Annotated in this window: 47 protein-coding genes; 19 read left to right on the top strand and 28 right to left on the bottom strand. The window is 58.8% G+C overall.

What is annotated here, in order from left to right:
- Nucleotides 1–148 precede the first annotated feature (148 nt).
- Complete coding sequence (locus JRJ26_09150; GenBank protein MBW2057644.1) at nucleotides 149–1,612, bottom strand: trimethylamine methyltransferase family protein; 1,464 nt, start codon at nucleotides 1,610–1,612, stop codon at nucleotides 149–151.
- 20 nt (nucleotides 1,613–1,632) lie between these two features.
- The gene (locus JRJ26_09145; GenBank protein MBW2057643.1) at nucleotides 1,633–2,400 is read right to left on the bottom strand and encodes a FadR family transcriptional regulator; all 768 of its coding nucleotides are present in this window, start codon (nucleotides 2,398–2,400) and stop codon (nucleotides 1,633–1,635) included.
- 525 nt (nucleotides 2,401–2,925) lie between these two features.
- Here JRJ26_09145 and JRJ26_09140 point away from each other — a divergent pair.
- Genes JRJ26_09140 through JRJ26_09120 form a run of 5 tightly spaced genes read left to right on the top strand, consistent with a single transcriptional unit; the run spans nucleotide 2,926 to nucleotide 6,414 of the window.
- Nucleotides 2,926–3,363, top strand: coding sequence for a (2Fe-2S)-binding protein (locus JRJ26_09140; GenBank protein ID MBW2057642.1), 438 nt, complete (start codon nucleotides 2,926–2,928; stop codon nucleotides 3,361–3,363).
- Entirely contained in the window at nucleotides 3,272–3,610 is a 339-nt protein-coding gene (locus tag JRJ26_09135) for a (2Fe-2S)-binding protein (GenBank protein ID MBW2057641.1), read from the top strand. Before JRJ26_09140 ends, JRJ26_09135 begins: the two co-directional genes overlap by 92 nt.
- A 1-nt stretch (nucleotide 3,611) precedes the next feature.
- Nucleotides 3,612–4,706 carry an FAD-dependent oxidoreductase gene (locus JRJ26_09130; GenBank protein MBW2057640.1) on the top strand — a complete coding sequence of 365 codons (1,095 nt, stop codon included), beginning with the start codon at nucleotides 3,612–3,614 and terminating at the stop codon, nucleotides 4,704–4,706.
- A complete protein-coding gene (locus JRJ26_09125; protein MBW2057639.1) occupies nucleotides 4,703–5,230 on the top strand; it encodes a 4Fe-4S binding protein in 528 nt (175 codons plus the stop codon). The genes JRJ26_09130 and JRJ26_09125 overlap by 4 nt, the downstream gene beginning before the upstream one ends.
- Entirely contained in the window at nucleotides 5,227–6,414 is a 1,188-nt protein-coding gene (locus JRJ26_09120; protein MBW2057638.1) for an FAD-binding oxidoreductase, read from the top strand. Before JRJ26_09125 ends, JRJ26_09120 begins: the two co-directional genes overlap by 4 nt.
- Before the next feature lie 97 nt (nucleotides 6,415–6,511).
- On the opposite strand, the gene JRJ26_09115 is transcribed toward JRJ26_09120, so the two are convergent.
- The 24 genes from JRJ26_09115 to JRJ26_09000 form a co-directional block, all read right to left on the bottom strand.
- Nucleotides 6,512–8,863, bottom strand: a complete 2,352-nt coding sequence (locus JRJ26_09115) for a glycyl radical protein (protein MBW2057637.1) — start codon at nucleotides 8,861–8,863, stop codon at nucleotides 6,512–6,514.
- Nucleotides 8,864–8,884: 21 nt separating this feature from the next.
- Nucleotides 8,885–9,790 carry a glycyl-radical enzyme activating protein gene (locus JRJ26_09110; GenBank protein MBW2057636.1) on the bottom strand — a complete coding sequence of 302 codons (906 nt, stop codon included), beginning with the start codon at nucleotides 9,788–9,790 and terminating at the stop codon, nucleotides 8,885–8,887.
- A gap of 90 nt (nucleotides 9,791–9,880) precedes the next feature.
- Nucleotides 9,881–12,238, bottom strand: coding sequence for a glycyl radical protein (locus JRJ26_09105; protein MBW2057635.1), 2,358 nt, complete (start codon nucleotides 12,236–12,238; stop codon nucleotides 9,881–9,883).
- Nucleotides 12,239–12,452: 214 nt separating this feature from the next.
- Nucleotides 12,453–13,259, bottom strand: coding sequence for a glucose 1-dehydrogenase (locus JRJ26_09100; protein ID MBW2057634.1), 807 nt, complete (start codon nucleotides 13,257–13,259; stop codon nucleotides 12,453–12,455).
- Between the two features lie 35 nt (nucleotides 13,260–13,294).
- Entirely contained in the window at nucleotides 13,295–15,145 is a 1,851-nt protein-coding gene (locus tag JRJ26_09095) for an aldehyde ferredoxin oxidoreductase family protein (protein ID MBW2057633.1), read from the bottom strand.
- A 69-nt stretch (nucleotides 15,146–15,214) separates the two neighbouring features.
- A complete protein-coding gene (locus tag JRJ26_09090) occupies nucleotides 15,215–16,228 on the bottom strand; it encodes an ornithine cyclodeaminase family protein (GenBank protein ID MBW2057632.1) in 1,014 nt (337 codons plus the stop codon).
- A 125-nt stretch (nucleotides 16,229–16,353) separates the two neighbouring features.
- Nucleotides 16,354–17,598: an ABC transporter substrate-binding protein gene (locus JRJ26_09085; GenBank protein ID MBW2057631.1), complete on the bottom strand. Its 1,245-nt coding sequence runs from the start codon at nucleotides 17,596–17,598 to the stop codon at nucleotides 16,354–16,356.
- 160 nt (nucleotides 17,599–17,758) lie between these two features.
- Nucleotides 17,759–18,490 (bottom strand): ABC transporter ATP-binding protein, encoded by a 732-nt coding sequence (locus JRJ26_09080; protein MBW2057630.1) that lies wholly within the window; start codon nucleotides 18,488–18,490, stop codon nucleotides 17,759–17,761.
- A complete protein-coding gene (locus JRJ26_09075; GenBank protein ID MBW2057629.1) occupies nucleotides 18,465–19,265 on the bottom strand; it encodes an ABC transporter ATP-binding protein in 801 nt (266 codons plus the stop codon). The genes JRJ26_09080 and JRJ26_09075 overlap by 26 nt, the downstream gene beginning before the upstream one ends.
- Nucleotides 19,265–20,134, bottom strand: a complete 870-nt coding sequence (locus tag JRJ26_09070; GenBank protein ID MBW2057628.1) for a branched-chain amino acid ABC transporter permease — start codon at nucleotides 20,132–20,134, stop codon at nucleotides 19,265–19,267. The genes JRJ26_09075 and JRJ26_09070 overlap by 1 nt, the downstream gene beginning before the upstream one ends.
- Nucleotides 20,135–20,136: 2 nt before the next feature.
- Nucleotides 20,137–21,057: a branched-chain amino acid ABC transporter permease gene (locus tag JRJ26_09065; GenBank protein MBW2057627.1), complete on the bottom strand. Its 921-nt coding sequence runs from the start codon at nucleotides 21,055–21,057 to the stop codon at nucleotides 20,137–20,139.
- A gap of 73 nt (nucleotides 21,058–21,130) precedes the next feature.
- Complete coding sequence (locus tag JRJ26_09060) at nucleotides 21,131–22,612, bottom strand: trimethylamine methyltransferase family protein (GenBank protein ID MBW2057626.1); 1,482 nt, start codon at nucleotides 22,610–22,612, stop codon at nucleotides 21,131–21,133.
- 268 nt (nucleotides 22,613–22,880) lie between these two features.
- Nucleotides 22,881–23,627, bottom strand: coding sequence for an SDR family oxidoreductase (locus tag JRJ26_09055; GenBank protein ID MBW2057625.1), 747 nt, complete (start codon nucleotides 23,625–23,627; stop codon nucleotides 22,881–22,883).
- Between the two features lie 130 nt (nucleotides 23,628–23,757).
- Nucleotides 23,758–25,437, bottom strand: a complete 1,680-nt coding sequence (ilvD, locus tag JRJ26_09050) for a dihydroxy-acid dehydratase (GenBank protein MBW2057624.1) — start codon at nucleotides 25,435–25,437, stop codon at nucleotides 23,758–23,760.
- A 30-nt stretch (nucleotides 25,438–25,467) separates the two neighbouring features.
- Nucleotides 25,468–26,208, bottom strand: coding sequence for an aspartate/glutamate racemase family protein (locus tag JRJ26_09045; protein ID MBW2057623.1), 741 nt, complete (start codon nucleotides 26,206–26,208; stop codon nucleotides 25,468–25,470).
- The gene (locus tag JRJ26_09040) at nucleotides 26,205–26,420 is read right to left on the bottom strand and encodes a hypothetical protein (protein MBW2057622.1); all 216 of its coding nucleotides are present in this window, start codon (nucleotides 26,418–26,420) and stop codon (nucleotides 26,205–26,207) included. The genes JRJ26_09045 and JRJ26_09040 overlap by 4 nt, the downstream gene beginning before the upstream one ends.
- A complete protein-coding gene (locus JRJ26_09035; GenBank protein ID MBW2057621.1) occupies nucleotides 26,414–27,586 on the bottom strand; it encodes an ABC transporter substrate-binding protein in 1,173 nt (390 codons plus the stop codon). Before JRJ26_09035 ends, JRJ26_09040 begins: the two co-directional genes overlap by 7 nt.
- A gap of 290 nt (nucleotides 27,587–27,876) precedes the next feature.
- Nucleotides 27,877–28,584 (bottom strand): ABC transporter ATP-binding protein, encoded by a 708-nt coding sequence (locus JRJ26_09030; GenBank protein MBW2057620.1) that lies wholly within the window; start codon nucleotides 28,582–28,584, stop codon nucleotides 27,877–27,879.
- A complete protein-coding gene (locus JRJ26_09025; protein ID MBW2057619.1) occupies nucleotides 28,581–29,378 on the bottom strand; it encodes an ABC transporter ATP-binding protein in 798 nt (265 codons plus the stop codon). Before JRJ26_09025 ends, JRJ26_09030 begins: the two co-directional genes overlap by 4 nt.
- 10 nt (nucleotides 29,379–29,388) lie before the next feature.
- Nucleotides 29,389–30,288: a branched-chain amino acid ABC transporter permease gene (locus tag JRJ26_09020; protein ID MBW2057618.1), complete on the bottom strand. Its 900-nt coding sequence runs from the start codon at nucleotides 30,286–30,288 to the stop codon at nucleotides 29,389–29,391.
- Nucleotide 30,289: 1 nt separating this feature from the next.
- On the bottom strand, nucleotides 30,290–31,210 hold the full coding sequence (locus JRJ26_09015; GenBank protein MBW2057617.1) for a branched-chain amino acid ABC transporter permease: 921 nt from the start codon (nucleotides 31,208–31,210) through the stop codon (nucleotides 30,290–30,292).
- Between the two features lie 50 nt (nucleotides 31,211–31,260).
- Entirely contained in the window at nucleotides 31,261–32,364 is a 1,104-nt protein-coding gene (locus JRJ26_09010; protein ID MBW2057616.1) for a mandelate racemase/muconate lactonizing enzyme family protein, read from the bottom strand.
- Between the two features lie 116 nt (nucleotides 32,365–32,480).
- Complete coding sequence (locus tag JRJ26_09005) at nucleotides 32,481–32,903, bottom strand: DUF126 domain-containing protein (GenBank protein ID MBW2057615.1); 423 nt, start codon at nucleotides 32,901–32,903, stop codon at nucleotides 32,481–32,483.
- Complete coding sequence (locus tag JRJ26_09000; protein ID MBW2057614.1) at nucleotides 32,894–34,150, bottom strand: aconitase X catalytic domain-containing protein; 1,257 nt, start codon at nucleotides 34,148–34,150, stop codon at nucleotides 32,894–32,896. The genes JRJ26_09005 and JRJ26_09000 overlap by 10 nt, the downstream gene beginning before the upstream one ends.
- A 385-nt stretch (nucleotides 34,151–34,535) precedes the next feature.
- Between JRJ26_09000 and JRJ26_08995 the strand changes: the two genes are divergently transcribed.
- The 9 genes from JRJ26_08995 to JRJ26_08955 all read left to right on the top strand — a co-directional run bounded on the left by JRJ26_08995 (nucleotide 34,536) and on the right by JRJ26_08955 (nucleotide 43,398).
- Complete coding sequence (locus JRJ26_08995; GenBank protein MBW2057613.1) at nucleotides 34,536–35,354, top strand: transporter substrate-binding domain-containing protein; 819 nt, start codon at nucleotides 34,536–34,538, stop codon at nucleotides 35,352–35,354.
- A gap of 76 nt (nucleotides 35,355–35,430) precedes the next feature.
- Nucleotides 35,431–36,099, top strand: coding sequence for an amino acid ABC transporter permease (locus JRJ26_08990; protein ID MBW2057612.1), 669 nt, complete (start codon nucleotides 35,431–35,433; stop codon nucleotides 36,097–36,099).
- Nucleotides 36,100–36,163: 64 nt separating this feature from the next.
- Nucleotides 36,164–36,853 (top strand): amino acid ABC transporter permease, encoded by a 690-nt coding sequence (locus JRJ26_08985; GenBank protein ID MBW2057611.1) that lies wholly within the window; start codon nucleotides 36,164–36,166, stop codon nucleotides 36,851–36,853.
- Between the two features lie 7 nt (nucleotides 36,854–36,860).
- Nucleotides 36,861–37,628, top strand: coding sequence for an amino acid ABC transporter ATP-binding protein (locus JRJ26_08980; GenBank protein MBW2057610.1), 768 nt, complete (start codon nucleotides 36,861–36,863; stop codon nucleotides 37,626–37,628).
- Nucleotides 37,629–37,735: 107 nt separating this feature from the next.
- Entirely contained in the window at nucleotides 37,736–38,617 is an 882-nt protein-coding gene (locus tag JRJ26_08975) for a dihydrodipicolinate synthase family protein (protein ID MBW2057609.1), read from the top strand.
- A 31-nt stretch (nucleotides 38,618–38,648) separates the two neighbouring features.
- Complete coding sequence (locus JRJ26_08970; GenBank protein MBW2057608.1) at nucleotides 38,649–39,656, top strand: 4-hydroxyproline epimerase; 1,008 nt, start codon at nucleotides 38,649–38,651, stop codon at nucleotides 39,654–39,656.
- Nucleotides 39,657–39,821: 165 nt separating this feature from the next.
- Entirely contained in the window at nucleotides 39,822–40,607 is a 786-nt protein-coding gene (locus tag JRJ26_08965) for an NAD(P)-binding domain-containing protein (protein MBW2057607.1), read from the top strand.
- A gap of 227 nt (nucleotides 40,608–40,834) precedes the next feature.
- On the top strand, nucleotides 40,835–42,286 hold the full coding sequence (locus tag JRJ26_08960) for a trimethylamine methyltransferase family protein (GenBank protein MBW2057606.1): 1,452 nt from the start codon (nucleotides 40,835–40,837) through the stop codon (nucleotides 42,284–42,286).
- 68 nt (nucleotides 42,287–42,354) lie between these two features.
- Nucleotides 42,355–43,398, top strand: a complete 1,044-nt coding sequence (locus JRJ26_08955) for a proline racemase family protein (GenBank protein MBW2057605.1) — start codon at nucleotides 42,355–42,357, stop codon at nucleotides 43,396–43,398.
- Here JRJ26_08955 and JRJ26_08950 read toward each other — a convergent pair.
- Nucleotides 43,390–44,193, bottom strand: coding sequence for an epoxyqueuosine reductase (locus JRJ26_08950; protein MBW2057604.1), 804 nt, complete (start codon nucleotides 44,191–44,193; stop codon nucleotides 43,390–43,392). The two genes, JRJ26_08955 and JRJ26_08950, sit on opposite strands and share 9 nt — an antisense overlap.
- 325 nt (nucleotides 44,194–44,518) lie before the next feature.
- Here JRJ26_08950 and JRJ26_08945 point away from each other — a divergent pair, with 325 nt between their 5' ends.
- From JRJ26_08945 to JRJ26_08925, 5 genes are all read left to right on the top strand, one after another.
- Nucleotides 44,519–45,859 (top strand): ABC transporter substrate-binding protein, encoded by a 1,341-nt coding sequence (locus tag JRJ26_08945; protein MBW2057603.1) that lies wholly within the window; start codon nucleotides 44,519–44,521, stop codon nucleotides 45,857–45,859.
- Between the two features lie 93 nt (nucleotides 45,860–45,952).
- Complete coding sequence (locus tag JRJ26_08940) at nucleotides 45,953–46,666, top strand: ABC transporter ATP-binding protein (GenBank protein MBW2057602.1); 714 nt, start codon at nucleotides 45,953–45,955, stop codon at nucleotides 46,664–46,666.
- Nucleotides 46,667–46,691: 25 nt separating this feature from the next.
- A complete protein-coding gene (locus JRJ26_08935; GenBank protein ID MBW2057601.1) occupies nucleotides 46,692–47,402 on the top strand; it encodes an ABC transporter ATP-binding protein in 711 nt (236 codons plus the stop codon).
- A 31-nt stretch (nucleotides 47,403–47,433) separates the two neighbouring features.
- Complete coding sequence (locus tag JRJ26_08930) at nucleotides 47,434–48,321, top strand: branched-chain amino acid ABC transporter permease (protein ID MBW2057600.1); 888 nt, start codon at nucleotides 47,434–47,436, stop codon at nucleotides 48,319–48,321.
- The gene (locus JRJ26_08925; GenBank protein ID MBW2057599.1) at nucleotides 48,318–49,286 is read left to right on the top strand and encodes a branched-chain amino acid ABC transporter permease; all 969 of its coding nucleotides are present in this window, start codon (nucleotides 48,318–48,320) and stop codon (nucleotides 49,284–49,286) included. The genes JRJ26_08930 and JRJ26_08925 overlap by 4 nt, the downstream gene beginning before the upstream one ends.
- A 97-nt stretch (nucleotides 49,287–49,383) precedes the next feature.
- Here JRJ26_08925 and JRJ26_08920 read toward each other — a convergent pair whose 3' ends face one another.
- Entirely contained in the window at nucleotides 49,384–50,631 is a 1,248-nt protein-coding gene (locus JRJ26_08920) for an MFS transporter (protein MBW2057598.1), read from the bottom strand.
- Nucleotides 50,632–50,970 lie beyond the last annotated feature (339 nt).

Below are 50,970 nucleotides of genomic sequence, written 5' to 3'. Positions count from 1 at the left end.
CTCTCCAATACCTCCAAGGCCGCCCCGTATATCGCCTCAATCTGCCCCTCGGTCAATACCCCAAACACAGGCCCCCGCTGCTCCACTAGATTCACCCTCATCTCCGTCCTCCTCCGGTTTGGTTCCCTTCATCGTTCTCTCTACCTTACTATTTCCCGGCCTTCCTCTTTTCGCGCTCCTCGGCCGCCTCGAGGATCTCGGAAATCCTACTCTTGACACCTTCCGGTACTTCCGGTCCCCTGTGGGTCGAGAGGATTTCCCGGGTCTTCTCTCTGACCCGGTCACCCATGGTCTTCCTGCCCTGGGCGACCCATGTCTCGTAGTTCCACCGGTCCATGAGGCTGGGCCGCCAATGCTCGCGCCGGTAATGGTCAATGGTATGGTCGTCTGCCAGGAAGTTCCCCCCCGGCCCCACCCTGTGGATGGCCTCCACGGCCAGGGTCTCGGAGGTGAAGTCGATTCCCCGACTGATGCGCCGGCTCATTCCTATTATCTCGTCGCTCATCACCAGTTGAAAGAGAGACCCCGTCATGCCTGACTCGGTATACCCCACGTCATGGACCAGGTTGGCACCGCTGAGCATGGCAGAATGGATCGACAGGGCAGCCTCCAAAGCAGCCTGGGGTTCCAAGACCTTGGCGTCGGTACATCCCGCGGTGGACCAGACAGGGAGCCCCAGGTATTTGGCCATGTCGGTCAGAGCGGCACTGAAGAGGCTCAGCTCCGGGGCACCGTAGGAAAGGGTTGAATGCCGCATGTCCATGATCGAGACGACACCGCCCATGATGTGGGGGGTTCCCTTCCCCTTGAGCTGTGCCACCACCAGCCCATGGACCGACTCGGCCATTGCATTGACCAGCAGCCCGGCCGCGGTCGCAGGGGCGGTTCCCCCGCCGATACAGCAGGGGGTGTAGACCAGGGGGATACGGTTCTCGGCACAGTAGAGCAATTTGTCCATGGCCTCATGGTCACTCGTGAGGGGCGAGAGGGGCTCGCAGTAGAATATGTAGTTCGGCCTCCGTCTGAACTGCTCCTCTCCGCCCGCCACGGCGATGGCGATCCGGTGGATGTCCCGGCACGTGTCCCGGCTGAATGACCAGGCTACGATCGGTTTAGACGTATGGGTGACCATCTCCGCGAACTCATAAACGTCTGCGAGAGGCGGGGTCACATCGCTTATGCTGCCGAGGGATTCCACAAAGCCGATATTGGGCAGGGCATCACATACCCGTGCCACCTGGGCCGCGTCTTTTCGCAGATAGGGGCGCCGCTCTTCCGTGTCTGGATCGATGAAGTTCGGGCATGTAGGTCCAGGCCCAAAATAGACTTCATTCTTCCTGAGGCGCATCACTCCCGAGCCGTCCCAGCGGTACACAAGCGTCTCCTGTGGAACCGTGGAGAGGGCCTCCCGCACGAGGCCGGGTGGGATGCGGACGCGGATACCGTCGACCAGGGCCCCTGCTTTCTCCAGAAGCGATCTGGCCTCTTCGTGATGGATGGCCACGCCGGTCCGATGGAGCACCTCCAACATGCCGTGAAAAATCGACTCGGCCTGGTCCTCCGAAAGAACCGAAAACCGGGTCGATTCGGAGACCTCGAGATTTATTCTCATGATCTTCCTCCTCGGCGGTGTCAGAATGTGTCATAGACACCGGACTCCATGAAAAGCTCGGGCTTCACCTTTTTCTCTCTGAACTGGCGAAGGATGAGCCGGCTGGACCGTGCGATGTGCTCCCTGATGGCCTTCTCTGCTGCACGGGCGTCTCTTGCCTTGACCGCCTGGAAAACCCTTACAAGATCCGGGTAGGTCTTGGCCCAGCTCTCCTGGGGAACATATGAAAAGATCGGATGGAAACACTCGTGGATTGTCTCCATGATGGCGAGAAAGAGGGTGTTGCGGGAGGCCTTTGCAACGGCGAGATGGAATTCCATGTCAACCGGAACCAGCCTCTCGGCGTGCCCATCGGAATCGAGAATGGCGGCCATTGTCTCCAGAAGTCCCTCCATCCTTGCTATGTCTTCCTTCCGCCTGCGCCTGGCAGCCCAGTAGGCCACCCGCCCCTCCACGGTGAGGCGGAATTCGGCCAACTCCTCGAGAGGCACCTTCTTCATGCTCAGAAGGAGCCTCAGAGATTCGCTGAAGCCGGCGGTGTTGAGCTCCGAGACGAATGTACCGCCCGTGGCTCCTGACTTGGTGTAGACCAGGCCCGACTTTTCGAGACTCCGGATAGCCGCCATGATGGTGAACTTGCTCACGTGGAAGAGGTTCATCAGTTCCTTCTGGGGTGGCAGTTTATCTCCTGGTTTGAAATGCCCCTCGATAATCGCCTGCTGGATCTGCTGGGCCACCTGCTCGTAGTTCCTCGTGGGCTGAACCCTTCTAAAGGGTGGCTGAATCATGAAGACCTCCTCGCCTGGCAGTGGATGTCGGGAGCGGGAGCCCGGATCTCGACTCCAAGTCAGTCTTACTATAACAACAGAATGACAGAAAATCTATAGGAAAATTTCCGGGAAAAGCCCTTGACCTTCCGCGAGATATGATTCAATATATCAATCATTGAACGTCATCAAGAGGTTGCTCGGGGGAACCAAGAAACAGGAAGACATCAAGGCCGTGGACGACGGGACCGAAAACCGAGAGACAGGGATCTGCAGGCCTTTCACGATGCCTCTCCGGCGATCCTGAGGGATGCCGGGGCTGGGTTCCATGAACCCGAGGCGGTCGAGATCTTCGGGCATCAGGGGATCAAGACCGATCAAGACGGGTTCTTCCTCACGGGAAGCCGGGCGAGCAGGGCGCTGGAGAGGGCCCTCTCTTAGACCCGGTTGCCGAGACCAAGACCTCCATACCTGTTCTGAAAATGCAAGGACCCCTTTACCGGGGAATACGACCCCCGGCCTTCACAGGGACCTTACGGGATGGACATGAGAGAGGACGATCTTATCATTTGCCGTTGTGAAGAGGTAACCAGGGGCGAAATCAAGGAGGCCATCGGGCTCGGCCTCACCCGGATGAACGAGGTGAAGCGGCTCACCCGTGCCGGCCAGGGGTTGTGCCAGGGCAAGACATGTGGAAGGCTCGTCACAGCCATCCTGGCGGCCGAGACAGGACAGCCCCTCTCCGTTGTGAAACCCGCGACCTTTCGCCCCCCGGTACGGGTCTTCCCCATGGCTGCTCTGGTCACGACCCCAGGGGAGGAGAATCAGGAGGGCATCCCTTGTGATAAGAGGAATCTCAGGGGGGAAGAATCACCTGGAGGAGATGATATCGATGCGCATCGAGGATCATCCCATTCTCGGCAGGGCAGAGAGGGGCAGGAGGATCACCCTGACCGTGGACGGGAACCCTGTAGTTGCTTTTGAGGGTGAACCGATCGCCGCGGCTCTGCTCGCCGGGGGACACCGCGTTTTCCGATACACTGCGAAACGGCGGGAGCCACGCGGCCTTTTCTGTGCCCTGGGCCGCTGTACCGATTGCGTCATGACCGTAGACGGCCAGCCCAACGTGCGCACCTGCGTCACCCCGGCCCGTGACGGCATGATCGTCCAGACCCAGGTCGGCCGCGGGAAATGGGGAGGCCGCGGTGGAGGCGGAAAAAGGAAGGGCTAGTATGGCAAGGAAGACCGAGATCGCCGTAGTCGGAGCCGGCCCGGCCGGGATGGCGGCGGCCATCGAGGCCGGCCGGGCCGGAGCCCGGGTCATCGTGATCGACGAGAATCAACGCCCTGGAGGACAGCTCTTCAAACAGATCCACAAATTCTTCGGTTCAGAGGCCCATCGTGCCGGCACCCGGGGCGTGCAGATCGGCCTCGATCTTCTCAGGGAGGCCGAGGAAGCCGGCGTCGCAACCCTGCTCGATACGGTGGTTTACGGGATCTTTTCGGACCGGTGTCTCGGGCTGGCCAGGGAGCACCACACCGAAGAGCTCGAGGCGGATGCAGTCATACTGGCCACAGGAGCCAGTGAAAATGCTCTGGCCTTTCCGGGTTGGACCCTGCCCGGGGTGATGGGCGCGGGTGCCACCCAGACCCTGATCCACATTCATCGCGTGCTTCCGGGAAAGCGCGCCCTTATGGTCGGGGCCGGCAACGTGGGCCTCATCGTCTCCTATCAGCTCCTCCAGGCAGGAGCAAAGGTAGTCGCCGTCGTCGAGGGCCTTCCTGCCATCGGGGGATACGGCGTTCATGCATCCAAGGTCCGCCGCGCCGGGGTTCCCATCCTGACCGGGCACACCGTTTTGCGGGCCGAGGGAAGGGAGGGCGTCGAGAGGGCGGTGATCGCCCGGGTGGACGAGAACTGGAAGCCCATAGCGGGTACTGAAAGAACCCTGGAGGTCGATACCATCTGTCTGGCCGTGGGGTTATCCCCTCTGGCCGAACTGGCGTGGATGGCCGGTTGCGAGTTCCGCTACATCCCGGCCCTGGGCGGCTGGGTCCCCCTCCATGACGGAAACATGGAGACAACCAGGAAGGGGATATACGTAGCCGGAGACCTGGCAGGCATCGAGGAGGCTTCCACGGCCATGGAAGAGGGCAGGCTGGCAGGACTGGCCGCCGCCCAATCCCTCGGCCATCTGACCCGTGAACGGGGGGAGAAGAAGAAGGGGGAAGTGCACAAGCGCCTCGCGGCTCTGCGTATGGGGTCCTTCGGCGAGGGCCGGGCGATTTCAAAAGAGCAGATTCTACAAGCGCGGGAGACGGTATGAAGGGTGAAACGGAGACCGGAGGGGTTCGAAAGACCGGGATCCCCTCTATGAAAGAGCTCAGAGCTTCACCGGGTTACCCGGGCCCGGAGCTCCTTGCAAGGGGGCCGATTGCCGTGATCGAGTGCGTGCAGGACATTCCCTGCAATCCCTGCGAGGCGGCGTGCCGCCGAGGTGCCATCCATGTGGGCAATCCGATTACGAACCTCCCCGTCTTCTACGGGGAAAAGTGCAACGGCTGTGGGAACTGTATCCCCGTCTGTCCCGGTCAGGCGATCTTCCTGGTGGACATGACCTATTCAGAAGACAGGGCTTCCGTCTCTTTTCCTTACGAGTTCCTCCCCATGCCCGCAAAGGGAGACATCGTCGAGGGGGTGAACAGGGCCGGTGAAGTGGTCTGCCGGGCAGAGGTATTGCGCGTGCAGAAGCCCAAGAGGTTCGATCACACCGCGGTCATCACCGTGGCAGTGCCGAAAGAGCTTGCCATGGAAGTGAGAAGCATGAAGCGACTGAAGAGAGAGGGATGAGGGCGGCGAGATTCGATGTTGGAATCGTCGGCGGCGGGATCATCGGCTGCGCCGTGGCCTACTACCTGTCCAAGGGGGGGGCCTCCGTGGCGCTGCTGGAGAGGAGCCACCTCTGTTCCGGTGCCTCCAGTGCGAACCAGGGGGGTATGGCCGTTCAGATATTCGACCTGAAGACCATTCCCCTCACCCTGGCCAGTGCTAGACTCTACAGCGGGCTCGCAGACGAAATCGGATACGACGTGGAGTACAGGAGGACTGGATCGCTCCTTGTCGCCCGCGAGGACTACCAGGTTCCCCTGCTCCGGCAACGATACAAAGACCTGACCCGCATGGGCATGGAGGTCGATTTCTGGGACCCGGAAAGGCTCGGCCGCTTTCCCGGAGGGGATGTGGAGCCTTTCCGTGCGGTTCTTGAAAGCCCCGTAGATTGCCAGGTCAACCCCTTCAGGACGACATACGGCTTTGCCCTGGCGGCAGAGAGGCTCGGCGCCCGGATTCTGACAGGCTCTACGGTCAGGGAGATAAGGCCCATGGGCAAGAGGGAGTATCGCCTCGACATCGAGGGAGGCGCGGAGATTCTCTGCGGCCATGTGGTCTGTGCAGCAGGGCCGTGGTCGAGACGGATCGGCAGGATGGTGGGTCTCGATATCCCTGTTGAACCCCAGCGGGGACAGCTCATCATTACGGAGCAGGTACCCGAGGCGGAATACCCATATATCCTGGACGGTGACTACCTGGCCACCGCATACGGGATCGAAGCCCGGGCCGAAGACGAAAGGGCTCGAAAACGACTCGCCTTGGGAATCGGAGGGTCTTTTGCCCAGCACGCAAGCGGGAATTGGACCATCGGGGCCAGCCGGGACATGGCCGGGTTCGTGTCCGAGCCGACCCTCGAGGTGCTGCGGGCCCTGGCACGACATCTTCTCGGCTTCCTGCCGGAAATGAAGGAAGTCAATTGCATCCGCTTCATTGCAGGCTGGCGTCCCTACTGCATGCCGGACGGGCATCCGATCCTGGGGAGGGTTCTCGGGCTTCCGGGCTTCTCGATCGCCACCGGCCATGCGGGCGAGGGAGTCGCCCTGGCACCCATAACGGGAAAGCTTATCGCCGAGGAGATCACGACGGGCAGGACCTCCCTTTCCCTGGACGACTTCCGATACGAGAGGCTCTCCGCCTCTGGCTAGCCCCCGGTGTCATGGGAGGGCCGCCAGCCGAGGCATCGAAGGATCAATGGCTCGAGAGCAGCCGGTAAGGACCACCCCTTTTCCACGATCCACCCGTCTAGATGGATTCCTGCTCTGTTCTTGCGATGATCTCGTCCTGCAGATCCCTGGAGAGGCTGACAAAGTAGTCGCTGTAGCCGGCGACCCTCACAACGAGGTTCCCGTATTCCTCGGGATGGGCTTGGGCTTTCCTCAGGGTGGCGGCATCTATGACGTTGAACTGGATGTGGTGGCCGTTCCCCCTGAAATAGGTCCTCACGAGGGAGGAAAACTTCTTGAGATCCTGGGGGCTCCTGAGAACCTGAGGAGAGAATTTCTGATTGAGAAGGGTACCGCAAAACCTCGCCTGGTCCATCTTGACGGCCGAGTTTATGACCGACGTGGGACCCCGGCGGTCCGCCCCGTGGGAAGGGGATATACCGTCTGAGAAGGGCTTGCCCGCCAGCCTCCCGTCCGGTGTCGCCCCGCTCACCGAGCCGAAGTAGACGTGGACCGTGGTGGGCAGGAGGTTGACCCCGTACCTTCCTCCCCGGGAGGAAGGCCGGTCGTTCACCACCTCGTAGTAGATGTCCACCATCCTCTTCATGATGCTGTCGGCGTAGTCCTCGTTGTTGCCGTACTTGGGGACCCTGTTGAGCAGATAGTGCCTGAGCCGCGCGTACCCCTCAAAATTCGCCTCCATGGCCTTCAACAGATCGTCCAGGGTGATCATTCTTTCATCGAAGACAACCCTCTTGACCGCTGCGAGCGAATCGGCGAGCGTCCCCAGCCCGACCCCCTGAATGTAGGACATGTTGTAACGGGCGCCACCTGCATGGAAGTCCTTGCCTTTCTGGATGCAATCGTCAACAAGAACCGACAGAAAGGGAACCGGCATGTGTTCGGCGTAGATCATGTCGATGAGATTGTTGCCCTTCACCTTGATATCGATGAAGTACTCCAACTGCTTCCTGTAAGCATCGACGAGCCTGTCGAAACTCGAAAACCCGGAGTCTCGACCGGTCCGAAGCCCCACCAGGTCGCCGGTGGAGGGATTGATGCCGTTGTTCAGCGTGATCTCCAAGATCTTCACCCAGTTGCAGTAACCCGAGGAAGCCATGTTCTCCTTGCCGCAGGCGTTGACCGTCACGCAGCCGTTCGGGCCGCCCAGCCGGGCGTCTGCAAGGGTCTTCCCCTTGTTCAGGAGCTCCTGGACCACCAGGTCTGCGTTGAAGAGCGCGGGCTGCCCGAATCCCTCTTTCACCACCTCCATCACCCTGGTGACGAACCTCTCGGGCGTCTTCTCGGATATGAGGACTATCGAGTTCGGCTGAATCAACCTCATCTCCGCGATCACGTCCAGGAGCAGGTAGGAGAGTTCGTTCACCCCGTCCAACCCCTCCTCGTTCAAGCCGCCGATGTTCAGGAGGGCGAAATCGTTGTAGGTGGCACTCATCCCGGCGGTCTTGGTCTCTTTGGCCGGGGCGACCGTGTTGTTGAACTTGACCCAGAGGCACTCGAGGAGTTCCTCTGCATCGGCCCGGGTGATGATGCCCTCTTCCATGTCTTTCTTGTAGAAGGGGTACATGTAGAGATCGAATCTGCCGGGACCGATAGCCCAGTTGTTCGCCTCGAGCAGGGTGATCAGGTGGATGAACCAGTACGACTGGAGGGCTTCATGGAAGTTCCTGGCAGGGTAGGCGGGCACACGGCCGCATACCCTGGCGATCCTCTTCAGTTCCTCCCTTCTCCGGGGATCCTTCTCCTTGCTTGCCAGTTCAAGAGCCTTTGCCCTGTGCCTCTGAGCAAAGACAAGGGCGCCGTCGATGGCCACCTCCATGGCCTTCAGTTCCTCGATCCTACGGTAGCAATCAGGAGCCGAGAAATCGACGTTCTTCAACGCCTCTGCCACATCCTTCTTGAGTCCCAGGAGCCCTCTGGTCAAGACCTTCCCGTCGAGATTCACGTGTCCCGGGGCTCTGGATATCATGTACTCGGTGAAGACGTCGTTCTCCAGGGCCCTTTTCCACCGGTCATCCATGGCCGCCATGATCCGGTCATACATCGTCTTGTTCTTCCAGTAGGGGATGACCCTGTCGGAAAGGACCCTCCTCGTTTCGCCTCCCACCTTGAAGGGGGCGTGTTCCCTCTTCTCGATCGATTCGAGCTCCTCCAGGGTCATGCAGTACTGTTCGGGGTAGAGGGGGGAACCCCGGTACTCTGTGGTCTTCTCCCCCACGATAAGCTCATCCTCGTTGATCACGACCGTCATATGTTCGAGGAGGTACTTGAGGACCAAGGCCCTCCGCATGGGCGGGGAAAACGCTTCGGTCTGCTTGTATGCCTCTGTTACCAGAAGGGCCCTCTCGGCAAAGACCTCCGGTTCGCTTTGGATGCTTCGATTCCTCAGACGCTCGATTCTTTCGTTCACAAACCCCGCACCTCCTCGCCGCTAGCCCCCGATCCTTACCCTCAAACCCGCTCTCTCCAAGGTGTCGCGCACGGCCTCGATCTCCACCGGAGCCGGAGACTCCGTGCCATTCAAGACATATCTCCTGCCGACCCTCTCGTACTTCGAGACCCCCAACCTGTGATAGGGAAGAAGATCGACCCCCTCGATCCCCTCCAGACCCGAAAGAAACTCCCCGAGACGCCTCGTGTTCTCCCTGTCGTCGTTGATCCCGGGGACGAGAGGCATGCGGACGACCACGCGGTTGGCACCTGCCAGCCTTCGCAGGTTTGAGAGGATCAGCCTGTTTGAAACACCCGTATACCGCCGATGCTTCTCCTCGTCCATGAGCTTGACGTCGTAAAGGAAAAGGTCGACATAGGGGGCCACCTTCTTGATGATTGCCCAGGAGGCATAACCGCACGTATCAACGGCCGTGTGGAGCCCCCTCCCCTTGCAGGCGGCAAGGATTTCCTGGAGGAATTCGGGCTGGGAAAGGGGCTCTCCCCCTGAAAAGGTGACCCCTCCCCCGGAGGCCCTGTAGAAGTCCAGGTCCTTCTCGACTTCGTCGAGCAGGGCATCCACATCGATCCGGCGGCCGACCGCCTGCAGGGCCCCAGGGTAGCACTCCTCCACACACGACATGCAGAAGTCGCACCGTGATGCCTCGATCCGCCGCATCCCCCCGTCGTCCTTTACCACCGCGTCCCTCGTGCATGCCTCGATACAGGCATCACACCCGAGGCACCTGTCGGGCCAGAAGGTGAACTCCCTCTCACGACTCTGGCTCTCCGGGTTGTCGCACCACCAGCACGTGAGAGGGCATCCCTTCAGGAAGACCGTCGTCCGGATACCCGGCCCGTCGTGGATCGCATACCGTTTGATGTCGAATATGAGGCCCTCGGCCATTTCTTCGTTCTGCTTCCCCTATTCCCCAGACAAGGAAGGGGTCCTGAAATCGGATTTCAACGCCCTGCCGGCACCCTTCCCTGCGCCCCTTCACAGGGTCTGGTGTTCTGTCCTGTCGATGATTTCGTCCTGCACCTCTCTGGTCAATTCATTGAAGAAGGCGCTGTAACCCGCCACGCGTACGATGAGGCTCCTGAACTCCTCGGGCCTCGACTGGGCCTTCCTGAGGGTCTCGCCGGCCACGACGTTGAACTGAACGTGGTGGCCGCCCAGGGCGAAATAGGTTCTTATGAGGGAGGAGAACTTCTCGTAGTCGGCCTCCCCTTTCAGGGCGCCCAGGGAGAATTTCTGGTTGAGAAGCGTGCCGTTGAGAACGTTCAGGTGATCGATCTTTGCGACCGATTTGATCACCCCCGTAGGCCCGGCCCTGTCCGCACCCTGAACCGGAGAGACGCCGTCGGACAGAGGATACCCCTTCCTCCTTCCATCGGGTGTGGCCCCGCACATCTTCCCGAAAATAGCGTGCATGGTTACGGAGTGGAGTTCAGCGAGATACGTGCCCCCGCGAAGACAGTTTCGGGATTGAACCGTTTCGCAGAAAAACCTCACAACCCTTCTCGCGAGGCTGTCCACCTCGTCCAGGTCGTTCCCGTACTTGGGGCATCTATTGAGAAGCATCTGCCTGAACCGCTCCTCCCCGGCAAAATCCTTGCAGAGGATCCGGTTCAGGCCGTCCAGGCCGACGATGCCCTCTTCGTACACCACCTTTCTCACCGCGGCCAGAGAATCTACGAGGGTGGCGAGGCCCGTCCCGAAGATCGTGGAATGATTGTACCGCGCCCCTCCTGCCTGGCGGGTTTTGCCCGATTCGATGCAGTCACTGATAAAAAGGGAGAGAAAGACCTCGGGGGCAAGCCGGCTGTGGACCAACTCACAGGCATTATAGGACTGTTCGATCAGGCCGACCGCGAACCGGATCTGCTCAAGGACCGCCCCCAGGAAGTCGTCGAATCCCCTGAGCGACCTCGGCTCACCCGTCTCCACACCTACCCTTTCTCCTGAAAGGGGGTCGATCCCGTTGTTCATGACCAACTCGATGCATTTGCCGAAGTTGACATACCCCGAGTGGGCCCTCGAGTCGGTCATCCCGGGTATCTCCGGTTCGATGCAGTTGGTGACGTAGTCCCTCGCCTCCTCGAGGGTGGCACCTCTCCGCAGCATCTTCGGGATTATCACGCCGTCGTTGACAAAAGCGGGGATACCGACTCCGGAGGCGACCACCCTGCACGCCTTTCTCATGAAATCGTCGGGTGTCCTCTGATTGTACCTCAAGGAGATCGAAGGCTGGGTGGTTCTCACGTCCCCGACCACCTCGAGAATCAGATGGGAGAGGTCATTGGTCACGTCATCACCGTCTCCGTCGACGCCCCCCACCATCGCCACCTGAAAAAGGGGGAAACCCGAAAAGGCCCTGCTGTAGAAATCGTCTTGGATCTTTATGAGTTCCGTGGTCTTGATCCAGAGGCACTCGAGCAGCTCCTTTGCCTCCTCTCTGGTCAGGCGGTTTTCCCTGAGGTCCCTCTCGTAGAAGGGGTAGAGGTATTGATCGATCCGCCCCAGGAGGATCGCATGGGGACTCGATTCTATGTGGAATACGAGATGGATGAACCAGAGAGACTGGATCGCCTCGTGGAAATCCCGTGCCGGAAGGCGCGGTACCTGCCTGCATATCCTCGCGATCCTCTCGAGTTCCCCTCTTCTCTCGGGGGAGGCCTCCTTGCCTGCCAGGCGGCCCGCGAGTCGGGCGTATCTTTCCGCGAATCGAATGACCCCGTCTATCGCCACCAGGGCTGCCCGGTAGAAGTCTATCTTCTCGATCGCCCCAGGACAGTCCGCCCGCGTCTCTCTCAGCCTCTTCGATACCCTGGCCCTGATCCCGTCCAGTCCGTCTCTGAGGAGCATGGGGTAGTCGGGTGTGATGTTGCCCAGGGACGTGGAATGGCCTCCAAGGGTGGTGAGACCCGTCTTGAGAGCCCTCTGCGCCCTTCGGCTCAGGAGGGAATCGACGTTCTCCTCCACGCTCTTCCCCTTCCAGAACCTGAACAGGGCCCTGAGTTCCTCTCTTTCTTCCTTTGAGATCTCCAACCGGTCCGCTTCTCTTGCCGGAAAGAGGTCCAACTCGGCCAGAATCCCGCGCCACCCGAATTCAGGGGTCACGATGGCTCCCCTCTCCTTCTCGGTGAGGCTGCCCACGATCAGCTCCCTGTCGTTGATCCTCACTTCTTTTTCTTTGAGCACCTTCGACAGGCCCACGGCCCGCTGCATGATGACGGACATGCCTCCGGCATCCCGGATCGCCTCCGTGTAGATCCGGGCCCTCTCGACCGAGATGGAAGGCCTTGCATCGAGCAGGTCCTGATAGAGCCTCTTGATCCTCTCTGTTGCCATCAAGCACCCTCGCGGCCGGAACCGGCCGTTTCATAGAAACCCTCCCACTGGGAGGGCATTCCCCTCGCCGGGCGGGTACCCCGGAAATCCCCCAATCTTCATTGGAGGGGTATTTTTCGATGACGAATAATTATAGCCCCTCTTGGTGCCAATATCCAACACCCACGGTCCGGTCCCGGGCAAGCCTATCGGGAGGAATCCCTGGTAGATGACTCTACTCGCCCTTCGGATCCGCACCGGCCAACTGGCGGATCAGGTGGAACATGCTCGCCTGGGAGCCACCGTCCACCTTGATGTTCGCGCCGGTGATGTAACTCGAGTCGTCGGACGCAAGGAAGACCGCGACCCTGGCCATCTCTTCGGGTGTTCCATGCCTGTTCATGGGAACCGCCCTGTTTCTCGCAGCCAGGAGCTCTTCGGTGGGGTAAGACTCCCTCTGCAGGGGAGTCATCACGGGCCCGGGGCTCAGGGCATTGACCCTTATGCCGTATTTCGCCCATTCCACGGCGAGCAGGCGGGTCAGCCCGAGGACCCCTGCCTTGCTCGGGGTGTAGGCACCGTCGTTGATCTCGGGTATCTCAGCCGAGATGGAGGCCACATTGATTATCGACCCCCCGGATCTCCTCTCGATCATCTGCTTCCCCACGGCCTGGCAACAGAGAAAGACCCCCTTGAGATTGACCTCGATGACACGGTCCCAGTCCTGCTCGGCCAGGTCCTCTATGGGGCCTGCCGCCACCAGGATTCCAGCGTTGTTGACCAGGACGTCGATCCTGTCGAATCCGTCAAGAACCGCCTCGACCATCCGCTCCACGTCGGGCTTCTTTGAAACATCGGCACGGACAACCAGGGACCGGCGCCCCAGTTTCCTGATCTCCCGTGCCACGCCTTCAGCGGCCTCCAAGTTCCTGTCGCAGTTCACCACGACGTGAGCACCTGCTCCGGCCAATCCCAGGGCGATGCCCCGCCCGATCCCCTGGCTCGCACCAGTCACCAGGGCAACCCTGTCTTCCAGCTTCACCCGGATCCCTCCCGTGCGGTCCAACACTCCATCGCCTATCCTGTCAGACCCAGCCGGCTGAGAGTCTCTTCCAGCGGCTTCCCCGCCGCATCCCATCCCCGCAGCTCGTAGTAGTCCTTCATGAGATCCTCGAAGGGCGGCACCCTGTTCGCCCTGAACCCCTCCTTGGCCGGCTTGAGCATCTTCTGTGGGAGTACGTCCGTCTCGGCGCCGTAACCGTCACGGAGGTTGATGAGCCTCTGCACGGTAAAGATCCTCTCCCCGGCCTCCATCAGCTCCTCGATGTTATATCCCCACCCGGTAACGGCGTTGAAGAGGTCCCTGACCCCCGAGAAGGGCATATCACCGCCGTCGACCATAAAGGCGCATAATACCAGCGAATTGAGCAGGGCGAAGTAGTCCTGGCATTTTGCCGCCACCATACTCTGATTCTCCCTTTCAAAAAACCTGACGGTCCCCTCTGTGATCCCCAGTTCCGGGATGAAGAACCCTCCCATCTCTATGTCTTCACATCCACCTCTGAAGTGGCAGGCCCCCCGGGTCCCCGTGGCATAGGTCGGAGCCAGTGAGATGCATGCCCTCGGATCGTGGGACGGGATATCGAGACCCTTGCAGTGGGCGACGATCCGAGCCGCCCCGTGGCCGATCTCTTCCGCAGCGGCGAGGGTGCCTCCGGAAAATATCGAACCGAAACCCTCCCTGTTGCCGATCTGCTCCAACAGGGCAAAGAGGGCCTTCGGGTCTCCCCACTTTATCTCCAGTCCTCCGGTCTCCTTTGCGGTGATCCATCCCCTTTCAAAGCACTCCATGGCAAAGCCCGCCATGGCGCCCGCCGAGATCGTATCGAGTCCAAGGCGGTTGGCGATCCGGTTCCCCCAGGCCACGGCCTTCGGATCGTCGATGAGAAGATTGGTCCCCATCATGCCAAGGGTCTCGTATTCCGGGCCGATCCCCCTCTGGACGTATTGCTGGGGCTCCGTGATCGTAATGCCACGATGGCATCCCACGGGGCAGTACCTGCAGGGCAAGGGGTTTGCCTTGAGGACCTCGGTGTAGTTCGGAGCGCCGAGCCTCTTTGCCCCTTCGGGCCACACATCCCCTTCCCAGTACTTGATGGGCATGTCTCCCAGCCCCTCGGCGGTCTCGCAAAGGCCGGGGGTGCCGTGTGCCCTGAACCCGTTTGCCTTAACCGCCTGGAGGATGTGGCGCCGGTATCTCTTTGTCAGTTCTTCCACCCTCGCAGGATCGCTCACCTCGGCCTTCCGCGCTCCCCTCACCGCGACGGCCTTGAGGTTCTTGGAACCCATGACCGCTCCCAGGCCGCAACGTCCTGCAAAACTGTGCTTGTCCACAGCCACGCACGCGATGGCTACCCTCCTCTCCCCCGCAGGGCCGATTGCCGCCACACTCAGCCTTCCGTCCCCGGTCTCCCTGCGGACCGCATCCACCGTGTCGAAGGTATCGAGCCCCCAGAGCGAGGAGGCGTCCCTGATCTCGGCGCGACCATCTGCAAGGTGGAGGTAGACCGGGCCTTCCGAAAGACCTTCGATCACCACCATGTCGTAACCAGCCTCTTTCAGCGAAGGCCCCCAGTCGGCCCCGGCCGCGGTGTCCGCAAAGGTGTGCGTGAGGGGAGAGATCCCCACTATGCTGAACTTCGCACCCCCCGGAATGGGGGGACCCTGGAACGGACCGGTCCCGAAGATAATGAGGTTGCTGCCGTCATAGGGATCGATCTTCCCGGGAAGCTCCCTGTACAGGATCTCGGCACCAAGGCCCGCCCCGCCGATAAACCTCTTGATCTCCCTTTCAGGGATCTCCTCCACCCTGGTTTTTCGATGGGTGAGATCCACCCTGAGCATTCTCTGCCAGTATCCGTTTCCCATGGGCCCAGCTCCTCCATCCAACCCCTGCATCCCCCGGAACGGCTCGGTGCACCCGGAGGCCGCCTCTTTTCATGGGGTTCCTTCGAGACTCAACTCCAGCCCGACGCCCTGGGCCCTGGCCTTCTCGTAGGCGAGCAGGGCCGCCTTCAGGTCCTCCAGGGCAAAGCCCACCGACTCGAAGAGGGTGATCTCGTCGTCCCCTGTTCGGCCCGGCTTGAGGCCCAGGATGATCTCCCCGAGATCGGCATGGATGCTCTCTCTGGAGATCACCCCCGCCTTCATCGGGATCAGCAGGTCCCCGGCTTCGGCCAGGCACCCCTCATAGGTATCCACGACGATCCTCGACCTCTTCACCGTTTCGTCGTCGATCTCCCGTATTTCAGGGTTGTACGTACCCACCGCGTTTATGTGCGTGCCGGGTTTGAGATCGCGCCCGTCGAAAACCGGCTCGGCCGAGGTCGTAACCGTTACCAATACATCCGAGGCGGCCACCACCTCCCGTGGCGAAGGGGCCACCTCCACAGGTATACCCAGGCTCCCCGCAGCCTTGGCAGCGAACCTCCGGGCACTTTCACGGTCCAGATCGTAGGCCCAGACCCGCTCGATCGGTCTCACGGCACAGACCCCTTCGGCCTGGAAGGCCGCCTGCGCTCCTGTGCCGATAATCCCGAGTGTCGAGGCATCCTTTCGGGCCAGATGCTTTGTCGCAACCGCCGAGGTAGCGCCGGTCCGGATGGAGGTGAGCAGTATTCCATCCATGAGGGCAAGAAACCGGCCCGTGGCCGGGTCATTGAGCAGGTAGACCGCATCGATGGTCGGGAGCCCCACGGCCGGGTTCTTTGGAAAAACCGATACGATCTTGGTTCCAAAGGCGCCCTCCTCCTCCACGGAAGCCGGCATAAAGAGAAAGAGCCCTTCGGATTTCTCGAGCTTCACGGGCATCCGCACCGGCACGGTACAGAGGCCCTTCTTGTACAGTACGAAGCCCTCTTCCACGGCTTCGATAACTTCCGGCATGGTGAGAAGGTCTCTCAGATCCTCTCGCGACAGAAACATGGGCATCTTCAAATCCCTCGGAATCACAATCTCCTCTTGCTGCGTGGGCAAGGGGCCGCACCTCGGAGCCGATCCTCTACCCTCCCCGGAGGACCGGACCAAGGCGATGAGCCTTGGACCCGATCGAATGACCGGGCCCAAGGCCGTTTGATTTAGGGCTTGTAATTCGGGTAGAGCTTCATGAACTCTTCCTCTGACGGGGCAAACTGGAGGGTGATCCCGTCTTCTCCGGCGTAACGGAATGGAAGCATATCCGTTGTGCCCCCTTTCTCTATGTAGGGGAGAGCCTTGCCGTCGTGGATCACCAGCTTCTGTGTCACATCAAGGGCCTGCATGCCCCACCGGTTGAAGCCCTTGTCTCCGCCGGCCGACACGCCCTGGAAAACATAGGCCGCGGGCCACATGGCGTCCCTGATCGCCTTGGAATCGAGGCTGTTGGCCATGTTGATCGCCATCGCCACGATCCAGGCGGCATCGTAGAAGGGAGGCGTCCAGGCGTCATTGAAGTCCTTCCCGAATTTTTCCCTGTACTTCTTCTTGTAGTCCGCAGCCCTCGGACCCGCCGTTGTGTAGCTCGCCCCCTTCATCCCCTCTATGAGCTTCTTGTCAGGCACGCCGAGCATGGCTCCCAGGTTGTACTGGTAGAACTTGGAGAAATCCTTCACGCCCATCTCGTAGAGCTGCCTCTGGATGATGATCGCGTCCCCGGTGTAGATATCGCAGAGTATCGCATCAGGCTTGGCCGCCATCAGCCTCATGAGATCAGACCTGAAGTCCTTGGCTCCAACCGTGTAGAGCATCCTCTCAACAAAGGTCCCGCCGAGTTCTTCGACCCTCTTCTTGGTCACGGCGGCCCGGTCCTGACCTATGGGGTTGTTCTGGGACAAGGTGGCGAACCTCCTGGCGCCGATATCGGCCCAGGCAAAATCGACCAGGGCAACGGCCTGATCAGCCAGGTCGGCCACGTCAAAGACGTAGGGGCCGATGTCTCTCAGCTTGAGGGTGGTGGCATCGGTCACGAAGACTACCTTCACACTATTGAGGTATTCTGCCTCAGGATAGGCCAACCCACTCGACCACCCTCCGAGAATGACGGGAACCCTGTTGACGTCGGCCAACTTGTGGGCCGCCTCTACTCCTGCCTTCGGCCTCGACTCCCCGTCCTCGACGAGCAGTTTTATGGGCCGACCGAGAACGCCTCCTGCCCTGTTGATCTCCTCCACCGCCAGTTCAGTGGCATTGAGGGCCTCCTGGCCGTGGGGTCCGATAGGACCGGTCAGAGAGAGGATCACCCCGATCTGTACCGGCTCTTTTGCCGGGCTGGAAGACACCGGGAAGACCACCAGGCAGAGAGCCAATCCCAGCACAAAACCGCTTATGACAAACAATCTCTTCATCTGTTCCCCTCCTTTTGTTTGAAGTTCAAACCGATTTACATGCTTCGATTTCCTATCCTCCCCTCAATCACCCCCTTTCAGCCGGTTTTCGGCCGGTTCTCCGCCGCTTCCACCTGAAGGTCCGGCCGAGTCTGTTCAGCCCAAGCACCAGGCAGATCGCCTACATCGTCCCCTCGCCTCCGAGATAGGCTTCCCTTATCTTCTCGTGCGTGAGGATAGTCCCTGCTGGTCCCTCAAAAGCCGTCTCTCCCATGGCGAGAACGTAGCCACGATTTGATATGGCCAGGGACTGCTCGGCGTCCTGTTCGACGATGATCATGGAGGTCCCGGTCGCTGCTATCTCCTTGATCTTTTCGAAAACCTGCTCCGACACCTTTGGGGAGAGCCCTGCGGAAGGCTCATCCAAGAGGATCAGCGTGGGCTTGACCATGAGGGCCCTCGCCATTGCCAACATCTGCCTCTGGCCGCCGCTCATGGTTGCGACCCTGGTGTTTCTCCTGTCCCTCAGGACGGGAAATAGGCCAAACATGGAATCAAGCCCCTCCTGCATCTCCCGCTTTGCCAGGGCATAACCCCCCATCTCCAGTGTCTCCTGAACCGTTAGGGAAGGGAAGACGTTTTCCAACTGGGGAACGTAAGCGATCCCCATGCGGGTTCTCTCAACGGTTCTCAGGCCGCCGATGTCTCTCCCGTTGAAATTGATGCTCCCCTTGTAAATCCTCAGATAGCCCATGATCGCCTTCAGCAGGGTCGATTTACCGGAACCGTTGGGGCCGATAATGGTCACGATCTCCTCTCTTCTCACCTTTATCGACACGCCATGGATGATCTCGGTGCGGCCGTACCCCGTAAAGAGGTCATCCACTTCAAGCAGGCTCGTCTCCATGGTCATCCTGATCCTCTCTCCTTCTCCTGGCCAGGTAACAGGCCAGCACCCTCTCGTTGTTTTGAACCTCCCTCGGGGTTCCCTCCGCGATTTTTGTACCCGAATCGAGGACGATCACCTTGTCACAGATGCTGCTGATCACCTTCATATTGTGCTCGATGATGAAAATCGTCCGTCCCCTCCTGCTGATCACCTCTTTCCTGAGAAAGGCCAATAGACTCCTGATAAGGGTCGGGTTCACACCCGCGGTGGGCTCATCGAGCAGATAAAGGGCAGGTTCGGCCATGAGCATCCTTCCAAGGGAGAGGAGTTTTCTCTGCCCCCCGGAGAGGTTTCCCGCATACTCGTTGGCCAGATGCTTCAGCCCTATCAGGTCGAGTATGGAGACCGCCTTCTTGAGATTTTCCTTTTCTTCCCTGAGGATTCTGCGAAAATCCGGGATGATACGCCACAGCGCCTCGCCGTGTTGCTCGGGCGCAGCCACGAGAAGATTCTCGAGAACCGTCATCTCCACGGCGGACCGGTCGATCTGAAAGGTCCTGACGAGCCCCAGTCTCGCAATCCTGTCCGGGCTGAGTTCGTCGATTCTCCGGCCCCTGAACCAGACCTCGCCGCCGTCCTTCGGCAGAAATCCCGAGACCACATTGAAGAGGGTCGTCTTACCCGAGCCGTTGGGACCTATCAGTCCTGTAACCGTGTCTTCTTCCACTTCGAGGGAGACTCCGTCCAGGGCGCGCAAACCGCCGAAGGATTTCTCCAGATTCTTGACTGAGAGAAGCATTACTCGACCTTGTAGACCCTCGGTTTTTCGGGGATAAGTCCCCTGCTCCTGTACATCATGGTAAGAACGATGAGCAGACCGATGACAACCATACGCAGGGCTGCAAGGGTGTTTCCGCCAAGGGGCAGAAAATCCTTGGCAAAGCGGGTCCCTACGTAGAAAACCTGGATGATTACAGCCCCGAAGAGGGTCCCCATATCGCTCCCCTTGCCTCCTACCACTACCATGGCCCATACGATGAACGTCTCGATGGGGAAGAAATCCTCTGGGTTGATGAACTGCTTCTGGTAGGCGAACAGGGCCCCTGCAAGGCCGCCCAGGATCCCCCCGATGACCATGGTCCTCTTCTTGAAGCTGAACACGTCTTTCCCGAGGGAGAGGGGCAGGTCGTCGCCTTCCCGTATCGTCTTCAACACCCTGCCGAAAGGGGAATGCATGACGACCCTGGTGAACAGGAAAGCCATGACCGTGAGGGCGAGCGTGACCACCTCGAAAAGGGGTATCCTTGCACCCACTGCGATACCGTCCGCTCCCCCCGCCACCCAGTCCTCATTGAGGAAAAAGAGCCTCACAATCTCCCCTACGGCGAGGGTGGCAATGCCCCAGTAAGTACCTCCCATGTTCCTCGCCGTGTAGGCCATGAGATAACCGAACACTCCGCTCGCAGCCATGGCCAGGAGAACGGTTGCTGCAGGGTTGACACCCAGATTGGCCAGTATGGCCACCGTGTATGCGCCGAAACAGAAGAAGAAGACCTGCCCGAAATTTACCAGTCCCCCGTGACCATACTGGAAGTTGAGGCTCAGGGCGAAAATGCTGTAGACGGCCGTAATGGTCACCCAGTATCTGAGAAAACTGAACATCTCCATGTCTATTTACCTTTTCCCATGATCCCGGAAGGCCTGAAGAGCAGGATCACGACCAGAATAGCAAAAGGAATGGCCGGCTTGTAATCGACCGGAATCAGCAGGCGGTCCACAAGGTGAAACAGGCCGCCCAGGTTGATGATGCTTCCGAAATCGAAGAAGATCCCGAAATTCTGAATAAATCCTAGGACCAGGGAACCGTAGATCACCCCGTAGACATTGCCGATCCCACCGAGCAGGACTGCACAGAAGACCGGGATGACGATCATGAAACCCATCATGGGATCGAGTTGGGTGTCCCAGCCGATCATGCAGCCCCCCAAGCCCGCAAAGGCCGCTCCGATAAACCAGACATAGAGGACCACCTTCTCTGTATCGATGGACGAAGCCTCGGCCAAGGCGCGATTATCCGACGTGGCCCGCATGGCCTTACCGAGTTTTGTCTTCTTGAGGAGCAGGTGGAACCCAACCATGGAGACCGAGACGATTCCAAGGACCCATACCTGCGAGGGCGTGATCCTCGCTCCGAACACCTCCAGGCCGGCTGAGAGTTCCACATTGTAGACCCTGATATCGGACCCCCAGATGGCCCTTACCCCGTTTCTCATGGCAATGGAAAGCCCCAGGGACGTGACCATCGGGATCACATCCCCCATATCCCGCATCCTCTTGAAGATGATTCGATCCGTCACCATGGCGAAGACACCGGTGAGAAGGGCGGCAAGAACAAAGGAGAGTGACAGGCTCCAATTCAACTGGACATTGAAGAAGAATCCCAGGTAAGCGCCCATGACGGCGAGCTCGGTATGGGCGAAGTTGGCGAATTTCAATATGTCGAAGCACATGGTGAGCCCGAGGCCGATCAGTGCCAGTTCCGCCGAGGTGATCAGGCTATTCACCACGAGCTGGGGTATCATGGAATACATAGACGCACCCTCTCCTCCCCGCCTCTACCGGTCGGCCCCTGATTCCACGTCTGGAAACCCCGCAAACCCGCCACTACTCTTCCCCATGCCAACGTCCCGTGACCTCGGCGAGATCCTCTCTCGCACGAGCCGAGAGCGGCTCCGGCTCATGCCTCTCCATGATCTCCCTGGCCCGCCTCTGGGCCCTTTGTCCTGCATCGAGGAGGTCTCCCTTTCCGAGACTCTCCATGCTGGCCCGATCAAAGACGACCGGCCTCCACATCTGTCTGAAGTGGGTGAGCGTGTGTTCATGGGTGAGGTAGTTGCCCCCGGGGCCGACGGCATCGATAAGATCCAGGCAGAGAGCCTCCTCGTCCACCTCGATGCCTCGGGCTACCCGCTTGACCATGGAGATGATCTCGTCGTTGATGAGATGAAACCCGGGAGCGATGCACAGACCCTGGGAAAAAAGGCCGAGATCGTGGATCAGATTCGCCCCTGCCAGGACCGCACTGAGCAGGGACAGGGCGGCCTCCACTCCCGCCTGGGCATCCATCCAGTTCGAATCACAACACCCCCCGGTCCCCCAGACAGGGAGCCCATAGTAATGGGCCATATCGGCAACGGCCGAACACATCATGCTCAACTCGGGAGCGCCGTAGTTGAAAGAGCCGTGAGTCATATCAGCGGTCGACGGGAGAGCCCCGTAGACGTAAGGGGCTCCCTTCCGCCTGAGTTGGTGGATGACAAGGCCGCTCAGACTCTCTGCGTTTCCCATGAGCACGGGTCCGATCAGGGTGGAGGGAGCACTCACACCGGCCATGGGCATGGGGACGTAGACCAAGGGGAGTTCCATATCGGCGCACGCCAGAACGCGGCTTATGCTTTCCGGGCCGTGCAAGAGGGGGGAGATCGGCTCATCGAGACAGAGGAGGTAGGGTTTTGAAAGGAGCTTTTCACGGCCTCCCACGATGGCCGAGGCCATGTCGACGACATCACCGACCGTCTCCACGGATTCCGAGCAGAATACAACCGGTTTCGTCGTGTTTCTCAGGATCGCCTCGGCGCAGGCCCGGTCCTGGTATCTCCGATCAAAACCGTAGCAGTTGGCACCGGAAAGCACCCAGTCGACATTGGGAAGATAGTCGATGAGCCTGGTGTTCTTCTCGATTTCTTCAAATCCCATCTTCACCCTCTGAGCCGTCCACGGGTCGAGGAAGTCAGGGTTGTCGCCGTGGCAGCCGAAATAGCACTCTCTCTCCCTCAGGACCATGGCGACTTCGCCACGGCGGTCGTAGATGGTTATGCTCTCCGGAGCGCTTCGGATGGCTTCCTCCACCAGATAGGGTGGGAACTGGACACGCCTGCTGTACCTCGATCCGGTCTTCGGAGAAGTGTCCACGATCCGTGCACCGGCGCCCCTGAGCATCTCCAGGCACTCGGGTTGGCCTATCCAGACCCCGGTCCTTTCAAGGAGATCGAGGGTGGCTTCATGGACCTTCCGGCATCTGTCGTCATTGAGGAAGCGGAGACTCGGATCTTCGGACTCTTTTTGGGAACCTCGGAAGCGTGCCATTCAGTCCTCCTATGGTAGGTTGAAAATGAAGAGGACCCCTGTTTGCACGTCGGGGAGCGGTCTGTCTTCCCGTCCTAGAAACGGGGTTGAATGGTTGATATATTGAACCATTTCTCAACGGAGGTCAAGCCTTTTTTTGAGTGAAGGCTCCGGATTCTTGAGCGCCTTCCTTTCCATTGACACCCGACGGTCGTCATAAGAGGAGCCCCTCGGCCTGTCCGATGATCGGCTGGATCACAGGCAGATCCCTGCTTCGGACCGCTCCCCGTCAATCCATGAGGGAGCCTCCATTCACGTCTAGGATCTCCCCTGTTATGAAACTCGCCCGGTCCGAGACCAGGAAGACAACGGCCTCGGCCACGTCTTCGGGACGGCCCAATCCCCGGGGGGTGGAGGCCCGCAGGATCTCCTTGCCTTTGGGTCCGTACATATCGAGGAGGGGGGTATCGATACCGCCCGGCGCCACAGCGTTTACACAGATGTTGTAGGGAAGCACCTCTTTTGCAAGGTGGATGGTGAAACACGAAACCCCTGCCTTGGCGGCCGCGTAACTGGCCGCCGAGTTCGTACCGCCGATCTTCGCGGCAGTAGAGGAGATGTTCACGATTTTCCCGTTCCTCCGCCTCTTCATACCTCCAATCACCGCCCTGCAACAGAGAAAGGTCCCCTTGAGGTTCACATCGAGAACCTCGTCCCAGTCCTCCTCTGTAATCTCCTCCACCTTGCCCATCTTGGCGATCCCGGCGTTGTTGACGAGTATGTCTATCTCCCCGAGGCCGCGTTCCACCTTCTCGACCATCTCCTCCACCTGGTCGCTCCTGGAAACGTCCGCCCCCACCACCAGAGACTCTCCTCCCATGGCCCTGATCTCCTTTTCCACCCTCTTCGCTCCCTCACGGTTGGTCTTGTAGTTTACCGCCACCCTCGTGCCTTCCCTGGCCAGGGCAAGGGCGATCGCCCTTCCGATCCCGCTCGATGCACCGGTTACAAGAGAGACTTTTCCTTCCAGGCTCATTTTCGACCCCCTTTGTTACAGGAGTTTCCCCCGTTCGGGGAGACCTTTTGTTGCAGAAAGAAATTGTGGAACCTGTTTGGACGAACCCTTTGGTGATAATCCCACCCGGATGTCCTTCGGCCCGGCCCTGTCAGCCGCCGAGTCTGGTGTCGATGGTAGCCCCCCCCTCTGCCTGCTCAGCCAAGCGAGAGTATATGGTGAGCACCCCCTTTTTTACCTTCGCCTCCGGAGGTCTCCACCCGTCGAGCCGCGTCTTGATCTCCCGCTCCGTCAGATGGATATCGAGGCGGCGTCCGACCACGTCGACCTCGATGATGTCTCCGTCTCTGACGATGGCGAGGGGCCCACCTGCCATGGCCTCGGGAGAGATGTGGCCTATGGCTGCACCTTGAGTAAAACCCGAGAACCGGCCGTCCGTGACAAGGACTATCGAACCGCTCAGCCCCATCCCCACCAGGGCATCCGTGGAAAGCATCACCTCCCGCATTCCAGGGGCTCCCCTCGGGCCCTCATATCGCACCACCACAACGTCTCCCCTGTTCACCCTGCCGTCGTAGATCGCCTTCACAGCATCCTCGTCAGAGTCAAAGACCCTGGCCGGCCCCTCGTGTCTGAGCATCTCCCCGGGAAAGGACGTGGGTCTCGTCACGCATCCCCGGGGAGCGAGATTCCCCTTGAGCACGGCCAACCCCCCTTCCCCGTAAACCGGAGCCTCTCTTCCCGTAATTACCCTCCTGTCTCTTACGGTCGCTCCCTTGATGTTGTCTCCTATTCTCTTTCCGCTTACGCTCAGACAGCCGAGATCGAGAAGGTCCGCCACCTCTCCCATCACGGCCCTCGCTCCTCCTGCCTCGTGAAGATCCACAACCGTATAGGGGCCGTTGGGAATCACCGCACAGATGCAGGGGGTCTTTCTGCTCAGCCGGTCGAAATCGTCGAGGGAAAGCTCCACTCCCAACTCCCGTGCAAAGGTGAGCAGGTGGAGCACCGCATTGGTCGATCCCCCGATCGCCAGGTCGACGACGATCGCGTTTCTAAGGGCCTCCCGGGTCATGATCCGAGAGGGGCTGAGCCCTCTCCCCACGAGCTCAACGACCTGCCTGCCCGATTGCCGGGCCAACCGGATCCTATGGGACGAAACAGCGGGCACGGTCGACGAACCGGGCAGGGACATGCCCAGGGCCTCCGAGAGAATCTGCATGGTATTGGCCGTCCCCATGAGCGGACAGGCCCCAGGCCCTGGGCAGACCTCCTCCTCCATCTCGAGTATCTCCTCCTCTGTGACTCTTTCCGCCTTGATACCTCCCAAGCACGCCTCATCGAGCTGGGACATGACTATGTCTCTTCCCCTGTGCCGGCCCGGCTGCATGGGGCCTCCTGTCACCAGGATAGAGGGTATATCCAGCCGGGCCGCCGCCATCAACTCTGCCGGGATGATACTGTCACAGGAAGAGAGGAGAACCAGCCCGTCGAACATATGCTCCATGGCCACGATCTCGATCGAGGCAGCGATTACGTCCCTGATCACCAGTTCATACCTGAGGGCCTTGTTCTCCGCTCCCACACACGGGGACCCGCAGGTGGAAATCGTACCGAACTCAAAAGGAGTACCGCCTCCCTGCCAGACACCTCCCTTCACGGCCTCGGCTATCTGGCGCATGTGCATGTGCCCGGGAGCCGCCTCGTTCCACGTGTCGACAATTCCGATGTGCGGCCTTCTCAAATCCTCGTTGGAGTACCCCCCTGCCTTGTATATGGCCCGCCGTCTCGCCCCCTCTATCCCCTCAAAGAGCTTCTTTCCCGTCCACATCCGGCTTCCTCCTCCAGGATAACCCACGCATCATAGGAATCCGTGGTACCTCTTCTTGACCACGGCCATGTAGACCGTGTTGACCAGGGTGATAAAATCGAAAACGGGGAGTCCCACGGCTTCGTGGACGGCCGCGGCAAAGGGCGGCAGGTCGCTGCACTCAAAGACCAGCGCCCCCATATCGGGGTTTTCCGATACGAGTCTCCGGGCCACGTCCACCACCTCGGCCTCCATCCTCTCCACGTCGACGGTCGATTTCTCCTGGGTGACGTGGACCTTGGTAAACTCCTCCTTCTCGTCCATACCCGCTATCGCCGTGGGAATAGACTCATCGATTCCCGCGTTTCTCAGAAAAGGCCCTTTCAAGTGCCTCGCCCCTGCCGTCAAAATCCCCACTTTCCTCTTCTCGCCGATCATGCGCGACACCATCGGGACCAAAAGCAGGGGTGAGTTGAAAAGGGGAACGTTCAGGGCCCGGCTGGCCTCTTTCTGGTAGATGGCGAAAAACCCGCATCCGGTCGTTATCGCCCTGACCCCCTCCCTCTCCAGTTCCCTCGCAGTCCTGATAAATATCTCCAACCTCCTCGGCGAAGGTCCCTCCTCATCGCACCACCAGTTGCTGGGAACACCCTCTAAGACTTTGAACCTTACCGGGAAATCGTATGTCGTGGCATTCCCGACATTTCCAGGGATAAGGGGAGCCTTCATATCGAGCATGAGTATTCCGATCGCCTCACCGTAGAACGGTCTTCCTCCCTTGATGGAATTCATTGCTTCCCTCCCAAAGCCGTGGTCACCGGTCTCTGATCCCCGGACAGACTATCAAGAAAGGGACGGCCCTCTCTCCTCAAGCGGCTCCAATCCACAGGACGCTCGCCTTTTCCTGCCAGAGAGAGCTTGCACTGCGGGAGCAGTGCAAGCTCTCTCTTCTCAACCAGACCTCCCACGGTTCCTGAATCGACGCCGCCCCTTCCATCTACCACTTGACATCATATGGGACGACCTTCCCGTCTCTGTACACGTAGCCCTGAAATATCTGGGTCCTCTGGATCCCGTCCTCGTCCACGGACATGTCCGGATCCGAGACCCCCCTGTAGAGTTTGAACGTCACGGGGAGAACCCTCCGGATGGTGTCCGGATCCGTTGTTCCCGCCATATCGATGGCCAGGGCAGCAATCCACATCCCGTCATAGGCGATGGGAGGGTAGTAGGAGATGAACTCGGCCTTGTCTCCCACGAGTTTCCTGTACTTCTCCGCGAACTCGTCGAATCTCGGGCCCTTGGCCGCCACGACGTCGAGTCCCTTCCTGCCTTCTACGGTCTCGGGGATACATGCCTCGACGGAGTCCGCGAAATAGGCTGAATACCAGGAGTCCTTCACTGTGGCCGAAAGTCCCATCTCGTAAGCCTGTTTCTGGATTATCCTCGACATCTCGGCCCATGCCACAGAAAGGATCGCCGGTGGTCTCGGAGCAAAGAGCCTCTGGAGCTCTGCCCGGTAGTCGGACTTGTTGAGTTCGTATCTCACCTCGGATACGACCCTTCCCCCTGCGTCCTCGATCACCTTTCTCATCGCCCTGCCCAGGCCGACTCCATAGGGGTCGTTCATCACCAGTATGCCGAAGTCTTTCTGGCCGGTGTCCTTCATGGCGAACCGAACCATGTCGGCCCCCATGATCTCATCGGTGGCGACCACCGAGAAATGGAAGGGACCGATCTTGTGAAGATCCGGTGAGGTTGAAGCGAGGCTGATCTGGACGACTCCGCGGCTGTTCGCATAGGTGGCGGTGGGGATGGTGACGCTGCTGTTATGTGCTCCGAGAACGATGGGGACCTTGTCCACGTCGACGAGCTTATGAATGCCGTCCATCCCGGCTTTTGGCCGCGATTCCGTATCCTCCACGATAATCTTCACCGGACGGCCCCCGAGAACCCCTCCCAACTCGTTTATCTCCTCCAGGGCGATCTTTATTCCCCTGAGTTCCCGTTCGCCGCCGAAGCCGGAAGATCCGGTCAGGGGAATAAGAACCCCTATTTTCACGGGCTCCTTCTGCTGGGCGAGCCCGCAAGGTACCCCCGCAAAACCCGAGACAAAAGCAATCAGCGCGAGGGCAGCAAACCCGATGATGATCCTTCTCGAGTCTCTCATGTCATCCTCCTTTCCCGTTCCAAAACCATACAACATAGGATGGAGACAGACCTCAATTCAGATTCCCTCTATCTCCAGGCCGGCCGACCAATCCCCGGCTCACCTCCTCCCTGGTCCGAGTGCCAGCCGTTTCAGAAAATCTCCGGCGTCAACGCCCACAAGGACCCTCGGTTTCCTCCCCAAGGCGCCCCTCGTCCTTTTCCCCGGCAACAAAGCCAAGGTCCTGCCCCTCTTTTCCCACGGATCCATGAGGCTCGAGATCCCACGGAACCGTCTACCCGCGGCAACGCTCAACCTCCCAGATACGCCTTCTTGATGTGGACGTTGTTCAGTATACTGTCGGCCCTGCCCTCGAACTCGTTCTGGCCCATGGCCAGAACATACCCCCTGTCCGAGATTCCCAGGGATTCGTATGCGTTCTGTTCCACGATCACGATGGCGGCTCCCACCCGGTTGATCTCCTTGATCTTGTCGAACAGGGAGAGGGCTGCCCCCGGGGCCAACCCGGCCGAAGGTTCATCGAGGAGAATCAGCCTCGGGTCGACCATGAGGGCACTGCCCATGGCCACCATCTGTCTCTCTCCACCACTCAGGGTGCCGGCTTTCTGCCTCTGCCTTTCGCACAGAATCGGGAAAATGGCGTATATTTTCTGGGTCTGTTCCTCCAGCTTCCTCCTGGGTAGGAAGTATCCCCCCATCTCGAGGTTCTCGCGAACCGTGAGCGAGGGGAAGACGTTGTCCAGTTGGGGGACATAGCTTATCCCCTGCCTCACCTTCCTGTCTGGTCTCAGACGGGTGACATCACGACCCCCGAACCCGATCCTGCCACGGGTGGGTCTCAGATAGCCCATAATGGTCTTCAGAAGCGTCGATTTACCGGATCCATTGGGCCCTATGATTGTCACGATCTCCCTGCCTTCCACGTGCATCGACACGCCGTGGAGCACCTCTGTTGCCCCGTAGCCCGAATACACGTCGGCGACTTCCAAGAGTCTCATACCCCGGGTTCTCCCTTCCCTTCCATCTGCACCGTTTTTGTCCTGCCCCCCAGATAGGCTTCCAGGACCCTCTGGTTCTCCTGGATCTCCTCGGGCGTGCCCTCGGCAATCTTGACCCCTGCATCGAGCACATAGACCCTGTCGCAAACCCGGCTGATGAGGTTCATGTCGTGCTCGACGAGAAGGAAGGTCTTCCCCTGCTCGGCCTGGAGTTCCTTGATGAATCCCATGAATTTCTTGGTAAGGGTCGGATTCACCCCTGCGGTGGGCTCGTCGAGCAGAACGAGATCAGGATCCCGGATGAGGATCCTGGCCAGGGACAGCAGCTTCTGCTGGCCGCCTGAGAGATTTCCTGAGTATTCGTTGGCCAGATGCCTGATCCCCGTGAGTTCCAAGAGGGAAAGAGCCCTTTCGAGCTGCGCCCCCTCCTGCTGCCGGGTCCGCCTCCCCTTCAAGAGGGCGCCGAAAACGTTCTCTCCCACCTGCCCGTCACATGCAAGGAGCATGTTTTCCAAGACAGTCATCTGTTTGGGCGCCTTGCTCACCTGGAAGGTTCTGACCACTCCCCTTCTGGCAACCTCATAAGGCGGAAGGTGCCCTATCCCCTCACCCTTGAAACGGACCTCCCCGGAATCGGCGGGATAAAAGCCCGAAACGATGTTGAACAGAGTAGTCTTGCCCGATCCGTTTGGGCCGATGAGCCCGACGATGGATCCCCTCTCGACCTCCAAAGAGACCCCCGCCAGGGCCCGTATGCCTCCGAAGCTCTTGCAGATATCCTTTACCTCCAGCATCGAGTCTCCCCTATACCCTGTAGACCCTCTTCTTCTCCTTTATGAGCCCCCCCCGCATGAAGAGGACCACGAGGATTATCAACACGCCAATGGCCACCATCCTCAAGCTCGCCACGGTCTGCCCCGAGAGGGGCAGATAGTCCTTGAGGAAGCGGGTGGAGTTGAAGAAGACGACGATGATAACCGCGCCGACAACCGAGCCCAAAGCATTTCCCCTCCCCCCGACGATCACCATCGCCCAGATGATGAAGGTCACGATGGGCATGAAGTCGAGAGGGGAGATGTAGGTGATGTAGTGGGCGAACAGGGCTCCGGCTATGCCCGCGAAGATCGCTCCCACCGTCATCGCCTCGACCTTGAAGTAGAAGACGGGCTTTCCCATGGCCAGGGCGAGATCGTCCTCCTCTCTCACAGCTTTCAAGACCCTGCCAAAAGGAGAATCTGCGAGTTTTCTGATCACCAGATACGTGAGAGCCAGAAAGGCCACTACCACACAGAGATAGAACAGGGGGTAGAGGCCGTTCGGGATGACACCGTGCAGGGGCTGGGGGATACCTATGATGCCGAAAGAGCCCCTGGTCAGCCACTCCTCGTTGACCGCAATCAACCGGATGATCTCTCCGATCCCCAGGGTGGTTATGGCCCAGTAATGGATGGAGAGTTTCGAAGTGGGCAAGGCGACGATGAATCCCAAAAGTCCCGCCAGGGCCCCTGCGAGAAGAACCCCAACGAGAAAGGGAGCCCCCATCATGGTCACCAGGGCAGAGGCGTAGGCTCCCACGGCGAAGAAGGCGACATGGCCGAAGTTCACCAGGCCGGAGAATCCGTAGTGGAAGTTGAGGCTCAGGGCGAGAATGGCGTATATCCCCATCATGGTGGCGAAGTAGAGCAGGATATTGACGATCCCCATCCTAGTCCCCTTTCTGTCCCTTCAGGATTCCCGTGGGCATGAAGATCAGGACGACAACAAGAATCCCAAAAGTGATCGCGTACTTGTAGCCCGTAGGAATCTGGATGGGCCTCCCCACGTGGAAGAGGCCGAAGAACCCTATGAGGTTCGACCAGTCGAAAAACAGGCCCACGTTTTCGGCAAAGCCAAGGATCATGGCTCCCACCAGGGCGCCGTACACGTTTCCAATGCCTCCCAGTATGGCTGCGCAGAAGACCGGAAGCAGGATCTGAAAACCCAGCTCCGGCCAGAGCAGGGTCTCCCACGCAATGAGGATCCCACCGAGCCCGGCATAACAGGCACAGATAAACCAGACCCACTTGATGATCTTCTCCACGTCGATCCCCCGGGCCTGGGCGAGGGAAGAGTTGTCCGAAAGGGCGCGCATCGCCTTGCCGAGTCTGGTCTTGTGCAAGAGGAGGTGGAAAGAAAAGACAGCAACCCCTGCGACAAGTAGGATGAGCAGTTGGGTCGAAGTAATCCGCGCCCCCATGAAGGTATAGGTCTTTCCCAGGGCCCCCCGGTAGCTCAGGGGATCCGTACCCCAGACCGCGCTCACCACGTGCCGCAGGGTTATGGAGAGTCCCATGGAAGCGATGAGAAGGATCAAACCGCCCGCCTCGCGGAGCCTCCTGAATATGAGCTGGTCGCTCAACACCCCGATCGCCCCGGTCAAGCCCATGGCCAGAACCACTGCTGCAAAGAAGTTGAGCCCCAGGGTCACACTGAGCAGAAAGGCCAGATACGCACCGACAACAGCGAATTCGCCATGGGCAAAGTTCGCAAATCGGAGGATGGCAAAGATCATGGTGACCCCGATAGCGAGCAAACCGAGCTGAGATCCCCGGATTATGCTGTTCAGAATGATCTGAGTAAAGGGCATGGACCTCCCCTGCTGCCGACCACCAAGCCGGAAACCGCCCCCTGGCTGCACTATTTTACGGTCAACACCGCCTTGCCGAGTGCCTTCTCATCGACGTGGACTCCGAGACCCGAGCCTGAGGGAACGGCCAGCCTTCCGTCCTTCCGCGTGGGTGTGTCCTCGGCCAACCGGACGTCCACATAGCTGTTGAAATCCGTGGAGGTGAAGAAGAAATCGGGCCGGGTACTCCCCACGATATGGGCTATGGCGGCGGTGGTCAGGTCTCCGCCCCAGCTGTCCTCCAGGGTCATGACGATTCCCAGGGTCTCACAGAGGTCACGGATCTGCTTGGCCTTGCTCAGCCCACCGACTCTCGAGAGCTTGATGTTGATCACGTCCATGGCCTGTTGTTCATAGGCCCTCACCAGGGGTCCCACCCCTGTAATCACCTCGTCGATGACCATGGGGAGACGGGTATGCCTCCGAACGACGAGGCATTCCTCCAGGCTGAGGCAGGGCTGCTCGATATAGAGGTCTTCTCCGACGAGCCCGTTGACCACACGGATAGCCTGGTGCATAAGCCAGCCCGTGTTGGCATCGGCCACGAGGATGTCACCCGATTCAAGCACCCTGAGAACCGCCCGGATCCGTCTGATATCCTCGTCCGGATCTCCACCGACCTTGAGCTGGAAACGCCCGTACCCCTCGGACTTGAACCGTGTCACATCATGGGCCATCTCCTCCGGAGTCTGCTGGGAGATCGGCCGGTAGAGTGGATAGTCCTCCACATACCGCCCCCCCAAGAGAGTGCAGGCGGGGAGGCCCGTCACCTGACCGAGGATATCCCAGCACGCTATGTCGACGGGCGACTTGACGTAGTTGTGGCCCACCATGACCGAGTCCATGATGTCGTTGATCGCCTTTACCTGACACGGGTCTTGACCGATCAATGCAGGGGCGAGCTCTCCTATCCCGCTCGGCACCCCTTGCGCGTAGGCAGCCATGTAAGCCGAGCCGAGGGGACAGACCTCTCCGAACCCCTTGACTCCCTCGTCGGTGGAAAGCCTGACGATCGTACTCACCAGGGAGGAGACCGAATGGCCTCCGGACCAGGCATACCTGCCTTCCAGGTACCCATAGGTAACCTGGTAGACATCGATCTGTGTAATCTTCATTGTTTCCTCCTTGGCCGCAGTCGGCAGTCATTGCGCGAAAATGGCATCTCCTCACGTCTTGAACGCCCCCCCCCCACCTCCATGGAGGCGCCTCAAGACGATCCGGCCCGGCATGATCAATCCTTTATGGTCAACACAGATGCATCTGCATCGATCTCTGCATGCTGTCCTGTCCTGAGTTTTCCAAAGTCTTCCGGATCCAATGTCATGACAGGAATCTCCCTGCCGTAGAAGTGCCTGCTAACCAAGGGACCAGCCGCCAGGATAGGTTCGGTTCGCAGATTGACGATGGCAGCCGGGGCCTTTCCCACTCGCGTCAACTCGAGAATGATGAGTGAGGTCGTACTCGACCCCTTGCCGAAGGGGAAGGCAAGCACCCTGCCTGCAATCGATTGCCCGAAGAGCTCATGGCGTGGATCATTGACCCGCCCCGTTGCAGGATCGACCCCTCCCCAGAAGCTGATGGGCTGTGAGGTCACGATCACTTCACCTCTCGCCCTTCCAGAGACCACACGGTATCCCCTCAGTCTCATCTCCATTTGGGCCGCCCCCTGCGGATTCTACCATGAACGGCTGTTTCGACACAGTCTTCCAGATTTCCATAGGCCACGTCAAGCCCTGTCTGAGAATAACAGTAGTTGGCGGATTTGGCCGAGTTGGTCATCATGACACGGAAGTTCCACGAATCAGTGGGGATCTGCAAGGGACAGCCGTCGGTGAAAACCCCTATTCCGGCCCGGCCCAGATCCTCGAGCAGCCCGCTCCCTCTCACCCACCCGTAGACCGTTCGACTCGTAAAGACCCAGAAAACAACGGAGGGATGGATCCTCCTCCCTCCTACCAGCCGGGCCAACTCCCTGAACTCCATGAAAGAGAAATGGGGGCAGCCGAGGGCCACCAGGTCCACCCTCTCTCCCCTGGCAGTCCAGAGCCTCTCCTCCGCGTCTTGAACCATCCCGGCCGTGATCTCGACCACCTCAGCCGGTTTCGCCCCCTGGAAGCACATCTCCGATGTCTGGGCTTCCGGTGTCACGCCGATCAAGTGGAAGAGACCCACTGCCCCGGAAGAGGCCGCAGCGGCGCTGAAGCCTTTCAGGCTGTCCACGTCCACATCCCTGGGAATCCCCTCCATGGCGGCAATCCTGTCCCCGGCTATCTCCCCCAGCAGGAAGCCCAGGAGGGGATAGATCGACCTGTCGCAGAACATCTCCCCCGAGATACCCTTCAGGCGGATAAGCACCTCGGCCTTCCGGTTTTCGGAAAGGTGGAGCCCGAATCTGGGGACCCGGCCCACGATGGCGGCACAGACGTCCACGAGGTCTCCATACCGGTTTGTCCTGGCCCCGATGACCGAGTTGGCAAAGGCGATGGCATTGGATTCGCCCCAGGCGATCTGCTCGCCGAACCGCGGGATCATCCCCTGCTGGTAGGGGGCACAGGTCCAGGTCGGAGCAGCCCCCATCTCCAGATAGGCCCTTTCAAGGCTCCTGCTCTTTTCCAGAAGTGCCGCCGAAACCCGGTACTCCTTCCATCTCTCGAAATCGACGGCACTGATATTGAGGGAAGTGGGAACCGCTACCCTGCCTCCCAGCTCCACCATCCGTTGGGCAAACTCGATCCCTGCATCCACCATATAGACCGAGCTGTCTATGTGGACCTGAGAGACGGCCATCATCTCCTCCGCACCGAACAGTTCCCCGAGGTCCACCAGGATCGAGAGGGCCATGCGCCGTGCTTCCCCATGCCTGCCGTCGAGAATCCGCTTCTCCTGGTCTGTCAAGTACATGGAACTCCCTTTCTCGTCTGCCCTTCCATATCGCCCTGGCCCGGCGCAGAGGCAAAAGGAATCCCCCGTGCAAGGGCATCGAACCCGAGGCAATATGGGATCATACCGTAAAAGATTCAATAGTTCAATATTTACACCGGCGCCCCCGGTCTTCCTCCATTACCCGATTGACAACGAATATCGACCCATGCTATAGGAAAACGGAACAGGGGGAACCCGGGCGATGCTCTTCAAAGACGACCGCCAGGAAGCCATGCCCCGCTACGCCTTCTCACAAGAAACACGGGGGGCTTTACCCCCGGAGAAAGGAGGTGAGCAGCAGAGAATAGTTCCGGTTTTTTGGGAAAAGGCAAAGGCTATTAACCGAATAAGAAAGGAGAAAGCGATGAGAAGATTTCACGGGACAATGGTCGGTCTGTTGTGTCTTGTCTTCTTGGTAGCAGGGATGGTCCCTATTGCTTCTGCCGAGCACCAGAGCCTCCTGGACGAAGTACAGAAACGGGGCGTCCTGAGGGTCGGGTGCATGCTCGATTTTCCACCCCTGGGATGGAGAGACGAGAAGGGAAACCCCAAGGGTTTCAACGTGAGATTGGCCGAGGAGATGGCAAAGGCACTGGGGGTGAAGCTCGAGATCATAGAGACCGTCTCGGCCAACAGGATTCCGGCCCTTGTGGCCAAGCGGATAGATGTCAGCAGCGCCGGTCTCACAATAACCACGGAGAGGGCCAAGGCTGTCGATTTTACCATACCGGACAGAAGAGGAGCGATGTTCGTCCTGACCCATGCAGACAGCCCTATCAAGACACTCGACGACTGCAAGGATTACAAAATCGGTACCGTAAGAGGAACGACTCCTGAGATCTATTTCTTGAACTACTTCAAGGACAAGGGGATCAAAATCGACTACATCTCCTACGACAGCAATGCAGACCAGCTCCTTGCCTTGAAGCAGAAAAAGGTCGATGCCATAGCCGAAACAGACATCTGGTTCGGCGAGGTCATGGCCAAGTTCCCGGGAAAGTTCAAGATCGTTCGTCCCGGGTACTTCAACGAATGGACGGGGCTCGCAGTCAGGCACGGCGATTTCACCTGGCTCCACTGGATCAACACCTGGCTCTGGGACATGCATATCACAGGAAAAATAAAGCAACTCCACAAGGAATTTAACATGCCCTACATTCCCGTCAAACCGGCATACGAATAGCCGAGGCATGGCCGTCCGGGGTGTCGATTGTTCACGGGCCGGCACCCCAGGTGGCCCACTGAAACAGAGATAACCGATGGACTACGTCTTCCACTTCAGAAGCATATGGGTGAACAAGCACCTCTTCCTGAGCGGGGCTCTTACCACCCTGCAGATCGCTCTTTTGGGAATCACCATCGGGATCATTCTGGGAACAATCGGGGCGGTTTCCAGGAACTCCAAGAACGGCGCGGCCAGGTTTCTGTCTTCCTGGTATGTCGAAATCATCAGGAACACCCCCCTTCTGGTGCAGCTCTACCTGTGGTATTTCGGCCTTGGGGCACTCCATGTCGATCTTTCACCTTTCCTGTGCGTTATCATCGCCCTGGGTGTAAACAATGGCGGCTACCTCACAGAGATCATCAGGGCCGGGATTGAAGCGATCAAGGAAGAACAGAGGAGAGCGGGAATATCTTTGGGTATGAGCCGGCTGCAGGTTTTCCGTTACGTGGTCATTGTTCCTTCCATGGGGATCGTATTCCCGGCCCTTTGCAACCAGTTCGTCATCTCCATCCTGGCTTCTGCTCTGGCCATGATCATTGGAGTCAGGGATCTCACTTACGAGGCTGTCTACCTGCAGGCCCACACGTTTCGGTCTATAGAGACATACATCGTAGTCGTGATCATCTACATCGTCTTGTCAAAAGGGGTGGTTCTTCTTTCCGATTTCCTCGACAGGAGGATCTTCAAATACAAATACGTTTGACGGCTGATCTCCGGTAGGATCCGTTCCTTGACGGACCTGCCGGAATGTGGAAGGGACGGATAAGTTGGATTTGGCAACCCTTACGAAGAGCTTGCTTCACCTGTCGCCCTATGATATATGGTACCTCCTCAAGGGGGCGGTGATTACCCTCGGTCTTTCGGCGGGGGCGATCGGCATAGGCTCTTGCATCGGGGCTGTCGTCGGCTGGATCAGGTCCTCAAGGATCGTAAAGAGAAATCCCTTTCTCTGGGGGCTCACGGCTCTTTACGTAGACGTCATCAGGGGGACTCCTCTCCTCCTGCAGGTCTACATGGTCTACTATGCGGTACCCCCGCTCACGGGAATCGAAACCTCCGTCTTTTTCGCGGGCATTGCCACTCTGGCCTTGTACCAGGGAGCCTATGTGAGCGAGGCGGTCCGATCGGGTCTCGAGGCCATAGACAAGACCCAGTGGTGGGGAGGGCAGAGTCTCGGGATGAGCTACTTTCAGACCCTCCGGTATGTCGTCTTCCCCCAGGCGATAAGGATCATGATTCCTCCCTACATCGGAATATGTCTCGGAGTAATCAAGGACACCTCTCTGGTCTCAACCATAGGGTTTATAGAGCTGGCATTTTCCGCCGGTATCATCGGCCGCAGAACTCTGGATCCTCTTCCTCCCTGGTTCATGGCGGCGGCGATCTATTTTGTGATCTGCTTCCCCATATCCAAGTTCAGCCAGCGGGTCGAAGCCCGACTGAGGAAGAGAGGATGAGGCTTGCATGAAAATTGAGGTCAAGAAAGTCAACAAGTATTTCGGAAAGCTCCATGTGCTGAAGGACCTCGACTTGACCGTGGGGGCGGGCGAAAAGCTCATCGTCATCGGACCCAGTGGATGCGGGAAGTCCACGCTGCTTTTCTGTCTCAACGCACTGGAACCGATCCAGAGCGGAGACATAGTCGTTGGAGGAACCTCCATCGTGAACTCCAACCGCAAGACGCTGCGTAGAATCAGACAGAAAATCGGCATCGTGTTCCAGCAGTTCAACCTGTTTCCCCACTACACGGCATATGAAAACGTGGAGTTGGCCCTCAGGATCGTACTCCATCTCGATCCTGAAGAGGCAAGACAGAGGACGTTGAGTGTCCTTGACAAGGTGGGGCTGTCCGACAAGATCGACAACTACCCCTCGCAGCTTTCCGGGGGACAGCAGCAGAGGGTCGCCATCGCCAGGGCACTCGTCATGGAACCCGAAGTCCTCTTGCTGGACGAAATCACTTCTGCCCTTGACCCGGAACTGACCGGGGAGGTCCTGGACGTGGTGGAGAAGCTCTCCAAGGAAAAGGAGATCACGATTATCTTTGTAACTCATGAAATACTCTTCGCCCGCAAGGTGGCCGATCGGGTGATCTTCATGGACGGCGGTGTAATCGTCGAAGAGGGACCGCCGGATATCCTGCTGCTCAAACCGCGAATGGAACGAACCAAGAGGTTCCTGAGCAAGGTGACCCAACACCTCAGCGGGGAGGAAAGCTCTGTGAGTAGGTGAGAATTTTCGCCGGAGGTTCCTGGGACCCAAAAAACCCGGGATTTGACAGTCTGTATCGAACAGATCAGTATCCAATACAAACCCAACAGCACCAAAAGGAGGTTATCATGAAGGAACTGAAAGGAGTCTGCGTAGCACTGTGTACACCCTTTGATGAGAGCGGCGAGAAGCTTGATGAGACAGCCCTGAGAAACCACATGGACTCAATGCTCGAGGCTGGTGTCCACATAATTCTCGTGTGTGGCGGTACCGGCGAGTTTGCCTACCTGCGGCCCGAAGAGAGAAAACGAATCGCCGAGATCGCCTCCAAGCATATCGACGGCCGCGCCGGTTTCATGGTCCAGACATCGGCGATCAATACCGCGGATGCCATCGAGTTCGCCAAGCACGCCGAAGGGGTGGGAGCCGACGCGCTCCTTATCCTGCCGCCCTACTTCGAGGGACCAAACGACGACGGCGTGTACTATCACTTCGAAAAGATATCAGAAGCCATCAATACCCCCATCATGGTCTACAACATCCCGGAATGTTCGGGTTTTGACGTCACGCCTGCTCTGTTCAAGCGCCTCCTCGAGATCGATAACGTCCGGTACATAAAGGACAGCATGAACGACCTCGTGCGGATCCAGGAGTTGCTCGCCGTGGCGGGCGACAGGGCCGGGGTTTTCAACGGGGGTGACGGCATCACCTACTTCAGCCTCGTGGCAGGATGCCCCGGCTGCGTATGGGGGGCCACCAACGCCATGCCCAAGGAGTCTGTGGAGCTTTACGATCTCGTCGTCTCCGGAAAGCTCGTGGAGGCAACGGCCCTCTGGAAACGGATGTTCCCGGCCAACCTGTTTTTCCTGACCCATGTTTACAACGCCGCGGTCAAGGCCGCAACCAATCTGTCGGGTAGAAAAGTGGGGCCTTGCCGCAAACCTGTCCTGCCTCTCACCGACTCCGAGATGGCGGAACTGAAGGAGGCCCTGAAGCCTCTCGGCATCTGATTGAAGCCGAAACAGAGAGGAGGCATCAGCCATGAGAGTGGGGCGGATCTTCTCGGCAATAGACACCCATACGGGTGGAGAGCCCACCAGGACCATCATCGGAGGCCTGCCCCATATCCCGGGCAGGACCGTAGTCGAGAAGATGAAGTACCTGAGAGATCACATGGACTGGATTCGGACTGCGTTGATGTTCGAACCCCGGGGCCACAGTGTCATGTCGGGCGCCATCCTGACTGAACCCACCCATCCCGAGGCGGATATCGGTGTCGTATTCATCGAAACCGGGGGGTACCTGCCCATGTGCGGCCACGATACGATCGGAGTGTGTACCGCCCTGGTGGAGACGGGAATGGTCGAGGTAGAGGAACCGGTGACCCACATCACCCTGGATACGCCGGCGGGCTTGACCCGGGTCAGGGTGGATGTGGAGGATGGGGTGGCCAAGGCGGTCACCTTCAGAAACATCGCCTCCTTTGTCTTTGCCCGGGACGTGGAAGTCGACGTGCCCGGGCTGGGAAAGATCAAGATGGACGTCTCCTACGGGGGGAATCCTTATGCCATAGTCCCGGCCGCCTCTGCGGGCGTGGAGATCCGCCCCGAGAATGCGGGGAGACTCATTGAAAAGGGCAGAATGATCCGGGACGCCGTCAATGCCCAGGTCAGGATCCAGCACCCGGAAAAGGACTTTGTCAACTCATGCACCCACGTGGAGTTCTACGGGGAGCCGACCGCGGCGGACGCTCATGTCAAGAACGCGGTCTTCTTCGCCGACAGCGGAATCGACCGCTCACCTTGCGGGACGGGCACTTCGGCAAAGGTCGCGACCCTCTATGCCAAAGGCGAATTGAAACTCAACGAGGAATTCGTCCACGAGAGCATCATCGGAAGCCTCTTTAGGGCTAGGGTAGTCGAAGAGACCCGAGTGGGCCCCTACCCTGCCGTGATCCCCGAAGTCACCGGCAGCGCCCACATCACCGGTATCAATCAGCTCCTGATCGACCCGGACGATCCCCATAGAAACGGGTTCCTCCTGGGGTGAGAGAAAAGAGTGGTTAGATGGTGCCCCTGTTCGATAAGGACGGCGAGCCTCGTTCACTGGACCGCGAGAATAATTCGTTAGCCGGTCCGATTCGAACGAGTGCTGCAAGAAAGGACGATCGAACGATTCGAACAGATTGAACGTCCCGGCGAGGAAAAAGACGCAATGCGGCTCGGTTTTGTCGGAACAGGCAGTATTACATGTGCCCTTGTCGAGGGGCTGTGCACGGCTGAGAAGCCGCCCGCAAGGATCCTCGTGTCGCCCCGGAATCCCGAGAAGGCGGCGGGGCTTGCAGCAAGGTTCTTGCAGGTTGAGGTCGCGCCGGACAACCAGGCCGTGGTGGATGGGACTGACTGCGTCTTCCTCGCCGTGCTCCCACAAATAGCATCCGGTGTGTTGAGGGAGATCCGCTTCCGGTCAGACCAGACGGTCGTCTCTCTGATCGCCCTCACACCCATCGACCAGGTGAGACGACTCGTCGCTCCGGCAAGGGACGTGGCAAGGGCCGTCCCGTTGCCGCCAGTGGCCCGGCATCTGGGGCCGATCCTGCTTTATCCCGAAAATCCCGTTGTGTTCGAGCTTTTTGGCAGGACCGGCAAGCCGATCGCGGTTGCCAACGAAGAGCACCTCAACGTCCTCTGGGCCCTTACTGCTCTTATCGCCCCCTTCTACGCCCTCATCGAGGAGGCGACCCGATGGGCGGCACGTGCCGGCGTCGACAGGCAGATCGCCGGGCCGTACACCGCATCGATGTTCCATGCCCTCTCGGTTCTCGCGACGGAAGTGTCTGACGGGGACTTCTCCGAGCTGTTAGCCGGGGCGACCACGCCGGGAGGTCTCAACGAGCAGGCCCTGGCAGAGATCCGCAGGCTGGGCGGATACGAGGCATTTTTGAACGCGTTGAATTCCGTGATTGTCAGGCTCGGCGAGCCCCGCCTTGAACGCCAATAGCCATTCGGGCTGGTGGAAACCTGCATTTTAGACCTCCCAAGCGAGGACCTTGACATTCTTGGCGATCCTCACAGGTTTGCGATCCAAGCCTACGGGCCTCACGGTCTTTCAGGCAAAGCGGGTTTTGAAAGACCGTGGTATAATACCTGGGAATTCGATGGCCAGAGTCTCAGTCGGTTCCGTGCCGTCTCTGATTTCTGAAACCAACAACAGGAGGAGAAGCGGAGATGAGGGTCAATTATACGGAGAACGTGACGCCCCGTTTTCAGGTCCTTTCAGAAGACCAGATCGAGGAGATCATCAGCGGGAGCCTCGAAATCCTGGAAAGGGTGGGCGTCAAGATCCATGATGAAGAAACCGTGGAACTGCTCAAGGGGGGCGGGGCCCAAACCGGAGACGGGATTCTCGTAAAAATACCCTCCTTCATGGTGAAAAAAGCCCTCAACACTGCACCCGGCCGGATTGTCCTTGCCCGCCGGGACGGCAAGAGGAGTGTGGTTCTCGAGAAGGATAGAATCCATTTCGGTACGGGTTCTGATTGTCCCTTTTTCATCGATCCTGATACGGGGAGGCGGAGAAAGACGGTTTTCGGGGACGTCGTAAATGCCGCACGGGTGGCCGACGCTCTTCCAAACATCGATTTCTTCATGTCCCTCGGCCTGGTCTCCGACGTCCCCTCCAGATCTTACGACCGACACCAGTTCCTGGCAATGGCCACGGGCACGACGAAACCACTCGTGATCACGGCAGTGGACGGCCGGGGGCTGATCGATCAGTTCGAGATGGCAAGTGTAATCGTCGGGGGAGAGGAGAACTTCAGGCAGAACCCGCTCTTCGCCATCTATGCCGAGCCGAGCTCACCCCTTGTCCATTCCAGGGAAGCGGTTGAAAAGGTGACCATCGCCGCCGAAAGGGATATCCCTATCGTCTATGTCCCTGCTCCAAGCGCCGGGGGTACGGCCCCGGTAACCCTGGCAGGCCTTCTGGTGGAAGGGCTGGCCGACACCCTGACAGGACTCGTCGTCTCACAGCTCAGGAAGGCCGGGGCTCCCTTTGTGATGGGAGGTGTCTTCACGGCTCTCGACATGAGAACCACGGTTTTCTCCTATGGCGCTCCGGAGCTTCTGCTCCTGGATGCAGCCCTTACGGATATTTCCAAGCGACTGGGAATACCGGTTTTTTCGACCGCGGGCTGCAGCGACGCCAAGACACTCGACGAGCAGGCAGGTCTGGAGGCAGGCCTGTCTATTCTCATGGCAGCCCAATCCGGGGCCAACCTGATCCACGATGTGGGGTATCTGGAATCCGGTCTTCTGGGGTCTCTCGATATGCTGGTCCTTGCGGATGAGGCGATCTCCATGGTCAAGAGAATCTTGAACGGTATTTCAGTCAACCAGGACACCCTTGCACTGGACGTCATCTCCCGGGTGGGGCCGGGCGGACATTTCCTGGACGATGACCACACCATCTCCCATTTCAAGGAGGAGATCTGGATGCCCCGCCTGATCGACCGGAGCAACCTGGAAGACTGGGACAAGGCCGGGCGCAAGACCATGGCCGAAAGAGTCAGGGACAGGGTCCATCAGATCCTTGAGACCCACCAGGCCCCTCCCATGGAGGAGGAGAAGGTCCGAGAGCTCAAGGCCATCATTGCGAGGGCAGACAGGAAGTATGCATAGCACGATTTGGTGCTGTCAGTTGTCGGTTGAAGGAAGACAAGATCACGAAGAGAAAGGAGTGAGGGGAGATGGCGACATTCATCCATACCATTTCGGTAGTCGACACCCACACGGCAGGAGAGCCGACCCGGATCGTTTTGAGCGGGCTCCCGACCATTCACGGCGCCACCATGGCCGAAAAGAAAAAGTACATGGCGGAGCATCTGGACCATTTCCGGGCGCTCCTCATGGAGGAACCCAGGGGACACCGGGACATGTTCGGGGCAATCCTCACTCCCCCAACCACCGACCGAGGACAGTACGGGGTCGTCTTCATGGACAATACGGGTTACCTCGATATGTGCGGTCATGGAATCATCGGCATCACCACAGCCCTGATAGAGATGGGAATGATTCCACCAAAAGAACCGGAAACCGTTGTCGCACTGGACACACCCGCCGGATTGGTGGAAGGCCACGCGAGGATCGACGGGGACCGGGTTGTTGAGGTCTCTCTGGCCAACGTCTCCTCCTTCCTCTATGCAAGGGATGTGGAGCTCGACCTCCCGGAGGTCGGCAGAATCACCATCGACGTCTCATTCGGTGGCAATTTCTTTGCCATGACACCGGCAAAGGCCCTGGGGGTTTCGGTACAACCGGAGAACATCTCAAGGCTCATCCACCTGGGAATGATGGTGAAACAGGCGGTAAACGAGAAGGTCAAGATCGAGCATCCCACGGAGAAGCACATCACCACTGTGGAACTCACGGAGATATACGACAAACCGGATCCTTCCAAGGCGTTCTCAAAGAACGTTGTCATCTTCGGAGACGGGCAGGTGGACCGTTCGCCGTGCGGCACTGGAACATCGGCGGCCATGGCCACCCTCTACGGAAGAGGGAAGCTCGCACTCAACGAGGAATTCACCAACGAGAGCATCATCGGGACCCGCTTCAGGGGAAGACTCGTCCGGGAGGCCAGGGTGGGTGATTTCGCCGCCGTGGATCCGGTCATTAAAGGGGAGGCGTATATCACCGGGATCCATCAGTTTCTCGTGGATCCAAGAGATCCCGTCAAGTACGGATTTACTGTGGGAAGAAGGGCCTCTTCTCGGTCTGCCAGCTCACGATGAAAGGCCCTCCTCCCCGGCTTGATCCCTCTCTCTGACGGGATTGGTCACACTGCAGGGGACCGCGGCAGAACACTTTCCACACACATCCGTAAGGTCGAGATCACTGTAGTGCCTGTCATTTGCGAGACACTGGCGGTAGCAGGCATGGCGGTCGTACCGATCAGGGTAGAGGGCACCGTACCTGCAGCGCTCGACGCACTCCAGACAGTCGTAGCCTGCCCGTTGGAGGCAGAACTCTCCCCTTGGGCTGGCCGTGGGCTCCAGAACCAGGTCTGTCACAAGGCTGCCGATGCGCCCAGTACACCCCTTCTCGGTGATGAGGAGGTTGTGAACTCCGAACCTCCCTATCCCGGCCACGTAAGCAACATGCCTGTGCGACCAGTCACTCATCAGGCTCTCCTGATCAAAATTGTGTGTGGGCGGAACCAAGGCCACCCTGTAGCCTTCCGATCTCAGCTCCTCCCTGATGTACTCGTTGATCTCCGAAATGAGCCTGTTGGTCTCAACATATGCTACGGCCCAACTCCTGGAGCAGTAATACCCGCTCTCGTGATTTTCCCTGTGGAGATCCTCGGCAAAGGGTATGAAATAGGCGATCACACTCTTGGCTCCGGCCAGTAGTTCACCGGGGGTAGCGTGCGTGGGCCGTACAACCTCCTTGAGCCGGTGGAACAGCGGATCATCCGCCGCTGCAAAACCGACTACCGGTTCGCGCCAAGCGGTCTCGACTCTCCTCCGGCTCGAATAAGAGGCGATGAACTCCCTGATCATCTTTTCAATAGCCCGTCTCTCCATCGTTCACCTCACCGGCAGAAATGCCCAAGCTTACCACAGCTCTCCTCCATGGGGAAGGAGAGCCGGCCGGGAGGAGCTCCCCGGTTTTCGGGTGGTATGTCCGAAAGTGCCTTGACTTCAGGGTATCCCAAAGGTCGGGAAACTCCACGAGTTTTTTTCCTTGACAATCGAGGTCTGGGTGTGGAAAAATGGGGCAGGTTTTAGTGGGTGCGCTTCGGTTTCTGCTTTTCTGCGAAAATGTCAGCCTGAAGGAGGTGAAAAAGCAAAGGATTCCGGTTGCCTCTTGTGAGGAAGAATCTGGAGAAAGGAAAAAGGAGGGATGACCATGGCAGATGAGGAAAGAGAAAAGGGAATGACAAGGCGCGACTTCGTTAAGACCGTGGGCGTGGCGGCCGCCGCGGGAGGAGTGCTTTCGGTGGGCTTGCCAAAGGAGGCTCAGGCCGCTAAGAAGCTCAAGATAGGGTTCATGGGACCTTTCACCGGTCCTGCGAGCCGGACAGGGGACCAGTTCAAGAGGGGCATCAAGATGGCACTGGAGGACGCCCGTGCGGCAGGGGAGATCCCTGTGAGGGTCGATGGGAAGACCATGGACATCGAACCCGTCTGGGTGGACAGCCAGTCGAGCCCTGAAAAAGCGGTCAAGGCTGTAACCCATGCCGTCAATCGAGGAGTCAAGATGATGGTGACGGGTTGGCACTCTTCCGTGGCCATGGCCTGTATGGACGCGGAAGCCGCCCTCAAGATAGTCCATATCGGCCACCAGGGCGAGTCCCAGTACATCAACTTCAAGATCAACGACCATCCGCATAAGTATCGCGGCTGGTTCAAGGGTTGGGCTTCACCTCCGGTCTTTGCCGGCCTCTACGGCCCGCCCCTTAAATACTTCATGGAAAAAGGCCTCTGGAGACCGGCAAACAGGAAAGCAGCGGTCATCGTGGAGGATACGGACTACGGAAGGGGATGGGGCGACGCTCTGGTGGTCAGCCTGAGAACCGCCGGCTTCGATGTCATGCCTTACGACGTCAACGCCATCGACCAGACCGAATTCACACCTATCATCACCAAGTACAAGGCCGCGGGGGTCTCGGTCGTCGCCGTGACAGAGACGGGTGGTGTGCCCATGTATAACTTCGTCAAGCAGGTTCGTGCCATGAACCTGAAGGCGCTGCTTCTGGCTCACGGGCTGACCTGGACCGCCGAGTGGTACAAGAATACCATGGAAGCCTCAGATTACGCGCTCTGTATGGACTCACCCTATCCGATCAGCCCCGAGCAGAAGGAGTGGATGAGGCGGTTCAAGGCGAAGTACGGGGTGGAGGCGGGCATCGCGCCTTCGGGGCAGCCCTATGATCATACCCGGATGGCCATCAAGATCCTCAACGAGGCGGGGACCATCAAGAATTTCGAGAAATTGGTAGAGCATGTAAGAGAAAAGGTGAAATACAAAGGGGTATGGCAGCTCTACGACTTCGCCACCTACAATGACTTCTGGAAGGATTTCTCCGAAGAGGGAACCCTCCACCAGCTGTCGAGAAACGACATCCGGACCGGCGGCTTCATGAAGGGCTTCTTCTTTCCCATGGTCCAGATGTTCGGGGGGAAACCCAACATACTCTGGCCTCTTGATCTGGCTACCGCCGAGTTCAAGGCGCCGCCATGGATCTAGGCTTCTCATTAGAGTAATCAGAAGAGAACCCCTGCTAGCTTCCTCGAGCCGCAAGCCCCTCCAGGGGGGCTTGCAGTCTTGTAGAAAAACACAATGGCCTTTCTGGAGATCGATCAGGTCCATAAACATTTCGGCGGTATTCCCGCTCTGGATGGAGTCTCCCTCACCGTGGAGGAGGGGAAAATCCACGGGGTCATCGGACCCAACGGGGCTGGGAAAACCACCATGTTCAACGTGATCAACGGGGTCTACAGTCCTGACCGCGGCACCGTCCGCTTCAGGGGCCGCGACATTACAGGGCTGAAACCCAATCAGATCGCTTCCATGGGGATCGGCCGGACCTTTCAGGTCGCCCGGATCTTCAATGAGATGACCCTCATGGAGAATATGATGGTCCCCGTCATTCCCAAGAGATTGTCGAAGAAGGAGGGCGAGGAAAAGGCTCTGGAGTTGTTGGAAATGGCAGACCTCGCCCACCTCAAAGACCAGCTGGCCATTGAGATCTCCGGGGGCCAGAAGAAACTTCTGGAATTCATGCGAACCATGATGGCGGATCCCGAGGTGGTCTTGCTGGATGAGCCCTTTGCCGGGGTCAACCCGGCTCTCATCGAGCGGCTGATCGAGATCACTTTCGAGCTGAACAGAACCCGGGGAAAGACCTTCCTTCTGATCAGCCATGACATCCCCTCGGTCATGAAACTCTGCAAGTATCTGACCGTCCTTTCAGCCGGAAAATCCATCGCCGAGGGAGAGTCTGAAAAAATCCGCCACGACCCTGCGGTCATCGACGCCTACCTGGGCCACTGACGCCCGAAGGGGAAACGAACCGATCATGACTCTCGAGGTCAAGAACATCACATCCGGCTATGTCAAGGAGGTCCCGGTCTTGACGGATGTCAGCATCGTTGCCCGGGAGGGAGCCCTGACCGGTATCATCGGTCCCAACGGGGCTGGAAAGTCGACGCTTCTCAAGACTATCTACGGATACCTCTATCCCAGCAAGGGGGATGTGTTCCACCACGGCAAATCGATCAAGGGGCTCAAACCGGATCAGATGCTCGGTCAGGGGATCGCCCATCTCATCCAGGGACACAGCGTCTTTCCGACCATGACCGTGGAGGAGAACCTGGAGCTCGGTGGCTGGATCATGAGGAATGACCGCAAAGCTCTTGACAGGGCCCTGGCCGAGGTCTACGAGTACTATCCTGTTCTGAAGAAGAAGCGCAGGATGCCGGCAGGCGCCCTTTCCGGTGGCGAGCAGCGGATGCTCGAAATAGCCCGGCTCACCATGACACGTCCCCGTACCATTCTGATCGATGAACCTTCGGTGGGGCTGATGCCCAAACTGGTCGACACGGTCTACGAAGAGATAGTCAGGCTGAAGGAGCAGGGATTCACCATCCTTATCGTGGATCAGAAGGTCCACAAGTGTGTGGAGGTAGCCGACTATATCTACGTGCTCCGCCTGGGACGGAACAGCCACCACGGCCCCAAGGAGAGATTCGTCGATACAATAGAGGACATCATCAGGGAGTGGATCTGACAGGGACTCCTGTTGAGAGGGTATAGGGAAGATGGAATTCAATATCTTTATTCAGCTCCTCGTCCTCGGCCTGGTTAGGGGATCGATGTACGCCCTGATGGGGGTTGGCCTCTCCCTGATCTTCGGGATCATGGAAATCGTCAATTTCGCCCACGGGGAACTCTTCATGATCGGCTGTTACATCATGTACTTTGTGGCTGCCATGTTGGGGCTCCCCTTTCCGGTGGGCATCCTCGCTTCAGGGGTGGGGCTTTTCATCGTAGGGATCATCCTCGAGAAGGGCCTGATCTCTACCCTCCGCAGAAAAGCCGGCCGGGAATGGCTCATGGATGCCTTTGTGCTGACCATCGGCCTCATGGTGATCTTTCAGAACCTCGCCCTCATCATCTTCGGAGCGGTTCAGCGGGGGATTCCAAACCTGGTCAGCGGTCAGGTGGTCATTGGGGAAGTCGTCTTCATCTATGATCATCTGGTGATCCTTGGCCTGGCGCTGCTCACCGTGGGGCTGCTCTGGTATTTCATCAAATACACGGACATGGGAAAGGCCATCCGGGCCACGTCCCAGCATTCGGAAGCCGCTCAGACTCTCGGTATCGACATCAGCAGAATGTACGCCATTGCTTTCGGCATCGGGGCCGCCCTGGCGGGGATCTCCGGGGCCCTTCTGATCACTCTCTTCCCCGCCAATCCCAACGCGGGGATGGGCCCTGTTCTCAAGAGCTTCGTGGTGGTCATCCTGGGGGGGCTCGGAAATATCAAGGGGGCCGTCGCGGCGGGTATCCTGGTGGGGCTCATGGAAGCCTATGCCATGTTCTTTCTGGCAGGGGGTTGGCAGAACGTGATCGTCACCTCCGTCGTCATTGCGGTGCTGATTTTCAGACCAGCGGGGCTCTTCGCCCCGGCAGGGGAGCGACCATGAGTCTCTTTGGAAGTCCCCAGAAGGGAATGAACGCTTCCCGATACGTGAAGGTGGCCCTTGTGCTTGCCTTTCTTATCGTGGTCCCCTTGATGTGGAGGGAAAATCGCTTCATCACAACCGTCTTCATATCGGCCCTGATGTTCGGCATATGGGGGGTCACCTATGATCTCCAGCTCGGTTATGCCGGCCTCTACAATTTCGGCTTTGCGGGATTCATATGTGCGGGGGCTTACGGATCGGCTCTTGCGGCACTGCATTACGAGATCAACCCATGGTACGGGTTGCTGATCGGGGGGGTCGCCTCTGGTGCTCTCGGGTTTCTTACCGGGGTGGTGACCCTCAGGCTGAGGGGCATCTTTGTGGGGCTTGCCACATGGTTTATCGCCGAGGTCTTGCGACTCACCATCTCTAATACCCCCGGCTACACCCGGGGAATGCTCGGTTTGGCCGTCGACCCCCTGCCCGATCTCTTCGGCCTTGACTTCTCAAGGGCACAGTTGCTTCCCTACTACTACCTGCTCCTTTTCCTCGTCATCATTATTTACGGAGCTGCATCCCTGATGGTCCACTCCAGGATCGGCCTCTCCTTTAAGGCCATCCGGGAGGACCAGTTGGCCACGGAAACCCTCGGCCTCAGTGCTACCAAGTACAAATTGATCAACTTTACCACGGCCTGCTTCTTCACCGGTGTGATAGGGGCCTTCTATGCCCACTACATCGGCATCCTCACCCCGGAACCGACCGAGTTTGGAGTACCCAGAACCGTGGAGGTCCTTACCATGGCCTATGTAGGGGGCAGGGGCACACTCTGGGGCTCGATCCTCGCGGGTTTTCTGCTCATCGGGTTTCAGGAGTATTTCCGGGAGCTCGGAGCGTGGCGCCTGGTTATGTTCGGTACCCTTCTGATCGCCGTGATGATCTATGCTCCGAAGGGGCTTTCGACCATCAAAAAGTACATCTGGTAGGGGCGGGGCGAGACTTGGGGGAGATCCCTGTGAATCGACGGTCTTTCATAATCTCGCTGCCGGTCCGTTCGTCTTCCCCTACCCGCCGGACCCTCTCCTAATTACCTTGCACAACCCCTGGAGACTCTTTTTCCCTGATAAACAGGGCCAGAAATGCCCCCAGAAGGGCAACGGCTCCGAACGAAAAGAAGAGGGCTCCATAGGAGTGAAAGGAGTCGACGATCTTTCCCGAGACTGGGGTAGTAAGGATACCAGCAGCACTCGTGAAGGTTGCCAGAAATCCCATGCCGGTTGCCGACAATCGCCTGGACAGAAGATCCGACGGATAGGCGGCCAGGAGAATATCGGGTACCAGGATCATCAACCCCAGAAGGGCCAGCAGAAGGGTGGCCAAGGTGAGACCCACGGTCAGAGAAAGCAGAAAGGCCGACGCCGACAAGACGAGGAGCCCTACGAGAATCAGGGGCTTCCGCCTTCCACCAAACCAGAAGTCCGAGACGAATCCAGCCACGGGAGAGGCGAGAACCCCTGGCAGCAAGACAAGAAAGGAGACCGTGCTGGCCCGATCAACGGACATCCCGTACCCCTCCTTGAGAAACGACGGGATCCACACCAGCGAGCCGAACTGCACGTAAACGAGGCAGAAGTAGACCATGGCCACGACCCATAGGGTGCCGTGGGTCAAGACCACCGAGAGGGTCGACCTGGGGTCACTATCGATCAGCCTCTCGATGTGAATCTCGTCATCGAAATCCTGAAGGCCTCTGTCTCGTGGACGATCCCTGACCACAATCCAGAAAACCACGGCCACCACCGCCATCATGGCAGGGGGAATGACGAAGGAGCTCCTCCAGCCTATCCTGTCCCCGATAAGCCCGGAAACCCTTATTCCCACGCTACTGCCCCCTGTTATGCAGGTTGCGAACAGCCCGATCACCGTTCCCCGCCTCGCCCGGGGGAACCAACTCACCACAAGCTTGAGGGCTGAATTCCATCCCATGGCCTGACCGAACCCGTTGATCAGTTGGCCTAGGGCAAGAACCGGAAAGGTTGACCCCCGGCTGAAGATCAGGTTTCCCGCGATCGAGACGAGGGCGCCCAGGGTGAGCACCTTCCGCGGCCCAAAGCGGTCCCCCAGGTAACCCGAGGGCAGTTGGAAGACGGTGTAAGTCAAGAAAAAGAAGGCCATCAATCCACCGGCCTGGGCGTTGGAGATCCCCAGATCCGCCCTGACCAGGGGAATAACGGCAGAGTAGTTGAATCTGTTGAGGTAGTACATCCCGAAAAAGAGCCAGGTCAGCAAGAGCACCTGACTGGCAGGAGAGAAGGAAAAACGGGGTTTCAAGAAGACCTCCCTTCTCCAGGTGTCACCGTGCTGGGAATCCCCGCCTCGAGATCAGCACCCATGAAACTTAGCAGGAGAAGCGGAAAGCTGTCAACCACGTATCTGAGATCGTGTGTCTCACCTAGGTCTCCTCCCGCTCAGCCTCCGTGCATACCCAGCAGCTTCCGCGGTGCCGCCCCGAACAAAGGGATTCCCCCAGATACGGAGATCCTTTTGAAGATTCCTCGTGGAGTTTCCTGAGTTTTCGGCCCAGGATTCTTGCAAGTATATGACTTCACGATCTTTTTCTGTCTTGGCAGGAGAACACCCTTGTCCCCTCGCTCCTGAGCTCACGCGGTG

It is taken from the genome of Deltaproteobacteria bacterium (assembly GCA_019308905.1).
Taxonomy (GTDB): domain Bacteria; phylum Desulfobacterota; class BSN033; order WVXP01; family WVXP01; genus JAFDHF01.
The sequence above is the reverse complement of the archived record's forward strand: the minus strand, read 5'-3'. Positions and strand labels throughout refer to the sequence as shown.

What these genes read in the sequence shown, in the direction of transcription:
- JRJ26_09150 (MBW2057644.1), bottom strand. Translation starts at nt 1,612, where the DNA reads ATGAGAATAAATCTCGAGGTCTCCGAATCGACCCGGTTTTCGGTTCTT.
- JRJ26_09145 (MBW2057643.1), bottom strand. Translation starts at nt 2,400, where the DNA reads ATGATTCAGCCACCCTTTAGAAGGGTTCAGCCCACGAGGAACTACGAG.
- JRJ26_09140 (MBW2057642.1), top strand. Translation starts at nt 2,926, where the DNA reads ATGAGAGAGGACGATCTTATCATTTGCCGTTGTGAAGAGGTAACCAGG.
- JRJ26_09135 (MBW2057641.1), top strand. Translation starts at nt 3,272, where the DNA reads ATGCGCATCGAGGATCATCCCATTCTCGGCAGGGCAGAGAGGGGCAGG.
- JRJ26_09130 (MBW2057640.1), top strand. Translation starts at nt 3,612, where the DNA reads ATGGCAAGGAAGACCGAGATCGCCGTAGTCGGAGCCGGCCCGGCCGGG.
- JRJ26_09125 (MBW2057639.1), top strand. Translation starts at nt 4,703, where the DNA reads ATGAAGGGTGAAACGGAGACCGGAGGGGTTCGAAAGACCGGGATCCCC.
- JRJ26_09120 (MBW2057638.1), top strand. Translation starts at nt 5,227, where the DNA reads ATGAGGGCGGCGAGATTCGATGTTGGAATCGTCGGCGGCGGGATCATC.
- JRJ26_09110 (MBW2057636.1), bottom strand. Translation starts at nt 9,790, where the DNA reads ATGGCCGAGGGCCTCATATTCGACATCAAACGGTATGCGATCCACGAC.
- JRJ26_09105 (MBW2057635.1), bottom strand. Translation starts at nt 12,238, where the DNA reads ATGGCAACAGAGAGGATCAAGAGGCTCTATCAGGACCTGCTCGATGCA.
- JRJ26_09095 (MBW2057633.1), bottom strand. Translation starts at nt 15,145, where the DNA reads ATGGGAAACGGATACTGGCAGAGAATGCTCAGGGTGGATCTCACCCAT.
- JRJ26_09085 (MBW2057631.1), bottom strand. Translation starts at nt 17,598, where the DNA reads ATGAAGAGATTGTTTGTCATAAGCGGTTTTGTGCTGGGATTGGCTCTC.
- JRJ26_09080 (MBW2057630.1), bottom strand. Translation starts at nt 18,490, where the DNA reads ATGACCATGGAGACGAGCCTGCTTGAAGTGGATGACCTCTTTACGGGG.
- JRJ26_09075 (MBW2057629.1), bottom strand. Translation starts at nt 19,265, where the DNA reads ATGCTTCTCTCAGTCAAGAATCTGGAGAAATCCTTCGGCGGTTTGCGC.
- JRJ26_09070 (MBW2057628.1), bottom strand. Translation starts at nt 20,134, where the DNA reads ATGGAGATGTTCAGTTTTCTCAGATACTGGGTGACCATTACGGCCGTC.
- JRJ26_09065 (MBW2057627.1), bottom strand. Translation starts at nt 21,057, where the DNA reads ATGTATTCCATGATACCCCAGCTCGTGGTGAATAGCCTGATCACCTCG.
- JRJ26_09060 (MBW2057626.1), bottom strand. Translation starts at nt 22,612, where the DNA reads ATGGCACGCTTCCGAGGTTCCCAAAAAGAGTCCGAAGATCCGAGTCTC.
- JRJ26_09055 (MBW2057625.1), bottom strand. Translation starts at nt 23,627, where the DNA reads ATGAGCCTGGAAGGAAAAGTCTCTCTTGTAACCGGTGCATCGAGCGGG.
- ilvD (MBW2057624.1), bottom strand. Translation starts at nt 25,437, where the DNA reads ATGTGGACGGGAAAGAAGCTCTTTGAGGGGATAGAGGGGGCGAGACGG.
- JRJ26_09045 (MBW2057623.1), bottom strand. Translation starts at nt 26,208, where the DNA reads ATGAATTCCATCAAGGGAGGAAGACCGTTCTACGGTGAGGCGATCGGA.
- JRJ26_09035 (MBW2057621.1), bottom strand. Translation starts at nt 27,586, where the DNA reads ATGAGAGACTCGAGAAGGATCATCATCGGGTTTGCTGCCCTCGCGCTG.
- JRJ26_09030 (MBW2057620.1), bottom strand. Translation starts at nt 28,584, where the DNA reads ATGAGACTCTTGGAAGTCGCCGACGTGTATTCGGGCTACGGGGCAACA.
- JRJ26_09025 (MBW2057619.1), bottom strand. Translation starts at nt 29,378, where the DNA reads ATGCTGGAGGTAAAGGATATCTGCAAGAGCTTCGGAGGCATACGGGCC.
- JRJ26_09020 (MBW2057618.1), bottom strand. Translation starts at nt 30,288, where the DNA reads ATGGGGATCGTCAATATCCTGCTCTACTTCGCCACCATGATGGGGATA.
- JRJ26_09015 (MBW2057617.1), bottom strand. Translation starts at nt 31,210, where the DNA reads ATGCCCTTTACTCAGATCATTCTGAACAGCATAATCCGGGGATCTCAG.
- JRJ26_09010 (MBW2057616.1), bottom strand. Translation starts at nt 32,364, where the DNA reads ATGAAGATTACACAGATCGATGTCTACCAGGTTACCTATGGGTACCTG.
- JRJ26_09005 (MBW2057615.1), bottom strand. Translation starts at nt 32,903, where the DNA reads ATGGAGATGAGACTGAGGGGATACCGTGTGGTCTCTGGAAGGGCGAGA.
- JRJ26_09000 (MBW2057614.1), bottom strand. Translation starts at nt 34,150, where the DNA reads ATGTACTTGACAGACCAGGAGAAGCGGATTCTCGACGGCAGGCATGGG.
- JRJ26_08995 (MBW2057613.1), top strand. Translation starts at nt 34,536, where the DNA reads ATGAGAAGATTTCACGGGACAATGGTCGGTCTGTTGTGTCTTGTCTTC.
- JRJ26_08990 (MBW2057612.1), top strand. Translation starts at nt 35,431, where the DNA reads ATGGACTACGTCTTCCACTTCAGAAGCATATGGGTGAACAAGCACCTC.
- JRJ26_08980 (MBW2057610.1), top strand. Translation starts at nt 36,861, where the DNA reads ATGAAAATTGAGGTCAAGAAAGTCAACAAGTATTTCGGAAAGCTCCAT.
- JRJ26_08975 (MBW2057609.1), top strand. Translation starts at nt 37,736, where the DNA reads ATGAAGGAACTGAAAGGAGTCTGCGTAGCACTGTGTACACCCTTTGAT.
- JRJ26_08970 (MBW2057608.1), top strand. Translation starts at nt 38,649, where the DNA reads ATGAGAGTGGGGCGGATCTTCTCGGCAATAGACACCCATACGGGTGGA.
- JRJ26_08965 (MBW2057607.1), top strand. Translation starts at nt 39,822, where the DNA reads ATGCGGCTCGGTTTTGTCGGAACAGGCAGTATTACATGTGCCCTTGTC.
- JRJ26_08960 (MBW2057606.1), top strand. Translation starts at nt 40,835, where the DNA reads ATGAGGGTCAATTATACGGAGAACGTGACGCCCCGTTTTCAGGTCCTT.
- JRJ26_08955 (MBW2057605.1), top strand. Translation starts at nt 42,355, where the DNA reads ATGGCGACATTCATCCATACCATTTCGGTAGTCGACACCCACACGGCA.
- JRJ26_08950 (MBW2057604.1), bottom strand. Translation starts at nt 44,193, where the DNA reads ATGGAGAGACGGGCTATTGAAAAGATGATCAGGGAGTTCATCGCCTCT.
- JRJ26_08945 (MBW2057603.1), top strand. Translation starts at nt 44,519, where the DNA reads ATGGCAGATGAGGAAAGAGAAAAGGGAATGACAAGGCGCGACTTCGTT.
- JRJ26_08940 (MBW2057602.1), top strand. Translation starts at nt 45,953, where the DNA reads ATGGCCTTTCTGGAGATCGATCAGGTCCATAAACATTTCGGCGGTATT.
- JRJ26_08935 (MBW2057601.1), top strand. Translation starts at nt 46,692, where the DNA reads ATGACTCTCGAGGTCAAGAACATCACATCCGGCTATGTCAAGGAGGTC.
- JRJ26_08930 (MBW2057600.1), top strand. Translation starts at nt 47,434, where the DNA reads ATGGAATTCAATATCTTTATTCAGCTCCTCGTCCTCGGCCTGGTTAGG.
- JRJ26_08925 (MBW2057599.1), top strand. Translation starts at nt 48,318, where the DNA reads ATGAGTCTCTTTGGAAGTCCCCAGAAGGGAATGAACGCTTCCCGATAC.